Genomic DNA, 56,451 nt, shown 5'->3' on the forward strand with positions numbered 1-56,451 from the left:
GCGCTCGGGCCGTCAAGTCCAGACCGTTCCGCTACACCGTTCGATACTTGACTCGGAACCTTAACTGAACGGCATTAAGCCCGCGGGCTGCTTTTTTGATGCCGAGCCGCTACGCGATCATGCTTCGTAAGCCGCCGGCCGGATCGCGATGATGCGCGAGCCCGGGAACCGTGCGGTGAACGTACTGCCGCGCCCTTCCTCGCTCTGCACGTACAGATGCGCGTCGTGCCGCTGCAGCACGTGCTTGACGATCGCGAGCCCGAGGCCCGTGCCGCCCGTATCGCGCGACCGGCTGCGATCGACGCGGTAGAAGCGCTCGGTGAGCCGCGGCAGGTCCGCGGCGGGAATCCCGAAGCCGCTGTCCGTGACGGAAAACACGCCCTGCGCGCCCTCGCGCCGCCACGACACGACGATCTTGCCGCCGTCCGGCGTATAGCGGATCGCGTTCGTGACGAGATTCGCGAACGCGCTGAACAGTTCCGTCTGCGCTCCCGTGACGCCGAGCGTCTCGTCGATCGAGAACGCGATGTCGTGATGCCCGTTCGACAGCGTGTGCGCATCTTCCTTCAGATGATCGAACACCGCACGCATGTCGATCGCGTGATCGATCGGCGGCTTGCTCTCGCCTTCCAGCTTCGCGAGCACCAGCAGGTCGGTCACGATGTGCCGCATCCGCGATGCCTGCTGCTCCATCATGTCGAGATAGCGCGCGCGATCCTCCTCGTTCAGCGGCAGCTCGCGCATCGTCTCGAGGAAGCCCGACAGCACGGTGAGCGGCGTCTTCAATTCGTGCGACACGTTCGCGACGAAGTCGCGCCGCATCGCGTCGGTGCGTTCGAGCTCGGTGATGTCCTGCGTGAGCAGCAGCTTGCGGTTCTCGCCGTACGGAAACACCTGCACGGCCAGCACGTTCTGCCGCGAATCGCCCATGCCGCGCATCACCAGCGTCTCGTCGTAATGCTGCGCATTCAGGTAGCGGACGAAGTCGGGATGGCGCACCAGGTTCGTGATGTGCTGGCGCAGGTCGCGCTTCGCATCGAGGCCGAAATGGACTTCGGCGATCGCGTTGCACCACTCGATCTGGTCGTGGTCGTCGAGCATCGCGACGCCGTTCGGCGAGGCCTGGATCGCCTGGATGAACCGCGAGTGCTGCTGTTCGACCTGTCGCACCTGCGCATGCCACTGCTTCGCGAGCTTGTGCAGCCGATAGTAGATCTCGCCCCAGATGCCCGGCGCGCTCGGCACCTCGCCGTAGACCGGTGCATCGAGCAGGCGCCACAGGCGTTGCGTATGGAAGGTGCTGAAAAAGCCCTGCGCGACCAGCATCACGACCACGAACGCAAGGCCCGCGGTCGGGCCGGCGAAGACGCCGACCAATACGCCGATCAGCACGAGCAGCACGAGCGACACCAGAAAGCGCGCCCAGATGATGTTCATGATTCAGCGTCCGAAAGAATGAACGGCATGCCGCGGCACACGGCATGCCCGAATACGTTACGCGTGCTTGGCGAGGCGGTAGCCGCTGCCGCGCACGGTTTCGATCATCGCATCGCAGCCGGCCGGTTTCAAGGCCGCGCGCAATCGTTTGATGTGCACGTCGACGGTACGCTCCTCGACGAACACGTGGTCGCCCCACACCTGATCGAGCAGTTGCGTGCGGCTGTGCACGCGCTCCGGATGCGTCATGAAGAAATGCAGCAGGCGGAACTCGGTCGGGCCGAGATCGAGCTTGATCTCGCTGCCGTCGCCATGCGCGGCGACGCGATGCGTGGCCGGATCGAGGCGCAGCCCGTTGATCGACACGACGTCCTCGGTCAGCTGCGGCGCGCGGCGGCGCAGCACGGCCTTGATGCGCGCCATCAATTCCTTCGGCGAGAACGGCTTCGTCACGTAGTCGTCCGCGCCGATCTCGAGGCCGAGCACCTTGTCCTGCTCGTCGCCGCGGGCGGTGAGCATGATGATCGGGATGTGTTTGGTCCGTTCGTTGTTGCGCAGGTCGCGCGCGAACGCGATACCGGACTTGCCCGGCAGCATCCAGTCGAGCAGCACGAGATCGGGCAGCACGTCGCTGATCAGGTTCTGCGCCTGTTCGGCGTTGTACGCACGGATCGGGCAGTGACCGGCGTGCTGGAGATTCACCGAGATCAGTTCGGAAATCGCGGGCTCATCTTCAACGACGAGAATGTTGCTGGGCATCGGCACCTCTGTTCTTCCTGTACGGAGTCGATTAACTGTTGGCTTCGCGATCGAGCGTGTCGCGCGGCTGGTGCCGCACGTCGGTGCCCTTCACGATGTAGATGATGAATTCGGCGATGTTCTTCGCGTGGTCGCCGATCCGTTCGATCGCTTTCGCGATGAACAGGTAATCGAGGCCGACCGAGATCGTGCGCGGATCTTCCTGCATGTACGACACGAGCTTGCGCACGAACGCGCGAAACTCCATGTCGATCTCCTTGTCGTCCTTGACGATCTGCGCGGCGGCCACCGTATCGAGACGCGCGAACGCGTCGAGCGCGCGGCGCAGGATCGTCACGGCCATCTCGCCCGACACCTTGATCTCGGCGATGTTGACCGCACGCGCGGCCGGCTCGTCGACCAGGCGGCGCACGCGCTTCGCGATCTTCTCGGCCTCGTCGCCGGCGCGCTCGAGGTTCGTAATCGTTTTCGAAATCGACATCAGAAGACGCAGGTCGCGCGCGGCGGGCTGCCTCCGCGCGATGATGTTGCCGCACTCCTGGTCGATGTCCACTTCCATCGCGTTCAGCGTTTCCTCGGCCGCGATCACCTTCTCGGCCGCACCGCGATCGAATTCGTTCAGCGCATGCATCGCGCCAACGATCTGCGACTCCACGAGGCCACCCATTTCCAGCACTTTCGACGACACGGCATTCAGGTCCGCATCGAACTGGCTCGACAGATGTTTATCCGACATGACTGTTGTTCTCCGTCATCAACCGAAGCGGCCGGTGATGTAGTCTTCCGTTTCCTTGCGCACCGGCTTGATGAAGATCTTTTCGGTCTCGCCGAACTCGATCAGCTCGCCCAGGTACATGTAGGCCGTGTAATCCGAGCAGCGTGCGGCCTGCTGCATGTTGTGCGTGACGATCACGACCGTGTAGTCGCTCTTCAGCTCCGCGATCAGCTCTTCGATGCGGCCCGTCGAGATCGGGTCGAGCGCCGAGCACGGTTCGTCGAGCAGCAGCACTTCCGGACGGATCGCGATGCCGCGCGCGATGCACAGACGCTGCTGCTGGCCGCCCGACAGCCCGTAGCCGCTCTGGCTCAGCTTGTCCTTCACTTCGTTCCACAGCGCGGCCTTCGTGAGCGCCCATTCGACGCGGTCGTCCATTTCCGAACGCGTGAGCTTTTCGAACATCTTCACGCCGAACGCGATGTTGTCGTAGATCGACATCGGGAACGGGGTCGGCTTCTGGAACACCATGCCGATCCGCGCGCGCAGCAGCGAGATGTCGCGCTTCGTCGTCAGCAGGTTCTCGCCGTCCATCAGGATTTCGCCTTCGGCGCGCTGCTCCGGATAGAGCGCGAACATCTTGTTGAACGTGCGCAAGAGCGTCGACTTGCCGCAGCCCGACGGGCCGATGAACGCCGTCACCTTCCCTTCGGGAATGCGCAGGTTGATGTTCTTCAGCGCGTGGAACTTGTTGTAGAAGAAGTTGAGGTTGTTGACCTCGATCTTCGCGTTCAGCGGCGCGAGCGGACGGCCGTTCGCCGCATCGTGCGTGCCGGTGGGCGCAGCGTTGCGCTCGACGGGATTCAGGTGGCTTTCTGCCATATTCATCGGATTGCTCCGCCGTTACTTTTTCGAGAAGATCGAGCGCGCCAGGACGTTCAGTCCGAGCACCCCGAGCGTAATCAGGAACACGCCCGCCCATGCGAGCGACTGCCACTCCGCGAACGGGCTCATCGCGAACTTGTAGATCGTGACCGGCAGGTTCGCCATCGGCTGGCTCATGTCCCACGAGAAGAACTGGTTCGACAGTGCGGTGAACAGCAGCGGCGCGGTTTCGCCGGCGATCCGCGCGACCGCGAGCAGCACGCCCGTCACGATCCCGCCGACCGACGCGCGCAACGTGATCTTCAGCACCATGCGCCACTTCGGCGTGCCGAGCGCGACGGCCGCTTCGCGCAGCGCATTCGGCACGAGCTTGAGCATGTTCTCGGTCGTGCGGATCACGATCGGGATCTGCAGCAGCGCGAGCGCGATCACGCCGGCCCAGCCCGAGAAGCGCCCCGACTTCGCGACGACGATCGCGTACACGAACAGGCCGATGACGATCGACGGCGCCGACAGCAGGATGTCGTTGATGAAGCGGATCGTGCTCGCCAGCAGGTTCTTCTGGCCGTATTCGGCGAGATAGACGCCCGCGAGGATGCCGATCGGCGTGCCGACCAGCGTGCCGAAGCCGCACAGCAGCAAGCTGCCGACGATCGCGTTCGCGAGACCGCCGCCTTCCGTGTTCGGCGCCGGCGTCGATTCGGTGAACAGTTGCAGCGACAGGCCGCCGACGCCGAGGTGCACCGTCGTGTAGAGAATCCACACGAGCCACACCAGGCCGAAGGCCATCGCGCCGAGCGACGCGGCGAGCGCGATCGCGTTGATGGCCTTGCGCTTGCGCTGCAGGCGGTTGCGCATCGCGTCGAGCGCGGCGCCGTCCGGCCCCGGGAAATTCATGATGGGCTCGCTCATTTCTTGCCCTCTCCCTTCTCGAGACGAAGCAGCAGCAGTTTGGAGATGGACAGCACGATGAACGTGATCACGAACAGGATCAGGCCCAGTTCCATCAGCGCGGACGTATGCAGGCCCGGCTGCGCTTCCGCGAATTCGTTCGCGAGCGCCGACGTGATGCTGTTGCCCGGCGCGAACAGCGACACGCTGTCGAGCAGGTTGGTGTTGCCGATCACGAAGGTCACGGCCATCGTTTCGCCGAGTGCGCGGCCGAGGCCGAGCATCACGCCGCCGATCACGCCGGTCTTCGTATAGGGCAGCACGACCTTCCACATCACTTCCCAGGTCGTGCAGCCGATTCCGTATGCCGACTCCTTCAGCAGCACCGGCGTGACCTCGAACACGTCGCGCATCACCGACGCGATGTACGGGATGATCATGATCGCGAGGATCACGCCGGCCGCGAGGATGCCGATGCCGATCGGTGCGCCGGACGTCAGCGGGCCGAGCACCCACACGTCCTTGAACAGGCGGCCGATCGGTTTCTGGAAGTATTCGGCGAAGATCGGCGCGAACACGAGCAGCCCCCACATGCCGTACACGATCGACGGAATCGCGGCGAGCAGCTCGATCGCGATGCCGAGCGGACGGCGCAGCCACACGGGCGCGAGCTCGGTGAGGAACAACGCGATGCCGAAACTGACCGGCACTGCAATGACGAGCGCAATGATCGACGTCACGATGGTGCCGTAGATCGGCACGAGTGCGCCGTAGATGTCCGAGTTGGGATCCCACTCGGATTGCCACAGGAAGCCGAGGCCGAACTTCTGGATGGTCGGCATCGACGCAATGATCAGGGAAACGATGATCCCGCCCAGCAACAGCAGGGTCACGATCGCGGCGAGCCGCGCGAGGCCGCCGAACAGGACATCCCCGAGACGGCTCGGCGCGCGCTGTGCACTGTCGGGCGATCGGGAGGACGTGTATGAAATATCAGACATGGGTGCCTGCTTTTGATTGCCGGGCGCCGTAACGCCCGGCTTTACCGCACACACTGCCCGACCGGCACGGCCGGGCAGCGAACCGCTGGATGGCTTACTCGGCGGCGACCGGCTTGCCCGAAGCGTCCGTCACCTTCGTCTTCCACTGCTTGCGGATTTCCGTCTCGACCGACGCCGGCAGCGAGATGTAGTCGAGGCTGTCGGCTGCCTTCTCGCCGTTCTTGAACGCCCAGCTGAAGAACTTCAGCGTTTCCGCGCCCTGCTCCGGCTTGTCCTGCTTCGCGTGCAGCAGCACGAACGTCGCACCGACGACCGGCCACGCTTCCTTGCCCGGCTGGTTCGTCAGGATCTGGTAGAACGACTTCGACCAGTTCGCGCCTGCGGCTGCGGCCTTGAACGTTTCCGTCTTCGGCTCGACCACCGTGCCCGTCGAATTCTTCAGCGCGGTGTAAGTCATGTTGTTCTTCTTCGCGTACGCCCACTCGACGTAGCCGATCGCGCCCGGCAGGCGCTGCACGAAGGCCGCGACGCCGTCGTTGCCCTTGCCGCCCGTGCCCGTCGGCCAGTTGACCGTCGTGCCTTCGCCGATCTTCGACTTCCACTCGTCGTTGACCTTCGACAGGTAGTTCGTCCAGATGAAGCTCGTGCCCGAACCGTCAGCGCGGCGGACCACGGCGATGTCCGTATCCGGCAGCTTGACCTTCGGGTTCAGCGCGGCGATCGCCGGGTCGTTCCACTTCTTGATCTTGCCGAGGTAGATGTCGCCGAGCACCGGGCCCGACAGCGTCAGTTCGCCGGCCTTCACGCCCGGCACGTTGACGACCGGCACCACGCCGCCGACCACCGTCGGGAACTGGAACAGGCCTTCCTTCGCGAGCTCTTCGTCCTTCAGCGGTGCGTCCGAACCGGCAAAATCGACCGTCTTCGCGACGATCTGCTTCAGGCCGCCCGACGAGCCGATGCCCTGGTAGTTGACCTTCGAACCGCCGGACTGCTGGTAGTCCGCAGCCCATTTCGTATAGATCGGCATCGCGAACGTGCTACCTGCGCCCGTGATGTCGGCAGCGTGGGCGGCGACGGCGAAAAGCGCGCCAGCCAGGCCGGCAATCGCGGTTTGCATCAATTTCATGAGACCTCCAGTGTGTGAGCGGATGACTACGGCACCGCGAAGGTTAGGGGCTCCTCATGACGGTAATGTGACAATCGATGAAACTGGCGTGACAGTAACATGACTGGTTGAAAGGGAGTATCGGGGTGGCGCGGCGGGGCGCGGGAGCGGCGCGGGCGGCAGGAATTGCCTGGCTCGGAAGGGTGGGATGGATCGCCCTTTTCCGGGGCGTGCGGGCGCATCGTAGCGCAGCATCGGCCGGACGGGAAGCCCGCCCGGCAGTAGCCATGAATTCGGGGTCGAATGGACGATTCGATCGGAACAGCGCGTGTGCCGAACGTTGCTTCTATTAGGTAAGGCAAACCTTTGCGTCGGACGAAACGACGGCGCCCGAGGGCGCCGCACGCACATTCATCGGCAACCGGCGCGCGGGCCCGTCGGACCGTCGCGCGCCCAGGCGCAGGTCAGGTCGTCGCCGCGCGTACCGCGTCGGCGATCGTCTCCGCATGGCGCACGGCGTCGGCCGCCTGCTGCGCTTCGACCATCACGCGCAGCACGGGCTCCGTGCCCGATGCGCGGATCAGCACGCGGCCGCTGCCGGCGAGCGCGGCTTCGGCTGCATCGATCGCGGCGCGAATCGACGCGCTGCCCTTCCAGTCGGCGCCCGGCTTCATCCGCACGTTGATCAGCTTCTGCGGGAACAGCGTGACGCCGTCGAGCATCTGCGCGAGCGTGCGGCCGCTGCGCTTCAGCGCGGCCAGCACGAGCAGCGCCGACACGATACCGTCGCCGGTCGAGTGCCGGTCGAGCGACAGGATGTGGCCCGACCCTTCCGCGCCGAGCTGCCAGCCGTGCTCGCGCAACTGCTCGAGCACGTAGCGGTCGCCGACCGCCGCCCGCACGAATTTCACGCCCTCGCGCTGCAGCGCGACTTCGACGGCGAGGTTCGTCATCAGCGTGCCGACCGCGCCGTCGACCTTGCCGTCGGTCGCGATCCGGTCCTTCACGAGCACGTAGAGCAGCTCGTCGCCGTTGTACAGGCGGCCGGTCGCGTCCACGACCTGCAGGCGATCGGCGTCGCCGTCGAGCGCAATGCCGAGATCGGCGTGGTTCGCCCGCACCGCGCGCACCAGCGCGTCCGGCGCGGTCGCGCCGACGCCGTCGTTGATGTTGAAGCCGTTCGGCGCGACGCCGATCGGAATGACGTCCGCGCCGAGTTCGTGGAATACGTGCGGCGCAACCTGGTACGCGGCGCCGTGCGCGCAATCGATCACGAGCTTCAGCCCGCGCAGGTCGAACGCGGCCGGGAACGTGCTCTTGCAGAACTCGATGTAGCGACCGCCGGCGTCGTCGAGGCGGCGCGCCTTGCCGAGCCCGTCCGACGGCGCGCACTCGAGCGGCTTGTCGAGCCACGCTTCGATCGCAGCCTCGGTGTCGTCGGGCAGCTTGTTGCCGTCAGCCGAGAAAAACTTGATCCCGTTGTCGTGATACGGGTTGTGCGACGCGCTGATCACGACACCGGCCGACAGACGCAGCGCACGCGTCAGGTACGCGACGCCGGGCGTCGGCATCGGGCCGGCCAGCATCACGTCGACGCCGGCCGCCGAGAATCCGGCCTCGAGCGCGGCTTCGAGCATGTAGCCCGACACGCGCGTGTCCTTGCCGATCAGCACGGTCGGACGCGAGCCTGCCGCGACGTCGGCCGAGCTGGCCAGTACCTTGCCGGCCGCATAGCCGAGACGCAATACGAAATCCGGCGTGATGGGCGCGTCGCCCACCGTGCCGCGAATGCCGTCCGTGCCGAAATATCGACGTCCCATGGATCCTTCCTCCTTCGTCTTTCTGACTTGCTTATCGTTGCCGCGCGGCTGCGCGCACGGCTTTCCATACTTTCAGCGCATCGACCGTCGCCGCGACGTCGTGCACGCGCACGATCGCGGCGCCGCGCTCGACCGCGCACACCGCGGCCGCCACGCTCGCCGCGACGCGCTCCATCGGCGGCTTGCCGCCGATCACCGCGCCGAGCATCGATTTGCGCGACATGCCGGCGAGAATCGGATAAGCGCGCCCGTCGGGTCGCGCCGGTGCCGTGTCCGGCAATGCGGCCAGCAGCGCATAGTTGTCGTCGACGACCGCCTTGCCGAACCCGAAGCCGGGATCGACGCAGATGCGCTCCGCCGCCACCCCCGCGTCGCGCAGCGCCTGCGCGCGGGCCGCGAGAAAGTCGCGCACGTCGGTCACGACGTCGCCGTAGTCGGGTTCGCCGACCTGCATCGTCTGCGGCTCGCCGAGCATGTGCATCGCGCACAGGCCGCTATTGCCGTCGCGCACCGCGTCGATCGCACCCGGCTGGCGGAACCCCCAGATGTCGTTGATCAGGTCCGCGCCGGCGGCCAGCGCCGCGCGCATCACGGCCGGCTTGTAGGTATCGATCGACAGCGGCACGTTCAGCGGCCGCAGCGCCTCGACGAGCGGAATCACGCGCGCGAGCTCGTCGTCGAGCGGCACGGGCGGTGCGCCGGGGCGCGTCGATTCGCCGCCGATGTCGAGCAGGTCCGCGCCGTCGGCGATCATCCGCTCGGCCTGGCGCAGCGCATCGTCGCGCGCGAGGAAGCGGCCGCCGTCGGAAAACGAATCGGGCGTGGCGTTGAGGATGCCCATCACGAGCGGGCGTTCGAACGTCAGTTCGAAGCGGCCGCACCGGAGCGGCGCGGGAATGAACGGGGACACTGCGGAATCGGACACGAGCAACTAGCGTGGATGAATGCAAAACGGGCCGGTGTGAAGCCACACCAGCCCGTGAACGGTGCTAAAGCGGAGATTATGCCGCCGGCGTAGCCGGCGCCGGCGCGCTGCCGGGCTTGACCTCGGCGCTGCCGCCGCCCGACGAATCGCCGCCGACAGCCGGCGAGCTCTTCGGCGAGCGCGGCGGACGGCCTTCCATGATGTCGTTGATCTGATCGGCGTCGATCGTCTCCCACTCCATCAGCGCGGCCGTCATCGCCTCGACCTTGTCGCGGTTCTCTTCGAGCAGGCGGCGCGCGAGGTTGTACTGTTCGTCGAGCACGCGGCGGATTTCCGAGTCGACCTTCTGCTGCGTCGCTTCCGAAATCGTGCGCGTGAAGCCGCGGCCGAACGGCGACGCATCGTTCTCGTCGTCGACGTAGACCATCGGCCCGAGTGCGTCGGTCATGCCGAAACGCGCAACCATCGCACGCGCCGTCTGCGTGGCCTTGTTGAAGTCGTCCGATGCGCCGGTGCTGACCAGATTCATGAACAGCTCTTCGGCCACCCGACCACCGAACAGGATCGCGAGGCGGTCCAGCAGGTAATCCTTCGAATACGTCTCGTTGTCATGCTCCGGCAACTGCCAGGTGACGCCCAGCGCGCGACCGCGCGGGATGATCGTGACCTTGTGCACCGGGTCGGCCTTCGGCAGCAGCTTCGCGATCACCGCGTGGCCCGACTCGTGATACGCGGTTGCGCGCTTCGCTTCCTCGCGGATCACGGCCGACTTGCGCTCCGGACCCATGAAGATCTTGTCCTTCGCGTCCTCGAAATCCTGCATCTCGACGATGCGCTTGCCGCGACGTGCGGCGAACAACGCCGCCTCGTTCACGAGGTTCGCGAGATCGGCGCCCGAGAAGCCCGGCGTGCCGCGCGCGATGACCGCCGCGTCGACGTCGTTCGCGATCGGCACCTTGCGCAGGTGCACGCGCATGATCTGCTCGCGGCCGCGGATGTCCGGCAGGCCCACATACACCTGACGGTCGAAACGGCCCGGACGCAGCAGCGCCTTGTCGAGCACGTCGGAACGGTTGGTCGCGGCGATCACGATCACGCCCGAGTTCGCCTCGAAGCCGTCCATCTCGACGAGCATCTGGTTCAGCGTCTGCTCGCGCTCGTCGTTGCCGCCGCCCATGCCGGCGCCACGATGACGGCCGACCGCGTCGATTTCGTCGATGAACACGATGCACGGCGCATGCTTCTTCGCCTGCTCGAACATGTCGCGCACGCGGGCCGCACCGACGCCGACGAACATTTCGACGAAGTCCGAACCCGAGATGCTGAAGAACGGCACCTTCGCTTCACCCGCGATCGCGCGAGCGAGCAGCGTCTTGCCGGTACCCGGCGGCCCGACCAGCAGCACGCCGCGCGGAATGCGGCCGCCCAGTTTCTGGAATTTCTGCGGATCGCGCAGGAAGTCGACGAGTTCGGACACTTCCTCCTTCGCTTCGTCGCAGCCCGCGACGTCGGAGAAGTTCACCGCATTGTTGTTCTCGTCGATCAGCCGCGCACGCGATTTCCCGAACGAGAATGCGCCGCCTTTGCCGCCTCCCTGCATCTGCCTCATCATGTAGAACCAGAACACGATGATCAGGATCGTCGGCCCGAGGTAATACAGCGCGGACATCAGCGCGTTCGGCTCGTCGTCGGCCTTGCCGCTGACCTGCACGCCGTACTTCATCAGATCGCCGACCATCCAGATGTCGCCGGGCGACACGATCTGGTATTTCTGGCCATCAGCCGGAGTGACGGTGAGGTTGCGCCCCTGAACGATGACGTTCTTGACCTTGCCGTTCTTGGCGTCGTCCATGAACTGCGAATAGGACACGCCTTCCTGGACGCGGGGCTTGTCGAACTGCTTGAACACCGTAAACAGCACCAGTGCGATCACCAGCCACACCGCTGCCTTCGAAAACATATTGTTGTTCAAAGCACCACTCCTTCACTCGTAGACGAGCGCCTACATTTTCCTTGCGGCGCCCCTCGGTCATTCTAATCCAGTCCGACCACCCCTGCCATAAGCATTGACAACCGCCGCGATAGCGCTTCGCTTGTCTGGCAAGGGCCGGAGCCCGTTTGCGCATCAGCGCGGGTGCTTCAGTTGCCGACCCAAAATGAACGTTTCGGACGATTTGTCGCGGGATGCCTTGGGCTTGCGCGGCGCGACGACCTTAAACTGCTGTTTGAACTTCTCGACGATCTGGCTGTAGCCGCTGCCGTGAAAACACTTCACGAGCAGCGCACCGTCCGGCTTCAGATGATTCTGCGCGAATTCGAGCGCCAGATCGCAGAGATGCTCGATGCGCGCCGCGTCCGCCGAGGCCACCCCGGACAGGTTGGGGGCCATGTCGGAAATAACAAGGTCCACCGCGCGGCCTTCGAGCACTTCTTCGAGCTGGTGGAGGACGTCGTCCTCGCGGAAGTCGCCCTGCAGGAAGTGGACGTCGGCGATCGGCTCCATCGGCAGGATGTCGAGCGCAACGATCGTGCCGTCGATGCCGCCTTCGCGCGCCGCGTCGCGCTTCTTGCCCTGCGCGAGCTTGTTGCGGGCATACTGGCTCCAGCTGCCCGGTGTCGCGCCGAGATCGACGATCACCTGGCCCGGACGGATCAGCTTGTCCTGCTCGTCGATTTCCTTCAGCTTGTACGCGGCGCGCGCGCGATAGCCCTCCCGCTGCGCCATTTTGACGTACGGGTCGTTGATGTGGTCGTGCAGCCAGTGCTGGTTGAAGCGGTTTTTTGCCATTCGAGAGAGAGATTGCTGCCAATTGCTTCGTGAAGCCGCGCTTTTAGCGGATAATACGCGTCTTCTTCGCGCGGCTGCGGCCCCTTTTCAGGCCCAAGCCGCGATTTTACGTGGTTTCGGCGCACGGCTGACGCGGTAACGTTCCGCGATCGCTATCCAGTCGGCGCGCCCTTATTAAGATTTCGACATTTCCATGCCCGCCCTTTCGCTTTCTCCCGCCGAGCGCTCCGCGCTGCGCTCCCAGGCCCATGCGCTCAAGCCCGTCGTGCTGATCGGCGCCGAAGGGCTGACCGACGCCGTACTGAAGGAAATCAAGGTGCACCTCGACGCGCACCAACTGATCAAGATCCGCGTGTTCGGCGACGAACGCGACACGCGCGTCGCGATCTACGACGAGATCTGTGATCGCCTGAACGCGGCGCCGATCCAGCACATCGGCAAGCTGCTGGTGATCTGGAAGCCCGAGGCGGCGGTTGCGGCCCCGACCCGCGGCCGTCGTGCCGGCGCGCTGCCGAGCGCGGCCGAAGCCGCCGACGACCGCAAGGGTCGTGCGCCGCGCACCGTCAAGGTCGTCAAGGTGTCGCCGAACGCGAGCCCCGTGCGCCGTCCGCGGCCGGTCAAGGTCACCGTGCGCGGCAACGAGCGCGTGACCGCAGGCGGCACCGTGAAGCGTGCGAAAAAGCGCCAGGCCAGCACCAAGCGGCCGTTCCAGGGCAAGTAACACGCCGGTGCGGCACGGATTCCCGTGCCGCCCTGCCCCGCCCGGCGCGCCGCTCAGGCGTCGCGCGCCGGCAGACGCCAGATCAGCATCAGCCCCAGCACGCTCTCGACGAGATAGAACACGCTCGAGACGCCGTGCAGCATCCCGAAGCGGCTCGCATACGGCGAATTCGCGATATCGGTGCCCGCATCCATCGCGGCCACCCGCAGCGCGTTCATGAACGGCTGCAGCGCGAAATACCCGACCAGCACGCAGACGACCATCGCGGCGACGATCCAGCGCACGCGGCGATATTCGCTGCTGCCGCGCCGCACCTGCTGGTTCGACAACGCGAGCAGCAGCACGCCGCACACGACGCCGAGGATCGCCTCGATGCGAAACAGCTGGGCGGCGACCGAACCGGCCGTCATCCGCTCCAGCGTCTTGAACAATACGGGCGCGACCGCATACCCGATCGTCAGCAGGCTGCCGACCCACACGGCCGACAGCAGACGGAACACGCGATGCGGCATCACGTCGCCCCGCTTCAGATGTAGCTGACCGAGATGATTTCGTACTCGCGCACGCCGCTCGGCGCCTGCACGGCGGCGACGTCGCCTTCGGACTTGCCGATCAGCGCGCGCGCGATCGGCGAGCTGACCGAGATCAGGCCGTGATCGATGTCGGCTTCGTCGTCGCCGACGATCTGGTACTTGACGGTGTCGCCCGACTCGAGATCCTCGAGCTCGACCGTCGCGGCGAACACCACGCGGCCATCGGCGTCGAGCACCGTGGGGTCGATGACCTGCGCGGCGGACAGCTTCGATTCGAGTTCGGCGATGCGCCCCTCGATGAAGCCCTGTTTTTCCTTCGCGGCATCGTATTCGGCGTTTTCGGACAGGTCGCCCTGTGCGCGGGCCTCCGCGATCGCGTTGATCACGGCCGGCCGCTCGACGGACTTGAGGCGCTGCAATTCATCGCGCAGTTGCTCTGCGCCACGCTTTGTCAACGGAATGGTGCTCATAAACGGCTCAATCGCTAAAAACGGCTATAAAAAAAATCACCGCGATTAAGCGCGCTTCCGATGCACTGGAAACACCGCCTAATCGCGGCACGTGTTGCTTCGACAGGTAACTGACCGCTTAGTTTAGGCGAGCGTGAAGACCTTGTAAATCATAGACTTCCAGATCCTTCAGGTAGCGCAAGCCCTCGACGGCCGCGCGCGCGCCCGACATCGTCGTGTAGTACGTGACCTTGTGCGCCTGCGCGCTCATGCGGATCGAACGCGAATCGGCGATCGCCTGGCGCGTCTCGTCGACCGTCGTGAACACGAGTGCGATCTCGCCGTTCTTGATCATGTCGACGATGTGCGGACGGCCGTCCTTCACCTTGTTCACGACCTTCACCGGCACGCCGGCCGCCTCGATCGCGGCAGCCGTGCCCTTGGTCGCGACGATCGGGTAGCCGAGGTCGTGCAGCATGCGCGCGACTTCGACGGCCTTCGGCTTATCCGCGTCCATCACGGTCAGCAGCACCGTGCCCGACTCCGGCAGGCGCGAACCGGCCGCGAGCTGCGACTTGAACAGCGCTTCGCCGAACGTCTGGCCGACGCCCATCACTTCGCCCGTCGAGCGCATTTCCGGCCCGAGGACCGGATCGACGGTCGGGAACTTGACGAACGGGAACACCGCTTCCTTCACGCTGAAATACGGCGGCTCGATTTCCTTCGTCACGCCCTGCTGCGCGAGCTTCTGGCCGACCATCGCGCGCGCCGCGATCTTCGCGAGCGGCAGGCTGGTCGCCTTCGACACGTACGGCACCGTGCGCGACGCGCGCGGGTTCACTTCCAGCACGTAGATGATGTCCTGCTTCGACCCATCCGCCTGCGGCACCTGCTGGATCGCGAACTGCACGTTCATCAGGCCGACCACGTTCAGCGCCTTCGCCATCGCGCCCGTCTGGCGCTTCAGCTCGGCCACGGTTTCCTTCGACAGCGAGTACGGCGGCAGCGAGCACGCCGAGTCGCCCGAGTGAACGCCCGCCTGCTCGATGTGCTCCATCACGCCGCCGATGAACACGGCTTCGCCGTCGCAGATGCAGTCGACGTCGCACTCGATCGCGTCGTTCAGGAAGCGGTCGAGCAGCACCGGCGAATCGTTCGACACCTTCACGGCCTCGCGCATGTAGCGCTCGAGGTCGCGCGGCTCGTGGACGATTTCCATCGCGCGGCCGCCGAGCACGTACGACGGACGCACGACCAGCGGATAGCCGATTTCGTCGGCCAGCGCGAGCGCTTCGTCTTCGGCGCGGGCGGTGCGGTTCGGCGGCTGGCGCAGGCCGAGGTCCTGCAGCAGCTTCTGGAAGCGTTCGCGGTCTTCGGCCGCGTCGATCATGTCCGGCGACGTGCCGACGATCGGCACGCCGTGCGCCTCGAGGTCGAGCGCGAGCTTCAGCGGCGTCTGGCCGCCGTACTGGACGATCACGCCGACCGGCTTTTCCTTGTCGACGATCTCGAGCACGTCTTCGAGCGTCAGCGGCTCGAAGTACAGGCGATCGGACGTGTCGTAGTCGGTCGACACCGTTTCCGGGTTGCAGTTGACCATGATCGTTTCATAGCCGTCCTCGCGCATCGCGAGCGCCGCGTGCACGCAGCAGTAGTCGAACTCGATGCCCTGGCCGATCCGGTTCGGACCGCCGCCCAGCACCATGATCTTCTTGTTCGTGGTCGGCTGCGCCTCGCACTCTTCCTCGTAGGTCGAGTACATGTAGGCCGTCTTCGTCGCGAACTCGGCCGCGCACGTGTCGACGCGCTTGTAGACCGGGCGCACGTTCAGTTCCACGCGGCGCTTGCGGACGTCTTCCGGCGTCGCGCCGAGCAGCTTCGCGAGGCGGCGGTCGGAGAAGCCGCTCTGCTTCAGGTAGCGCAGCTCGTCGAACGTCAGCGACGCGAGCGTGCGGCCCCCGAGCGCCTTTTCCTTCAGGATGATCTGCTCGATCTGCTCGAGGAACCACGGGTCGATCGCGGTTTCCGCGAAGATTTCCTCGGCGGTCATGCCGATGCGGAACGCATCGCCGACGTACCAGATGCGATCCGGGCCCGGCTCGTGGATCTCGATCGCGATCTCGTCGCGGTTGGTCGACTTCTCGTCGAGACCGTCGACGCCGACTTCGAGGCCGCGCAGCGCCTTCTGGAACGATTCCTGGAACGTGCGGCCGATCGCCATCACTTCGCCGACCGACTTCATCTGCGTGGTCAGGCGCGAATCGGCTTCGCGGAACTTCTCGAACGCGAAACGCGGGATCTTCGTGACGACGTAGTCGATCGTCGGCTCGAACGACGCCGGCGTCTGGCCGCCGGTGATTTCGTTCTTCAACTCGTCGAGCGTGTAGCCGACCGCCAGCTTCGCGGCGACCTTCGCGATCGGGAAGCCGGTGGCCTTCGACGCGAGCGCCGACGAACGCGACACGCGCGGGTTCATCTCGATGACGACCATGCGGCCGTCCTTCGGGTTGATCGAGAACTGCACGTTCGAGCCGCCCGTGTCGACGCCGATCTCGCGCAGCACCGCGAGCGATGCGTTACGCAGGATCTGGTACTCCTTGTCGGTGAGCGTCTGTGCCGGCGCGACCGTGATCGAGTCGCCGGTGTGCACGCCCATCGGGTCGAGGTTTTCGATCGAGCAGACGATGATGCAGTTGTCGGCGCGGTCGCGCACGACTTCCATCTCGTATTCCTTCCAGCCGAGCAGCGACTCTTCGATCAGCAGCTCGCGCGTGGGCGACAGGTCGAGACCGCGCTTGCAGATCTCCTCGAACTCTTCGCGGTTGTACGCGATGCCGCCGCCCGAGCCGCCGAGCGTGAACGACGGACGGATCACGACCGGGTAGCCGCTGCCGCCGGTGGCCGCCATGATCTCGGCGTGCACCTTGGTCGCTTCTTCCATCGAGTGCGCGATGCCCGACTTCGCGGAGCCGAGACCGATCTTGGTCATCGCGTCCTTGAACTTCTGGCGGTCTTCGGCCTTGTCGATCGCTTCCGGCGACGCGCCGATCAGCTCGACGCCGAACTTCTCGAGCACGCCGTGGTGGTGCAGGTCGAGCGCGCAGTTCAGCGCGGTCTGGCCGCCCATCGTCGGCAGGATCGCGTCCGGGCGCTCCTTCTCGATGATGCGCGCGACGACTTCCCACGTGATCGGCTCGATGTAGGTCACGTCGGCCGTATTCGGATCGGTCATGATCGTCGCCGGGTTGCTGTTGACGAGAACGACCTTGTAGCCCTCCTCACGCAACGCCTTGCAAGCCTGCGCGCCCGAATAGTCGAACTCGCACGCCTGGCCGATGATGATCGGGCCGGCGCCGATGATGAGGATGCTCTTGATGTCTGTGCGTTTTGGCATGGCTTGTGAATTCAATAAGTAATCGTTGTCGTGGGTCGGCCGGCGGCGCTCAGCTCATGGTCGCGAGCGCAAGCTTCACCGAGAAACCGATGAACAGGCCGCCCACGCTGCTCGCCGCGCCTGCCGCGAGCTTGCGGCGGCGACGGAAATGCTCGGCGAGCCGCGCCCCCGCGAAGATCAGCGTGCTCAGGTACAGGAAGCTCGCGCATTGCGCGATCGCCCCGAGCACGACGAACGACAGCGCGGGATGCGGGAATGCCGGGTCGACGAACTGGATGAAGAACGAGATGAAGAACAGGATCGCCTTCGGATTCAGCAGGCTCACGATCAGCGCCTTGCGCAACGGCCTGTCGAAAGACCGCTCGCCGTCGTCCGCCTGCGGCACCTCGACCGGCGCGTCGCCGCGCGCGCGCAGCTTGCCCCACGCGCCGCGCAGCATCCCGATGCCGATGTACAGCAGGTACGCGGCGCCGCCGTACTTGACGACGGAGAACAGCAGCGGGTTCGCCTTCAGCAGCGACGCGACGCCCGCGGCCGACAGCACCATCAGCACGGTATCGCCGACGAACACGCCGCAGGCCGCGCGATAACCGGCCTTCACGCCGCGCTGCGCGGCGAGCGACAGCACGTACATCGAGTTCGGCCCCGGCAGCAGGATGATGAAGATCACGCCGAACACGTAGGTCCAGATATCCGTGATGCCGAGTGCGTGGCCGAACATGATGCGAATCTCCCGTCCTTCGGTTGCGTCGATGACGTTAAGCGTTGCGCTGCTTCGCCGCGTCCATCAGCGCGGTGAAACGGTCGAACAGGTAGCCGATGTCGTGCGGGCCGGGCGACGCTTCCGGGTGGCCCTGGAAGCAGAACGCCGGCTTGTCGGTCAGTTCGAAGCCCTGCAGCGTGCCGTCGAACAGCGATACGTGCGTCACGCGCGCGTTGGCCGGCAGCGAATCGGCGTCGACCGCGAAGCCGTGGTTCTGCGACGTGATCACGACACGGCCGTCGCCGAGATCCTTCACCGGATGGTTCGCACCGTGGTGGCCCGTTTTCATCTTGAGCGTCTTCGCGCCCACAGCGAGGCCCATGATCTGATGGCCGAGGCAGATGCCGAAGGTCGGCACGCCGCGCTCGATGAATTCCTTCGTGGCCGCGATCGCGTAATCGCACGGCTCCGGATCGCCGGGGCCGTTCGACAGGAACACGCCGTCCGGATTCAGCGCGAGCGCATCGGCCGCGCTCGCCTGCGCCGGCAGCACCGTCACGTGGCAGCCGCGCTCCGCGAGCATGCGCAGGATGTTGTACTTGACGCCGAAGTCGTACGCGACGACGCGATACTTCGGCGCTTCCTGCATGCCGTAGCCGCCTTCGAGACGCCATTCCGTCTGCTTCCACTCGAACGGCTTGGCGGTCGACACGACCTTCGCGAGATCCATGCCGGCGAGGCCCTCGAACGAGCGCGCGAGCTCGATCGCCTTCGCTTCGTCATCGGAGCCCGTCAGGATGCAGCCGTTCTGCGCGCCCTTGTCGCGCAGGATGCGGGTCAGCTTGCGGGTGTCGATGCCGGCGATCGCGACGACGCCTTCGTCGCGCAGGTAGTCGCCGAGCGTGCGATCCATGCGGAAGTTCGATGCGAGCGTCGGCAGATCGCGGATGATCAGGCCGGCGGCATGGACTTTCGTGGCTTCGACGTCTTCGGCGTTCACGCCGACGTTGCCGATATGCGGATAGGTGAGCGTGACGATCTGGCGCGAGTAGCTCGGATCAGTCAGGATTTCCTGATAGCCGGTGATCGCGGTATTGAACACGACTTCGCCGATCGTATGGCCTTCGGCCCCGATCGAATAACCACGAAAGACCGTGCCGTCGGCGAGTGCAAGCAAGGCGGGAGAAAAAGACGGCAACACGGGAGGCTCCTTGGGGAACACCCTGCTGCCGACCTGTTTACCCTGCCGCGCGCGCGCCGCGCTGCGTGGGCGCGCGCGGTCGCTAGCTGGACGCGGCCTGCGTTGTCGAGACGCGAACCCGGCGCATGGCGCACGAGGCTTCGCGGCATCGCCCGACAGGCGGCGTGCGGCGGATGAACGGGATGTATGAGGTAGGCGCTAGGGTGCGAGGTTGATCAGCACAAACTTTCAAATTATAGCCTGAAAATGGGCCTATCTTCAATTGATATGGCCGTCCGATCGCGGTCGTGCCGCACCTCGCAGCGCGGCGCGACGTGCTACGGCCCCGTTTCCGCGGCCGCCCTACCCGCCAGCGTACCGCCGGATCAGTGCGCTTGGCCAGTGCCGCGCGCGGGCCACGCGTACCAGAGCGCACTCGCGAGCTGCAGCGCGAGCAGCACGCCCCAGGCGGTGAAATGCGCGGCCGCCGGATAACGGCCGTCGACCGCCGGCCAGTGCGACAACACGGCACCGACGCCGATCTGGAACGCGAAGATCAGCAGGAAGATCACGAGCGTGAGCGTCGTGTTCGCGCGGCCGATCAGATGGGCGGGAAAATGACCGGCCATCACCGCGTAGGTCAGGATGCCCACGCCGCCGAACATGCCATAGGCGGCCCACAGCCCGGCCGGCGGCAACGGCACGCGCGCGACGATCGCGAACTGCGTCGCGACGAACAGCGCCATGCCGATACCGCAAGTGGCGTAGACCGACACGCCGCGCCGCTCGAGCACGCGCGCCGCCGCGCCGAAGCCGACGCAACCGGCCATCATCGCGAAGCCGAGCACCGACACGAGGCGCGCGGCATGCGGCGCATCGAACCCGCCGACGTCGCGCAGATACGGGCCGACCCACAGCGACTGCATCGCATAGAACACGCCCTGCGTGACGACGGAAAACGACGCGATCTTCCAGAACGCGCGGCTGCTCAGGATGTGCCACGTGCCCTTGAACTGGCTGACGAGTCCGCCCTGGTGGCGCGCCTGCTGCGCGTCGGGCGCCCCGAAGCCGATCGACGCCGCCACGACCACCGTCAGCGCCGCGAGGCCGAAACAGATCGCGCGCCAGCTCGTCCAGCCGAGCAGCCAGGTCAGCGGCGAGCCGACCATCACGCCGCCGAGGCCGCCCACGGCCATCACGAGGCCGTTGACGAGCGGCAGCCGGCCGACCGGAAAATGCTGCGCGAGCGCCTTGAACGCCGCGCCGAGACACACCGATACGCCGACGCCGATCAGCAGGCGGCCGACCATCATCGTGCCGATGCCGTGCGCCGCGCCGAACACGGCCGCGCCGGCCGCCGCGAACAGCAGCATGCCGGCCGTCACGCGGCGCGGGCCGAAGTGGTCGAGCATCACGCCGGCCGGAATCTGCGCGCCGGCGAAGCCGAGGAAATAGAGGCTGGTGAGCAGGCCGAGATCGGCGGCCGACAGCCCGAGCTCATGCGTGACGAACGGCGCGAAGCCCAGATTGACGCCGCGAAACACATACGACACGAAATACCCGACCGAAAACAGCGCGAGCACCCTCACCTGCACCGACGACATCGCTTCCCCTTGTCATATGAAGACGCGCGACGCAGCGCCGCCGCGCCGCGCGCAAACGAAAACGCCGTCACCTCGGTGACGGCGTTTCGTCGAATTCGTCGGATGATAGCGCAATCGGGCGGGCGTGACCGGCCGCCACGCTGTGCGCACCCGCCGCGCTTACTTCTTCTTGCCCTTGTGCGCGGCGGTCTTGGCCGGCGCGGCTTTCGCGGGGGCGGCCTTCGCCGGCTTCGCCGACGACTTGGCGGCGCCGCGCTTGCCGCCGTGCGACTTGCCGCCCACCGCCAGGCTCGCGCGCTCGATGTGCGCACCGCCCGTCGACGTCGCGATCCGTTCCGGACCGGGCTCCGCCGGCACCGCACGACCGACCGGCACGTGCAGCACGAGCGCCTGGCCCGGCATCGCGAGATCGCGGTGCGTACGGTTCCACGCCTTCAACTGACCGACCGACACGCCGTAGCGGCCGGCGATCGCCGCCATCGACTGCTTGCGGCGCACGCGGATCAGCATCTTGCGCGTATCGGGAACGTCCGGCTCCATCGCGAGCGCGCCGTTTTCGGCGACGTCGGCGCTGATGTCCTCGTCGTCGTCGTCGCCGCGCGGCACGACGATCGTCGAGCCCGGCTTCAGGCGCATGCCGGCCGGAATCTTGTTGACCGACATCAGCGTATCGGCGTCGACGCCGATCTTCTCGGCGATCGCGGCCGGGCGCGCACGCTCGCTGACCGTGTAGGTGGTCCACGACGACAGCTGGCCGCTGTAGGCTTTCAGGCTCTTCTCGAACGCGGACGCGTTGTCGAACGGCAGCAGGATCTGCGGCTCGGTCGCGCCGAGGATCACCGGCTTCGAGAACGACGGGTTCAGCGAGCGGAACTCGTCGAGCGGCAGGTTCGCGAGCTTCGCGGCCACCGCGACGTCGATGTCGCGCGACGTCGTGACCGTCACGAAATACGGGTGGTTCGGGATATCGGGCAGCGTCAGGCCGTACTGCTGCGGGCTCGCGATGATGTTCTTCACCGCCTGCAGCTTCGGCACGTAGTTGCGCGTCTCGTTCGGCATCCGCAGGCTCTGGTAGTCGGTCGGCAGGCCGGCCGCCTGGTTGCGCGCGATCGCGCGCTGCACGTTGCCCTCGCCCCAGTTGTACGCGGCCAGCGCCAGATACCAGTCGCCGAACATGTCGTGCAGGCGGGACAGGTAGTCGAGCGCGGCGCTCGTCGAGGCGAGCACGTCACGACGCTCGTCCTGCCACATGTTGCGCTTCAGGTTGTACGTGCGGCCGGTGCCGGGCATGAACTGCCACATGCCGGCCGCTTTCGCGACCGACAGCGCCTGCGGGTTGTACGCGGACTCGATGAACGGCAGCAGCGCGAGCTCGGTCGGCATGTGACGCGCCTCGAGCTCCTCGACGATGTGATACAGGTACTTCTGCGAACGCTCGGTCATGCGCTGCACGTAATCGGGCCGCTGCGTGTACCAGGTCGTCTGCATGTCGACGAGATCGCTCTGCAGGTCGGGCATCTGGAAGCCGCGACGGATGCGCGCCCAGAGATCGGAGTCTGCACTGGTCAGGTCGCCGACGGATTGCTTGTCGATGTCGACAGTTTCTTTGGCGGTGGCTGATTTACGGAGGTAGTTGGACGTCGCCTGCGAATCGGCGGCGTTGTTGGCGACAGGGGGCTGGCTCGCACACGCGGCGAGGAGTAGCACCACCATCGCACTCAATATAAGTCGCATGAAAATCTCGGCTTCCGACGGCTGGAAATTGCAGGCGATACTACGGAAGTGCGTGCTTCACGTCAATAAAAACACCGAAAACTCAGCGAAATCCTACATTTGGAGCAATTTTTACAGACACCGCTTGAGCTTTGGAGTCCTCCGGAAAACGTCATCCAAACCGGTTTTTCCATTCGCGCATCAGCGTGAACGCCGCCAGACGATCCGTCACCGTTTCGTGCAGCTCGGCCTCGAGCGTCGCATGGATCGCCGCGCTGTCTGCCCGCATGAACGGGTTAACGGCACGCTCGTGCGCGATCGTAGTGGGCAGCGTCGGCACGCCGCGCGCGCGCAGCGCCTGCGCATCGTCGCGCCACGCCGCGAGCGCCGCATTGCCGGGCTCGCACGCGAGCGCGAAGCGGATGTTCGACAGCGTGTATTCGTGTGCACAATGCACGCGGGTGTCGCCCGGCAGCGCCGCGAGCGCGTCGAGCGACGCGAGCATCTGCGCGGGCGTGCCTTCGAACAGGCGGCCGCAGCCGCAGGAGAACAGCGTGTCGCCGCAGAACACGTGCGGCACCGCGTTGCCCTGCCCGGCCCGCTGGAAATACGCGATATGGCCGCGCGTATGACCCGGCACGTCGAGCACGTCGAATGCGACGGCCGGTGCGTCGAGCGTCACGCGATCGCCGCCCGAAAGCGGCCGCGTGACCACGTCGATCGCTTCGGCCGCGGGGCCGTAAACGGCGAGCGGAGCATCGGCCGGTTGGCTATTGCGCAGCGCCTCGACACCGCCGACGTGGTCGGCGTGGTGGTGCGTGAGTAAAATAGCGGTCAACCGCCAGCCTCGTTCGGCAAGAACCCGGCGTACGGGCGCGGCTTCACCCGGGTCGACGGCGATCGCATCGCAGCCGTCCGAGACGAGCCAGATATAGTTGTCTTCGAATGCCGGAACCGGCACGTATTCCAGCTCGTTCATGGGCGCGCAATCATCGTTATGTCTGACCGTCAAATTATAGACTGGCCCGCCTGGACCGACTCGCCGCCCGGCCGCTACGTGCTGGGCTGGGAGCAGGCGCAGCTCGACCGGATCGTGTCCGACGTCTTCGGCTTCCACGCGCTGCAGCTCGGCTTGCCGCAGCTCGACGCGCTGCGCGAGAACCGCATGCCGTATCGCGGCCTGGTGCTCGATCCGGCGAGCGGCGCGAGCGCGCCGTATCAGTATCCGCGGGCGCCCGAAACGCACACGGCGGCCCACGCGCCTGCCGATCGCAGCACGACCTGGTGCGATCTGCTCGACCTGCCGTTCGAGTCGCAGAGCGTCGACCTGATCGTGATGCCGCACACGCTCGAATTCACGTCCGATCCGCACCGCCTGCTGCGCGAGGCCGAGCGCGTGCTGATGCCGGAAGGCCAGCTCGTGATCACCGGCTTCAACTCGCTCAGCCTGTGGGGCATGCGGCAGTCGTTCGGGCGCATGGCGAACCGCCCGTTCGTGCCGGCCACGCGCGACCAGATCGCGTTCATCCGGCTCAAGGACTGGATCAAGCTGCTCGGCTTCGACCTCGAACGCGGCCGCTTCGGCTGCTACCGGCCGCCGCTCGCCACCGATCAGTGGCTGGCCCGCTACGGCTTCATGGAGGCCGCCGGCGACCGCTGGTGGCCGATCTTCGGCGCCGTCTACATGGTGACGGCCGTCAAGCGCGTGCGCGGCATGCGTCTCGTCGGCCAGATCAGGATGAAGAAGCCCGTGCTCGCACCGGGCCTGACGCCGGCGGCCTCCCCGACCACCCACCAAGAACGTTCATGACAACCGACACCATCGATATCTATACCGACGGCGCCTGCAAGGGCAACCCCGGCCCCGGCGGCTGGGGCGCGCTGCTGCGCTACGGCACCCAAGAAAAGGAACTGTTCGGCGGCGAGCCGAACACGACCAACAACCGCATGGAGCTGATGGGCGTGATCGCCGCGCTCGAGGCGCTCAAGCGGCCGTGCCGGGTGATCGTGCATACCGACTCGCAATACGTGCAGAAAGGCATCAGCGAGTGGATCCACGGGTGGAAGAAGAAAGGCTGGGTCACCGCGGCGAAGACGCCCGTGAAGAACGCCGACCTGTGGAAGCGGCTCGATGCGCTCGTCGTGCAGCACGACGTCGAATGGCGTTGGGTGAAGGGCCACGCGGGCCACCCCGAAAACGAACGCGCCGACGCGCTCGCGAATCGCGGCGTCGAATCGCTCGCGGCCTGAATCCGGGCCGCCCTCCTCTCTTTCCCGATTTATCCGCCGATTTATCCGACATGCGCCAGATCATTCTCGATACCGAAACCACCGGCCTGAACGCCCGCACGGGCGACCGCCTGATCGAAATCGGCTGCGTCGAGCTGCTGAACCGCCGGCTCACCGGCAACAACCTGCACATCTACGTGAACCCCGAGCGCGACAGCGATCCGGGCGCACTGGCCGTGCACGGCCTCACGACCGAGTTCCTCAGCGACAAGCCGAAGTTCGCGGAAGTCGTCGACCAGATCCGCGACTTCGTGAAGGGCGCCGAGCTGATCATCCACAACGCGCCGTTCGACCTCGGCTTCCTCGACGCCGAATTCGCGCGGCTCGGCCTGCCGCCGTTCACCGAGCATTGCGGCGGCGTGATCGACACGCTGGTGCAGGCCAAGCAGATGTTCCCCGGCAAGCGCAATTCGCTCGACGCGCTGTGCGACCGCTTCGGCATCAGCAACGCGCACCGCACGCTGCACGGCGCACTGCTCGACTCGGAGCTGCTCGCCGAGGTGTATCTCGCGATGACGCGCGGCCAGGACAGCCTCGTGATCGACATGCTCGACGACACGGGCGCCGACGGCGGTGCGGCGAACGGCCAGCGCGTGTCGCTTGCGGCGCTCGATCTGCCGGTCATCGCGGCAAGCGACGACGAGTTGGCCGCGCACCGGACGCAGCTCGACGAACTCGACAAGTCGGTCAAGGGCGCCTGCGTGTGGCGCCAATCCACCGACGCGCAAGCAGCGGACGCCGCGCAAGCCGCCTGACGCGGCACCCGCCGCGCGTGCGGCCGCGCCTACGCGCGCGGCTGCAGCGCGATCACCGCCATCCCGCCGAGCGCGAGCACCGCGCCGGCCACGTCCCAGCGGGTCAGCGCGACGCCGTCGACCACCCGCAGCCAGATCAGCGCCACCGCGATGTACACGCCGCCGTACGCGGCGTAAGTGCGCCCCGCCGCGCTCGGGTGCAGCGTCAGCAGCCACGCGAACAGCGCGAGCGACAGGGCGGCCGGCACCAGCAGCCAGGCCGGGCGCCCGGCCTTCAGCACGAGCCACGGCAGATAGCAGCCGACGATTTCGGCCAGCGCGGTAGCGGCGAACAGCGCCGCGATCCTCATCAGTTCGGTCATCCGGTTCCTCGCGAATTCAGCCCCGTCGCGACGGGCGGCGCGACGGCGCCGCGCGCCGCCGATCATACCCGAGCGGGCCGCGCCGGCGCCCCCGCCAGACGGGCGAGCCCGGTCAATTTGCACGATCGTCCGTCATCGTGCTATCATGTCGCCTGTTTCAACATTCAATCTCTGTCTTTTCGATTTTGAGAGAAGTCCGTCCGCCCAATGCGGGCCGGTGCCTCGATCGAAATTGCATCCACAGGAAAGCCCGCCCGACAGGCCCGCTTTTCTCGTTTCGTTGCCCCTCCGGGGCGTTGCCGGAACGCCGGACCCTCGTCCGCACCGGCATCTGCCGCCTGCATCACGCGGCCCATTCTTCATGAGCGCACTGTCGCGACGGCCCATCGGGCCCGCGTCGAAGCAGCCCCTTGGCCCTTTGCTGCCTTGCGCAGCCAGTGCTTGATGGTCTGCCCCGACGCGCAGCACACGACCCCGCGCTCGCCGGCAAACCGTGTCGGACGGCCTGCCCGTTCCGGCGCTGTCAAAGGAGTGCATGACCTTGACCGCAACACACGTCAGCCCGACCGCTGTCTCTTCCCCCGCTTCGTCGTCCGCCGAAGCCCCGCTCGCCGTGGACGACATCACCGTCGTCGACCAGAGCCTGCTCAAGCGCGCCGTCAGCGCGATGGCCATCGGCAATGCGATGGAATGGTTCGACTTCGGTGTCTACAGCTATATCGCCGTCACGCTCGGCAAGGTGTTCTTCCCGTCCAGCAGCCCGTCCGCGCAGTTGCTCGCCACCTTCGGCACGTTCGCGGCCGCGTTCCTCGTGCGCCCGCTCGGCGGCATGGTGTTCGGCCCGCTCGGCGACCGCATCGGCCGCCAGCGCGTGCTCGCCGCCACGATGATCATGATGGCCGTCGGCACCTTCGCGATCGGCCTGATCCCCAGCTACGCGTCCATCGGCATCATGGCGCCCGTGCTGCTGCTCGTCGCCCGCCTCGTGCAGGGCTTCTCGACCGGCGGCGAATACGGCGGCGCCGCCACCTTCATCGCCGAGTTCTCGACCGACAAGCGCCGCGGCTTCATGGGCAGCTTCCTCGAATTCGGCACGCTGATCGGCTATGTGCTGGGCGCGGGCGTCGTCGCGCTGCTCACCGCGTCGCTGTCGCAGGAAGCGCTGCTGTCGTGGGGCTGGCGCGTGCCGTTCCTGATCGCCGGCCCGCTCGGCCTGATCGGGCTCTACATCCGGATGAAGCTCGAGGAAACGCCCGCGTTCAAGCGCCAGGCCGAACAGCGCGAAGCGCAGGACAAGGCCGTGCCGAAAGCGCGCTTTCGCGAGACGCTGCTGCGCAACTGGCGTGCGCTGCTGCTGTGCGTCGGCCTCGTGCTGATCTTCAACGTGACCGATTACATGGTGCTGTCGTACCTGCCGAGCTTCATGTCGTCGACGCTGCATTTCGACGAATCGCACAGCCTCGTGCTGGTGCTGCTCGTGATGGTGCTGATGATGCCGATGACGCTGTACGCCGGCCGCCTGTCGGACAAGATCGGCCGCAAGCCGGTGATGCTCGCCGGCTGCGTCGGCCTGCTGGTGCTGTCGATCCCGTCGCTGATGCTGATCCATGCGGGCACCACGGCGTCGGTGTTCGGCGGCCTGCTGATCCTCGGCGTGCTGCTGTCGTGCTTCACCGGCGTGATGCCGTCGGCGCTGCCCGCGCTGTTCCCGACCGAGATCCGTTACGGCGCGCTCGCGATCGGCTTCAACGTGTCGGTGTCGCTGTTCGGCGGCACGACGCCCCTCGTCACCGCGTGGCTCGTCGACGTGACGCACAACCTGATGATGCCCGCGTACTACATGATGGGCGCCGCGCTGATCGGCATCGTGTCGGTCGTCGCGCTCGCCGAAACCGCGCGCCAGCCGCTGAAGGGCTCGCCGCCGGCCGTCGCCACGCGCCGCGAAGCGCACCAGCTCGCGCGCCAGTTGCGCGAGGAAAACGACGAATCGGACCTCTACGGCGTCGCGACGCCCGCACGCGCATGAGCGTCGCTCAATGAAAAAGCCCCGGCCGAAGCCGGGGCCCGATCGAACCCGATCCGCCCGACGGCTTGCGCCGGCCGGGCTTTTTTTCATCCGCGCGCCGCGCACGTGCTCATGCGTGCGCTTCGCAGTGACGGCAGAAGATCAGCGCGCGCGAGCGCGACACGGCCGCCTGCGCGCCGCGCGCCGCGACGATCAGCCCGACCTGGCCGAGATTGAAATCGCGCTCGACCATCAGCTGCGCCAGCGCGGCAAGCGGCAGCACGACGGACGGGTGGTACAGACTCGATTCGATCAGGGCTTTCATCATCGGCTCCATCTGGCAACGCGTAATTCGATGGAGTGGATTCTAGGGATCGGTCGCCTCCGGATAAACAGCGCGAATGCGAAGTCACTTGTCAGCCGTCGAGAACAATCGGCAGCGACTGGCCGGACACGAGCCGGCGGCGTCCAACGTCGGTATGCGACGGCCCGGCGCGCGAACCCTAGACGAGCGGCGTTTCGACGAAGGCCGGCAGCGCTTCCGCCCGCGCGGAATGCGCGGCGAGCGCCGGATAACGGGCCGGATCGATCCGCGCGAGCACCGGGTAGTCGGCGGCCATGAATTGCGTGAAGCGCCACGCCACCGCGACCGTCACGTCGGACTGCAGCAGCCGCGCGCCGCCGAACCAGCCGTTGGTGGCCGCGACCAGCGGCTCCAGTGCGCCGTATGCGGCTTCGAGCTGGCTCAGCACGCGTTCGACCCACGGTTCGTGCTGCTTGTCCGACGGCCGCAGCGCCTGCTCGTAGACGACCTGCACGGTCTTCTCGGCGGCGGCCAGCGCGAACCCGATCGGCACCAGCGCGCGCAGCCGGGCATCGACGGCGTCGGGCAGCAGGCGCCGCTCGGGCGCAACGAGGTGGTCGAGATAGTCGACGATCAGCGACGAATCGATCAGCGTCGCGCCGCCGTCGGTCACGAGCGTCGGCGCCTTGACGACCGGGTTGATCGTCCTGAACTGCTCGACATGACGAAACACCGAGATCGACTCGTGTTCGAACGGCAGGTCGAGCAGCTTCGCCGAGATGGCGACGCGGCGCACGAACGGGGAATCCAGCATGCCGATCAGCTTCATCGCAAACGCTCCGCTTCGAGGAAATGGAACCGACGACTGTAGCAGCGTCGCGCGGCAGCGCCTAGCGCCTGTTCACGCCAACAGCGGGCTTGCGCTGGCCCTCGCGTGCCCGTGCGCTCGCCCCCATCGGCCGGCCGCGCATCGGGCTCGCACTGCCCGTCCACTGTGACCATAATGCAGGTTCACGCTCCTTCCGCCCCAGGGTCCGCCATGTGGTACGCCGTCGTCGAGCAGCAGCGGGAATGGATGCGCGCATGGCGCGCGGCGACGCGATACGCGTTCGATGCGTGGCCCGCGGCGTCGCTGCCGCATGCCGCGTCGTCGTGCTACGACGACCTGTTCGAACCGCTGCTCGGGCCGCAGGCCGCGCCGCCGGGCTTCGACCTCGCGTGGCCGGACGTCGGCGAGCAGGTCGTCGCGCACACGCCGTTTTGCGACTTGCGGCGCTTCGCGCACGCCGATGCGCGCCGCACGGTGCTGCTGTGCGCGCCGCTCGTCGGGCACGCGGCCGTGATGATGCGGGAAACCGCCGAAACGCTGCTCGCCGATGGCGACGTCTGCGTGACCGACTGGCGCAATGCGCGCGACGTGCCGCTCGCGGCAGGCCGTTTCGGGCTCGACGAGTACGTCGCGATGCTCGACGGCTTCGTCGGCACCCTCCAGCGCGACGATCGGCCGCTGCACGTCGTCGCCGTGTGCCAGGCGACCGTACCGGCGCTCGGCGCGCTCGCGCTGCGCGCCGCACGCGGCCTCGCGCCGCCCGCGAGCATCACGCTGATCGGCGGCCCGCTCGACGCGCGGCTGAACCCCAGCGCGCTCGGCGCCGCGGCCGCCGCCCATTCGCTCGACTGGTGCCGGCGCCACCTGATCGACATCGTGCCGCCCGGCTTCGCGGGGCACGGCCGCGCCGTGTTCCCGACCTATCTGCAGCAGGGCGAGATCGCGCTCCTGTATCCGCAACGCTTTCTGACGCTGATCGAAACCTACGCGCTGGCGGCGTCGCGTTTCGACATGAGCGGGCTTGCCGACGCCCGGCGGGCGCTGCGCGAATACACGGCGCTGCTCGACATGCCGGCCGACTATTTTCTCGACACGGTCGACGTCGTGTTCCAGCGCATGCTGCTCGCGACCGGCGCGTGGCGCGTGCGCGGCCGGCGCGTCGACCCCGCCGCGCTGCGCGACGTCGCGCTGCTGACCGTCGAAGGCGCCCGCGACGCGGTCACGGGCGCCGGGCAGACGCATGCGGCGCTCGCCCTGTGCAGCGGCCTGTCGGCCGACGAGCGCCATCGCGTCGACATCGACGATTGCGATCACTATGGGCTGTTTACGGGGCCACGCTGGCACGGCAACGTCCATCCGGCGCTGCAGCGCGTGTTCGCGCTGGCGGAAGCCGGCCGAGCGCGCCCGCGCCGGAGCCGTCGGACGTGACGCCGCGTCAGGGGCGCGCCGCGTCGAGCAGCGCGCGCACCTCGTCGTCGCTCGTCTGCTCGAAGCGCGCGTAGAACTGGCTGATCCCGAAGAACCGCAGCGGCTGCGACACCGTGACGAACGCGTCGGCCAGACCGTCGAACGCGTGCGCCGCACCCGCCGGCGCGACCGGCACCGCCGCGACGATGCGCGCCGGGTGGCGCTCGCGCAGCGCCTGCAGCGCGACGCGCATCGACGCGCCGGTCGCGACACCGTCGTCGACGACGATCGCGATGCGTCCGTCCACCGCCTGCGGCGGCACCGCGCCGCGGTACAGCGCCTCGCGGCGTTGCAGTTCGGCCGTCTCGCGCGCGATCACGTCGGCGAGTTGCGCATCGGAGACGTCCATCGAACGGATCACCGAGCGTTGCAGATGCATCGCGCCGCCCGTCGCGATCGCGCCCATCGCGAGTTCGGGGTCGAACGGCACGCCGAGCTTGCGCACGACCAGCACGTCGAGGGGCGCGCGCAGCGCGCACGCGACCGGATACGCGACGGGCACGCCGCCGCGCGGCAACGCGAGCACGACCACATCGCTTCGCCCTGCGTATTCGCGCAACGCGTCGGCCAGTTGGCGGCCCGCGTCGGCGCGATCGGCAAAACCGCTTTCGGTCACGATCGACTCCCTGCCGTTGCGCCGCGTGCGCGCCACCCGCGCCGGCGCCTGTCAACGAGGATGGTGCATCGCTCGCGCCGATGCAAGCAGGGTCACACCGGCGCGCGACGTGCAGGGGGAAGGGTCAGAGGCCGCCGGCCTGCCGGTACAGCCGCCAGAACGACTGGGCGTAGGACTGCGCGAGTTCGGGCGCGCGCCGGAACACGTTCACCGTGTCGGCGTGCTCGGCCGCGCCGTCGGACAACGTCGTCAGCGCGACGCTGTCGTCGACGATCGCGAAGCGCGACGCGGGGCCGCCGCCCCGGGAGTCGATCGCGACGTCGATGCCCGCGGATTTCAGATAGCCGGCGCCGCTGTACCTGCCCGCACGCGGCGGGCGCACCAGCACGACGCGCACTTCGATCCCGCGCGCGCGGGCCGAGCGCAGCGCGCTCGCGACAGCCGGCGGCACCTGCGTATAGCCGGCCAGCAGCACGCGGCGCTGCGCCTGTTCGATCAGATCGACGGTCGCGTCGGCCGCCGCGTTGTCATACGAAAAGTACGTGCCGACCGATGCGGCGTCGGACGGAATGTGGCTGGCGTGGACGCTCGCCGCGCAGCAGAACGCGGCGAGAAAGAAGGCGGCTGGTCTCATGGCGGGCGCCATTGTAGCGACGCCATTTCGCGTGGCAAGGGGCGGCGGCGACGCTGCTGCGCCGGCGCAACACACAGTGCGAAACAGGTGCCCGGCGACCGGGTTTCAGCCGGGTTTCGCCGTGCCGATCAGCCGGCCGCGACGCGCGCGAGCCAGCTCGCCACGCCTTCGACGGAACGGAAATCCGCGAGGCTGCGCGCCGGCAACGCGGGATACGCGCCGGCGGCCATCTCGGCCAGCGCGCGGCCGGGGCCGAGTTCGAGAAACGCGGTTGCGCCGGCCTCCACGCACGCGGCAAGACAGGCCGCCCACTCGACCGGCTCGGCGATCTGCCGCGCGAGCTTGTCGAGGCCCATGTCGACCTCGAGCACCGACGCGCCGTCGATCCCCGAAAACAGCCGCGTGCCGGGCAACGGCCGACGCACGGGTGTCGTGGCCAGCGTCGCGCGGAATGCGGGTACGGCCGCCGCGAGCCGGCGCGTGTGCGACGCGATCCGCACGCAGACGGGCGCGACGCGCAGCGCGCCGGCACGGGTCGCATCGTCGGCCACGGCATCGACATCGGCGCGCCGCCCCGCGACCACGAACGCATCGCCGGGATTCGCGATCGCGATGGCCGCGTCGCGACCGTCGCACAGCCGCGCGAGTTGCGGGCGCGTCAGGCCGCGCACGAACACCATCCGCTCGTCGCCGCCGCTCGCGGCATCCATTTCGCGTGCCCGCGCGGCGGCCAGTTCGAGTGCATCGTGCGGGTCGATCATCCCCGCGACGCTCCACGAGCCGACCTCGCCGACGCTGTAGCCCGCGACGCAACGCCGGCGCGGCCACACCGCGTCGAGCAGCGCCGCCGCTGCGAGCGCCTGGACCGTGCAGAGAATCTGCGCGGCGCGGTTTTCCCGCAACGCGTCGGGCCCGGCCTGCCGGACCCACGCACGTGGATCGTTGCCGAGCAGCCGGCCCGCATGCGCGAACAGTGCGTCGGCCTGCGGCGCCGACCCGGTCAGGTCGAACATGTCGGCGCGTTGCGCACCCTGCCCCGAGCACAGGATGGCCAGCGTCATCGCGCGTCCCCTTCGGCTTCGAGCGCATCGACGAACACGCTCATCGCGAGCAGATCGGCCGCGCCGCCCGGGCTCAGCCGACGCGCGACGAACGCACGATGCGCGGCCGCCGCGCGCAGCCGCCAGTCGGGCGTGCGCACGCCGCCGCGCGCGACGAACGCGCGGGCGGTCGCACGGGCGAAATCGAGGCCGTCCCGGCCGCCCCGATGCAGCAGATTCGTGTCGTCGAGCACGGCGATCAACGCGAAGCACGCGGCAACCCGCGCGGCTTCCGGATCGTCCGGCAGGTCGCGCCGTGCGCGGCGCAGCGCGGGCAGCCCGACCGCATACACGGACGGGAAACCGTCGGCGGCCTCGCGACGCGCTCCGCCGACACCGTAGCGGCGGCTGGCGCACTCGCCGTGGCTGTCCGGCAGACGCGGGCCGCCGAGGATCTCGACGCCCCAGCGACCGGCCACGAGCGCACCGAGCGTGGTGCCGGCCGGCACCGCGCCCGGCCGCGCGCGCCGGCCGGCGGCCGCGCACAGCAGCCCGAGCCCGAAGATCGCGCCGCGATGCGTATTGACGCCGCCGGTCGCGGCGAGCATCGCGTGTTCGGCTCGCAGGCCGATCTTGCGCAGCACGGTCATGTCCGCGTCGCGCGCGCCCGCGTCGGCGAGTTCCGCGAAGTGCGGCCGCAGCACGGCCGCGCTGCGCGCGAACGTCGCCGCATCCATGTCCGCGTGACTGCCGGTGTCGACGTGACTGACGAGGCCCGGCTTCGGATAGGTCTCGATCTCGAGCACGAGGCTGTGCTCGGCCAGCGCGGCGATGCGCTCGGCATCGGACGGCGTCGCCAAGCGGCAGGCACCGCGGGCGCTCATCGCGTGCCTCCGGCGAATGCGTCGGCGCGCATCAGTTCGACGGCCAGCGCGGTCTTCACCGCGACTTCGGGCAACCGCGCGTGCAGTTCGCGCCAGTTGACGCCCGCGCCGTCGTCGCGCAGCAGCTCGCCGTCGATGCGCATCGGCGCGCGCGCGTCGATCGCCGCGAGACCGTCGAGCAACGGCGCGAGCGACGCGGGGTCGGGCAGCGGAAATACGACGTCGAGATCGGATGACGCGCTCAGGTAAGGCTCTCCCGTCAGCGCCTGCCAGGCGAGGCTGCCGAACACGCGGCCCTGCACGCCGCAGCGCGCGCCGAGCGCATCGAGCTCGCGCAACGGCGCGTGCCATGCCGCGGGCGCGGCGGCGCGCACGTCCGTCAACATCGGCAGCGGACCGACCGTCGCGAGCGCGTCGGCGGACACGTTCAGCGCGATGCGCCGCTTGCCTGCCGACGGCGGCAGCGGCAGGCCGAGCGGCACGCGGCCGGCATCGGCTTCATCCGGCGACGCGCGACGCACGATCAGCGGCCAGCCGCGTGCGGCCCATGCGCGTACGAGCGGGTCGCCCGCGAGCGCGGGGTCGCGGGCGAATGCCGCGCCCCACCCGCCCGCCGTCAGCGTGACGAGCGTATGGCGGCGCAGCGGCAGCTCAGCGTGCGGCACGCGCGAGTGCCTCGACGCGGGCGGCGACGTCGGTCGCGACCGGCCGGCCGCGCGCCGCGCGCCGGTCGATGCGCTCGACCGGCTTGCCGAGCCATTCGCCGACCTGCGCGTCGAGCGCGCGGGACGGATCGAGCACGGCGTCGACGGCGCCCATCTTCACGAGATTGTCGAGCCCCGGCGCGAACACCGGCGTCGAACGCGCCATCTCCTTCAGCACGTCGATCGGCAGCTTGGTCACGCGCGACATCGACGGCAGATCCATCACCTCCGGCTCGGCGCCCGGCACCGCGAGCAGCGTGCGCGTCGCGAGCGCGGTGGCGATGAATGCGCCGGCGGCCGTGTGGCCGTACAGCACGCCGATCGTCCGGTGCCCGGCGAGATCCGCGTGCATCAGGCACTTCGCGAGATGCGACAGCCCTTCGTTCAGGCCGAGCAATTCGTCGCGCTTGCTCATCCGCTGGCTGTCGCTGTCGACCAGCACGAGGATCGGCGTGTCGCCGCCGCGCGCGACCGTATCGAGCACGTGCGACGCGAGCGTCAGCGCCTCGTCGATGCCGAACGGCAAACGCTCGGCAACGCCGATCACGTCGACGCGCACGCCGGCCAGTTCCGCGTGGCCCGTCAGCAGGCCGCCGTTGCGCGCAATCGCGTGGCCCGCGGGAAACAGCGCGTTCAGTACTTCATCGAGCGTCATGCTGCCTCCCGCCGGGCCGCCCCAAGGGAAGCAGGCGCCCCCTCGGGGCGCAGCGAACGAAGTGAGCGTGGGGGTCGTTTCATTTCTGCTCCTGTAACTGGTCGGCGAGCGTGGCGAATTCGTCGTCGGACATGCCGGGAATCGCTTCCGGGCGATCCGCGCCGAGCATGCGCCACACGTCGAGCGCATCCTGGCAGGCGCCGAACCGTTCGACCCGCGCTTCGAGGCGCGCCTGCTCCGCGCGCAGCATCGCCGCATCGAACGCCGGCGCCCGGTCGATCAGCTCGAGCGCGGCCGCGCGGAACGCGTCCGGCGTATCGGCCACGTAGCGATCGGCGCCGCCGATCAGCCGGCGGTGCTTGCCGCCCATCGTGCGCCAGATCAGCGCGCGATCCTTCGAGTCGAATTCCTCGACGCCGCGATTGGTCTCGATCACTTCGGGGCCCGACACGCTGATGCGCCCCTGCTCCGACACGGCGAGTGCCGAACAGCACGCGGCGAGCAACCCGCCGCCGCCGTAGCAGCCTGCCCGCCCGCCGATCAGCCCGATCACCGGCACGCCGGCCGCACGCGCTTCGACGAGCGCGCGCATGATCTCGGCGATCGCGAGCTCGCCCGCGTTCGCTTCCTGCAGCCGCACGCCGCCCGTATCGAACAGGATCAGCACCGGCTTGCCGACGTCGCGCGCGGCGCGCAGCAACCCGGTGAGCTTCGCGCCGTGCACTTCGCCGAACGCGCCGCCCATGAAGCGGCCCTCCTGCGCGGCGACCAACACCGGCCGGCCGTCGAGCCGGCCGTGGCCGACCACCATCCCGTCGTCGAACTGCTGCGGCAGATCGAACAGCGGCAGGTGCGGGCTCGTCACGCGCTCGGCCGGCCCCAGGAATTCGCCGAAGCTGCCTGCGTCGAGCAGCCCGTCGATACGCTGCCGCGCCGACGCTTCGTACCAGCTCGCCCCATTCGCGACGAACGCCGGCGCGTCGTGAATCACGTCGCTCATCATGCGTCTCCCTCGATCGCGCGCACGGCCTGCGCGAGCCGCAGCGACACCATGTCGGGGCGCGCGCCGCCGTCGTTGATCGACAGCTTCAGACCGCCCGGCGTGCGTCGCTCGACGAAATCCGACACGACCGCCTGCCAGACCGCGCCGAAACCGACGGCCGCGGTGCGGATGTCGATCTCGCATTCGTTGCCCGGCAGCACGCGCTCGACCAGCACCTCGAGGTTGCCGGACGCGACCACGCCGACGAGCGCCGCGGCCTGCTCGCCCTTCGCGCGTTCGCGCGCGGTGAAGCGATAGTTCAACTGTTCCATGCCCTCTTCCTCACCAGTTGCGGAACCGGGCCGGCGGCGCATAGAGCCCGCCCGACCAGTGCACGAGATCCTTGATCGAACGCGCGGCGAGCCAGCGGCGATCGGCGTCGAGCGGATCGATGCCGAGATCTTCCGGGCGGCGGATCACGCCGCGCTCGCGCAGCCGTTCGACCAGCTTCCGGTCGCGGCCGCGGCCGACGTCCGTATAGCCGGCGACGCCGCGGATCGCGTGCTCGCGTTCGTCCTTGTCGCGGCACATCAGCAGGTTCGCGATCCCTTCCTCGGTGACGATGTGCGTGACGTCGTCGCCGTACACCATGATCGGCGCGAGGTCGAGCTGCAGCTTGTCGGCGAGCTTCAGCGCGTCGAGCTTCTCGACGAACATCGGCACGTTCTTGTCGCCGAACGTCTCGCCGATCTGCACGACCAGCTTGCGGCCGCGCCGCAGCGCCGCCGGCGTGTCGGGGTCGGCTTGCGCGCCGGCCTTCAGCCACGGCTCGCTCGGATGGCGGCGGCCGCGCGCGTCGCTGCCCATGTTCGGCGCGCCGCCGAAGCCGGCGATCCGCTCGGCCGTGACCGTCGACGAATGGCCCGCCAGGTCGATCTGCAGCGTCGAGCCGATGAACATGTCGCACGCATAGAGGCCGGCCGTCTGACAGAACGCGCGGTTCGAGCGCAGCGATCCGTCGGGGCCCGTGAACCATACGTCGGAGCGCGCACGGATGTAGTCGTCCATCCCGACTTCGGAGCCGAAGCAGTGGATCTGCTCGACCCAGCCCGATTCGATCGCGGGAATCAGCGTCGGGTGCGGGTTGAGCGCCCAGTGCGTGCAGACCTTGCCTTTCAGCCCGAGCTTCTCGCCGTAAGTCGGCAGCAGCAGCTCGATCGCGGCCGTGTTGAAGCCGATCCCGTGATTCAGGCGGCGGATGCCGTACGGCTCGTAGATGCCCTTGATCGCGAGCATCGCGGTCAGGATCTGCGTTTCGGTGATCGCGGCCGGATCGCGCGTAAACAGCGGCTCGACGTAGAACGGCCGACCGGCCTCGACGACGAAATGCACGCGATCGCCCGGGATGTCGACGCGCGGCACCTTGTCGACGATGCGGTCGACCTGCGCGATCACGATGCCGTCCTTGAACGCGGTGGCCTCGACGACGGTCGGCGTGTCCTCCGTGTTCGGGCCGGTGTACAGGTTGCCGTCGGCGTCGGCGCTCACGGCCGCGATCAGCGCGACCTGCGGCGTGAGGTCGATGAAGTAGCGGGCGAACAGCTCGAGGTAGGTATGCACCGCGCCGAGCGCGATCTTGCCGCCGAACAGCAGCTTCGCAATGCGCTGCGACTGCGGGCCCGAATACGCGAAGTCGAGACGCTTCGCGATCCCGCGCTCGAACACGTCGAGATGCTCGGGCAGCACGACGCCCGACTGCACCATGTGCAGATCGTGGATCTTCGCGCTGTCGACGTCGGCGAGCGCGGTGGCGAGCAAGTCGGCCTGCTTCTGGTTGTCGCCTTCGAGGCAGACGCGGTCGCCGGGGCGCAGCACCGCTTCGAGCAACGCGACGGTGTCGCGCGCATCGACCCGCTTGCCGTGCGCGTATGCCGTGCCGGCCGCGAGGCGTGCATCGCGCGCCTGCCGCGCGTGATTCCATCCCGTCATGAACAGTTCTCCGCTTCGATGGTTCAGCGGCATTCTAAGCCTGGCGCCGCCGCCGATTGATGATGTTGACGAATGCGACTCAGAGGACGCCGCGATGGATGCGGCCCGCCGCGGCCGGCACGCGCCGGCCGCCCGGATCGCACTTGGCGGCTATGCGCCGACCAGCGCGCGCGTCGTGAAGAACAGCAGCGAAGGCCCGAGCAGGCAGCCGACGCCGGTATGGAACGTCGCGACCAGCGCGCCGTACGGAACGAGCCGGCGATCGGTCGCGGCGAGCCCCGCGCTCACGCCGCTGACGGTGCCGGCCAGCCCGCCGAAGATCATCGCGGAGCGCGGCGTCTTCAGGCCCATGAAGTTGGCCGCGACCGGCGTGCCGACCATCACGATGATCGCCTTGACGAGCCCCGTCGCGATGCTGAGCGCGATCACGTCGGAGCTCGCGCCGATCGCCGCGCCCGTGACGGGCCCGACGATGTAGGTGACGGCGCCCGCGCCGATGGTCGTCATGCTGACCGCATCGGTATAGCCGAACGCGCGCGCGATGCACGCGCCGACGATGAACGGCAGCACGGTGCCGAGCAGCAGCGACACGACGCCGACGAGCCCGGCCTTGCGCGCCTCGGTCGGCTGCACCTCGAACGCGGTCGCGACGATCGCGAAATCGCGCAGCATCGCGCCGCCCATCAGGCCGATGCCGGCGAACAGCTTGACGTCGGCCAATCCCTTCTCGCCGCCGGTGAATGCGCCGCCGACGTACGCGAGCACGAGACCGATGACGATCGCGATCGCCGAGCCGTGCACGCGGCCGAACGTGAGCTTGCGCGACGCGATCGACGACAGCCACATGATCAGGCCGACCAGCGCGAACGACGCGACGAGCCCGTTGTGGGCGACGGTTTTTTCGAGCATCTGCAGCATGGCGGCCTCCGTTACCGTTCTTCGAATTGCGGCACGCCCGCGAAGGCCGTGTCGTCGCGCCCCATGCGCGCGAGTACCGCGATGCAGCATGCGCAGACCGCGACCGCGCCGACGGCGGCCAGCAGCGCGACCGGCCCGCCCTTGAGCGCGGCGACGACGTTCTGGTTCGCGGCCATCGCGACGACGACCGGGATGTACATCGCGCCCCAGAAACCGACGCCGGCCTCAGTCTCCTTCGGCAGCCAGCCGCGCCGATGCAGCCACAGGCGCAGGCAGATCAGCAGCAGCATCGCGATGCCGACGCCGCCGACGTTGGTCTTCACGCCGATGGCTGCGCCGAGCAGGTCGCCGAGAAACAGTCCGGCCAGGTGGCAGAACGCCAGCAGCGCGGTTCCGTAGATGATCATGAGTCGTCTCCAGTCTCTTCGTGACGGGCGCCTGACGCGTGCGGGAGCCAGGCCCGCACGCCGATCCCGGGCGGACTGTTCGTCTCCTGCGGCGGGGCGCCGCGGCCCGGCGGCTCGTCGTGCGAGCGCGTTCTCGGGGTCGATGGGATGATGCGGGTTCGGGCCGCACGCCGGATGGCTTAGACTGACCGATGCAGCCGGCGGCGCGACACGGGCTACGCGTCCGGTGCCCCCCCTTCGCGGAGGCCGCACTGGCGCGTGATCCGATACTAGCGCCGCAAAATCCGGCCATTTATGAAGTTGTCGAAACCGATTCAGTGGATTTAGCAATGCGTCCGTTACCGCCCGAGCTGCTGCGCAGCTTCGTCGCCGTCGCCCAGTCCGGCAGCTTCACCGCTGCGTCCGAGCGCGTGAGCCTGTCGCAGTCGACCGTCAGCCAGCATATCCGCCGCCTCGAGGAGCTGCTCGACCGGCCGCTGTTCGAGCGCGACACGCGCAACGTGCACCTGTCGCAGCACGGCGACGCGCTGTTCCGCTACGCGGTGCGCATCCTCGAACTGATGGACGAGGCCGTCACGTCGGTATGCGGGCCGCCGCTGTCGGGCAAGGTACGGCTCGCGATGTCGGAGGATTTCGCGTCGGCGCACCTGACGGCCGCGCTCGCGAGCTTCGTGCAGCGCAACCCGGACGTCGAACTCGCGATCTCGACCGGGCTGTCGGGCGACCTGTTCGACGCGCTCGACGAAGGCCGGCACGATCTCGTGTTCGCGAAACGCATCGCCGGCAGCCGGCGCGGCCGTGTGATCCGCAGCGAACCGCTGTACTGGTGCACCGGCCCCGATTCGCCGATCACCGGCCACGAAGCCGTGCTGCCGCTCGCGATGCATCCGGAACCGAGCGTGTCGCGCCGCCGCGTGCTCGAATCGCTCGAAGCCGTCGGGCGCCCTTACCGGATCGCCGTCGTGAGCAGCAGCATCGCGGTGTTGCGGGCGGCCGCGAGCGCGGGGCTCGGCGTCAGCGCGTTCGCCGGCTACGTGATCCCGGCCGGGCTCGCGCGGCTCGAGGCGGGACTGCCGGAACTCGGCGAACTCGAATACGTGATCGATCGCCCGGCGGCCGCGTCGCGCTCGACACTCGCGCTGGAAGCCACGCTGATCGCGGCGGCGGCCGAGTTGTAACGGCGCCGTGCGCACCTGACGGCTTTGCCCGGCACGCGTCATCGTCCGCGCAGCACCCGCTCGCGACAATGGGACCCATCGGAGGCGCGCCGCGCATCGCCACGCGCCTCCGATACCCCGTCCCCTTGATCGGAGCCCGCCATGAAGAACGTCCTGCGATTCGCCGCCGCGACCGCTGCAGCCGCGCTGCTGTCCCCCGCCTTTGCCCAGACCGACGCGCCGGCCCCCGCACCGGGCCTGACGCGCGCGGAAGTCGTCGACCAGCTCAAGCAGGCCTATCTCGACGGCGAACTGCCGACGAACGACGGCAACTACCCGCCGGACGCCGCGACCCGCGCGCGCAATCGCGAACTCGTGCAGGCCGCGAGCCCCGCGTGGCTGGCCCATGTGCCGCCCGCGCCCCAGGCAACGTCGCAGCAGTGACCGGCGCCGCCGCCGCGCGCGATCGGATCGCGATCAGGGCAGGAAGCTGCGGCGCCGCGCGTCGATCAGCTCGACGAGCAACCGGTCGCGCTCCGCCGCCAGTTCCTGCATCGAGCGCTCGCCCTGGATCGCGCGCAGCGCGTCGTTCAGCTTGCGATCGACTTCCGGATCGAACGAAGGCGTGCCGAGGTCGTCCCACCAGCTCGTGATCGGCCCCGACAGGTGCTCGAGAAAGTGCGCGATCCCGCCCGCGCCGCCGCCGAGGTGATAGGTCAGGCACTGCCCCATCAGCCCCCAGCGCAGGCCGGGGCCCCACGCGACGGCCTTGTCCGCATCGGCGACGCTCACGACGCCTTCGCCGACGAGGTGATACACCTCGCGAAACAGCGCGGCCGCGAGCCGATTCGCGACATGGCCGGTCATCTCCTTGTTCAGGACGATCGTCTGCTTGCCGAGCCCGTCGTAGAAACGCTTCACGCGTGCGATCACGTCCTGGCCGGTCGCATCGCCGCCGACCAGCTCGACGAGCGGAATCAGGTGCGGCGGATTGAACGGATGCGCGATCAGGCAGCGTTCCGGATGCTTCGCGCACGCGGTCTGGATCTCGGACATCTTCAGGCCCGACGAGCTCGACGCGATCGGCACGTGCGCGGGCAGCACGTCGTCCATCTGGCGATAGAGCGCGCGCTTCAGGTCGAGTCGCTCGGGGCCGCTCTCCTGCACGAAGTCGACGCCGTCCAGCGCACGCTCGAGATCGGCGTCGAACGACAGCCGCGCGGCAAGCTCCGCGGCCCGCTCGCCGAGAAACGCGGCCAGCGCGTCGCGCAGCCGCGCATCGGCCTGCGGGGCCGGGTCGGTCGCGACGACGTCGAAGCCCTGCGTCAGGTAGAAAGCGGCCCAGCTCGCGCCGATCACGCCGGCGCCGACGATCGCGATACGTCGAATGTCCATGGTTGTCCCGTGTGGTTGGTCTGCAGATATGCCGCGCCGATTGTCGCATCGAATCCCGCGCGCACGTGTCGACGCAGATTGCGCAATCCCTCTTGAAATGCGCGACGGCGGCCACTAATTAAGCGTCGTCGGGCAGTGCCTCATGCAACGCACCGCCCCCGTATCGATCCAGTGGAGCCCCCCGTCGCGCCCGCCGCAGGCGTCGCGCCGTCACGTCTCCCGCGTTCCCTGTTCAGGAGGACCAACATGAGCGGTATCCATTTCGGCAACGACCTGTTCGACGAATTCGCCCGCGTGCAGCGGCAGATGGCGAGCCTGCTCGGCGAGCGCCCGTCCGGCATCCGCGCGGTGCGCCCCGGCGCCTTTCCCGCACTCAACGTCGGCGCCACCGACGATGCGATCGAGATCGTCGCATTCGCGCCCGGCATGGCCGCGGCCGATTTCGACGTATCGATCGACAAGGATCTGCTGACGATCAGCGGCGAGCGCAAACCGGCGCCGCGCACCGAAGGCGACGACGTGCGCACGTATGCGCAGGAGCGCTTTCACGGCGCGTTCCGCCGCGTGGTCGAACTGCCGCGCGACGCGGACCCCGACCAGGTCAGTGCCCGCTACGAAAACGGCTGCCTGCTGATTCGCGTCGGTCGGCGCGAAGCATCGAAGCCGCGTGCGATCACCATTCAGTAACCCACAGGATACCCACATGAACACGAATCCGACCCTGGCCGAACGCCACCCGAGCACCGTTCACGCTGCCGCCGCCGAAGCCGCCCGCCGGCCCGCGATCGCCCCGTCCGTCGACATCGTCGAGGGCTCGCGCGGCGTCACGCTGCGGGCCGACCTGCCCGGCGTGCCGCGCGAGAACCTCGACGTGAAGGTGCACGACAATACGCTGACGATCGAAGCCGCCACGCACATCGACACGCCGGCCGAGCTGCGCGTACGGCACGCGGAAGTGCGGGCGACGCGCTATGCGCGATCCTTCGTGCTGAGCGCCGATCTCGACACGTCGCGGATCGACGCGAACCTGCGCGACGGCGTGCTGACGCTGACGATTCCGCGCCGCGAGGAAACGCGTCCGCGCCGCATCGACGTGACGGCGGGCAATGCGTGAAAGTCGATGCGCGTCCTGACACGACGCGCGTGAAAAAGCCCCGCACCGGCGCGATGCCGGGCGGGGCTTTGTTGCATCGAGCCGCGCGCATTCGGGCGCGCGGACGGCAGATTCAATCGAAATCGAACAGGTCGAACACCGACTTCTTGCGACGCCGGCCGTCGTGCCGGTATCGCTCGTCGTGCGAGCGGCCGTCGCGCCCCCAGCCGTCGTCGCGGCCGTGCTGCGCGTACGCATCGCGTTGCGCCGGCGTGTCGCGGCGAGCCGGCGCGTCATCGGTTTCGCGGGCGATCAGCTTGTCGAGTTCGCCGCGATCGAGCCACACGCCGCGGCAGGTCGGACAGTAGTCGATCTCGATCGACTGGCGCTCGGCCATCAGCAGATCGGGCGTCTTGCAGACAGGGCATTTCATCGCATTTCTCCTTTCCGTTCGAATTTCATTCGGAATCCGTATGAGGTGAAAGAGCCGGCCGCCGCGGCGGCCGGCGTCGCGCGTGCCGCGTCAGTCGCGCGCCGCGTGCGCCGCCCGCTTCGCCTTCGCGCGCCGCGCCAGCATGTTCATGCCCTCGACGAACGCCGAGAACGCCATCGCCGCATAGATGTACCCCTTCGGCACGTGCGAACCGAATCCTTCGGCGATCAGCGTCATGCCGATCACGACCAGGAACGACAGCGCGAGCATCACGATCGTCGGGTTGCGGTCGATGAAGCGTGCGAGCGGCTGCGCGGCGAACAGCATCACGGCCACGGCGACGATCACGGCGACGAACATGATCGGGACGTGCTCGGTCATGCCGATCGCGGTCACGATGCTGTCGATCGAGAACACGATGTCGAGCATCACGATCTGGCCGATCGCGGCCCACACCGTCAGGCCGGCCGCACCGACGGCCCCGCCCGCGCCGTTACCGTCGTGCGACACGTGGTGATGGATCTCGGTGGTCGCCTTCCACACGAGGAACAGGCCGCCCGACAGCAGGATCATGTCGCGCCACGAGAACGCATGGTCGAACAGCGTGAACACGGGTTCGGTGAGGCTCGCGATCCACGCGACGCTGCCGAGCAACGCGAGGCGCATCACCAGCGCGAGCGCGATGCCGAGGCGCTGCGTCCGCGCGCGCTGCGCCTCGGGCAGCTTGTTGCTGAGGATCGAGATGAAGATCAGGTTGTCGATGCCGAGCACGACTTCCATCACGACGAGCGTGAGGAGCGCGGCCCAGACGGCGGGGTCGGCGGCAAGCGTCAGCAGGTAATCCATGGAATGGGCCGATACGAAAGTGGAAAGCCCGATGATATGCCGCCCCCACACTTCGGAAAAATCAGAGAGAATCTGACCTTAGGTTCGGTTTTTACGATATATCCTGCTCCGATGCTGAATTTTCGACATCTGTACTATTTCTGGGTCGTCGTGAAGGAAGGCGGCTTCGCGCGTGCGGCCGCCCGACTGGACATGGCCGTGCAGACGATCAGCGCACAGGTGCGAGAGCTGGAGAAATCGCTCGGGCACCAGTTGCTGCGGCCGGCCGGGCGCGGCGTCGCGATGACCGACGCGGGGCAAGCCGCCTTCGCGCGCGCGGAGGTCATCTTCGAGATGGGCCGGCTGATTCCCGACGACGTGCGCGCGGCGGCCAGCCAGCCGACCGTGCGGCTCGCGGTCGGCCTCGCGGACGGCATCTCCAAGCTCGCCGCGCACGCGATCCTGGCCCCGGTGCTCGACACGCCCACGCTGCGGCTGCTGTGCCACGAGGGCGAGCACGACGCGCTGCTCGCGGAACTCGCGCTGCATCATCTGGATCTCGTGCTGGCCGGTCAAGGCGCGCCGTCCGGGTCGAACCTGCGCGTGACGAGCGAGCGCCTCGTCGCGTCGCCGGTCGACTGGTACGGGCCCGCAGCGCTCGTCACGCCGAGCGCACGGCAGCGCTTTCCGCAGTGCCTGGCCGGCCTGCCGGTGCTGCTGCCGACCGCGCATTCGGCATTGCGCGCGCGTCTCGACCTGTGGCTGGAAAGCGAGCGGATCGTGCCGCGGGTGGCCGGGGAGTTCGAGGACAGCGCGCTGATGGCCGTGTTCGCGGCGCGCGGCCTCGGCGTGTTTCCGCTGAGCGAACTCGGCGCGAACGACGCGTCGCTGTTGCGCGGGCTCAGGCGGCTCGGCCGGGCGGGCGACGTGACCGAGGAAATCCACGCGATCCGCTCGCGGCGCGGCGAACATCATCCGCTGACGTCGCGCTTGCTGGCCGCGGCGCACGGCGCGCCGGCCGTCTGAAGCGAGCGCGACATCAAACGAAACTATAATGTCGCCCCGGCCACACGAGACGTGTGTGCACGCCCATCCGGGCACCACCCTTGCGCCGCCTCTCGCCGAGCCTTCTGAAAGACGCCATGCACAACCGATTTCGCCTGTTTTCCGTTTCGTGCGCGCTCGCGGCCGCGACCGTGCTGGCGGCATGCTCGTCGCCGCCCAAGCCGATCTACCAGCAGGAACAGTTCGACGCGACCAGCAGCCCGTATGCGCATACGTTCCACTCGAAATCCGACGCGGCCTGCGAGGCCGCGCGGCGCGCGCTGCTGAGCCAGGGCTACGTGGTGTCGTCGTCGCGCAACGATGCCGTCGACGGCAGCAAGAATTTCCAGCCGAGCAACGACATGCACGTCGTGATCGAGTTTCACGTCGTGTGCGCGGATGCGAATGCGGACGGCTCGTCGAGCATCGCGTACGTGAACGCGGTGCAGGACCGCTATACGCTGAAGAAGTCGAATACGTCGGCCAGCGTCGGCCTCAGCGTGTTCGGCTCGCTGTCGCTGCCGATCGGGTCGAGCGACGATGCGCTCGTCAAGACCGCGAGCGAGACGATTCCCGCCGGCGTGTTCTATGAGCGCTTCTTCAATCTCGTCGACCATTTCCTGAAGATCGATCCGGCGCGCCGCGACCGTGCGACCGTGAAGGCCGCCGAGAAGGAGCCCGTCGCGCCGCTGCCCGAGCCCGCGCCGACGCCGCAGGGCGAGCCGATGAAGATGACGACGCCGGTCGTGCCGACGCCGCCCGCCGCGCCGGTGCCGCTTTCGGCGCCGGGCATCGCGCCGGGGTCGGGTGCAAATGCCGTGCCGTCGGCGGCATCGGCCGTCGCGGCGCCTGCAACGCGCGCTGCCGCGCCGGCGGCGGCGTCCGGGTCGGTACCGGCTTCGGGCGCCGCGCCCGCAGCGGCGTCCGCGCCTGCGCCGGCTTCGGCGGCCGGTCCGGCGCCTGCGTCGGCTCCCGCATCAGCGCCTGCTCCCGCATCAGCGCCTGTGCCGACTTCCGGGCCGGCAACCGCGCCGGCCCCTTCGTCGACCTCAGGTTCGACGGCCGCACCGGCTTCCGCGCCCGCGTCTGCTCCGAGTCCGGCAGCAGCGCCGGCCACCGCCGCTCCGTCGTCGGTCGCGTCCGCGCCTTCGGCGGCAGCGGCGGCACCCGCGTCGGCACCGGCGCCGTCGAGCGCATCGCCTGCGCCGGTTGCCGCCGATCCGGCCGCATCGTCCGCGTCGTCCGGCGCGAGCGCGCCAACCGCGCACTGATCGCGCTCCCGTATCGTCGCGCCCGGCCGAATGCGCCGTAGCGCGACGGTACGCCGGCCTTCCGCGTCATTCCCCGAAACCGTTCATGCCCATGCGGCCGTACGCGCGCCGCGCATGGCCGCCCGGGATTGATGGGATGACGGCAAGGCAACGCCGACGCATCGCCGCTGGCCGCACGCCGCCCAAGCCCGCAGTTCACCCCTCGCGACGATCGCAGTCGGCCCGCCGTCTCGCGACTGCGCCGTCTGCCCGCGCCCTCGCCTACCGCAACGTCGCGCGCAGCGTCTGCAAATGCTCGACGGTCGTGGTCACGCCGCCGCAGACGATCACCGCGATGTCCGCTGCCGACGCGAGCACCGGCACCGGCCGCTCCAGCGCGGCCAGCGCAGCGCCGCACGCAGGCTCGACGACGATCCTGTGTTCGTCGAGAAACCGCAGCGATGCAGCCACCGCGTCGGCATCGGACACGACGACCGGATGGATCGCGTGGCGTGTCGCCCATTCGACCGCCGCGTCGCACGGCCGCTTCGCGCCGAGCGTCGTCGCGATGCTCGCGATGGCCGCCAGTTCGACCGGACGCCCCTGCGCGAGCGAGCGCGCGTAGCAGTCGGCGCCTTCCGTCTCGGCCGCGACGACCGGCACGTCGTGCCAGCCGTTGCGCGCCAGCCCTTCGAGCACGCCGCACAGCAGACCGCCGCCGCCGACCGCGAGCACGACCGCGTCGGGCTTCGGGCCTGCCGCCGCCATCTCGTCGATCATCGTCGCGTGCCCCTGCCACAGGATGCGGTCGTCGAACGGATGCACGAACGCGTCGTGCTCGCCGAGCGCCGACTGCGCGAACGCGTTCGCCTCCGCCCAGCTCGCGCCGTGCACCACGAGTTCCGCGCCTTCGACGCGGATCAGCTCGCGCGCCCGGGCCGACGTGCTTTCCGGCACGACGACGCGCACCGGCACGCCCAGCTCGCGGCCGCAATACGCGACCGCGATGCCCGCGTTGCCGCCCGACGACGACACGAACCGCCGGGCCCCGTCCGCCTGGCGCGCTTCGCAGACGGCGCCGATGCCGCGCAGCTTGAACGAGCCTGACGGCTGCAGCGCATCGAGCTTCAGCCGGATGGCCTTGCCGAGCCGACGGGACACGATGGGCGAGCGGATATAAGGAGTCGGGATATGAAGCGGCATGAGACGGGACGCAATGAGAACGGAGGACACGCACGCGACGCGCGACGAAGCGAATGCGGCAACGACGGTCATCGTACGGCACGCTCGCCATGCTTTCCAATACCATCGAATGGCGTTTGCTATGCTTTGCAGGCATATCCACTCACCGGACCGGACACCGCATGCGCCAGATCGAACTGCGTCACCTGCGCTACTTCGTCGCCGTCGCCCAGGCCGGCAGCGTGATGGCCGGCGCCCGCGCGGCCGGCATCGTGCAGCCCGCGCTGTCGCGGCAGATCCGCGAGCTCGAGGACGCGATCGGCACGCCGCTGCTGATCCGTCGCGCGACGGGCGTCACGCTCACGGCGGCCGGCACGAGCTTCCTGCACGATGCGACCGGCCTGCTCGCCATGCTGCAGGACAGCCGCGAGCGCGCGTTGCGCAGCGCGGCCGGCCAGCTCGGCGAACTGCGGCTCGGCGCGCTGCCGAACTGCCTGCCGTTGCCGGTCGTCGCGAACGTCCTGAAGGCGTTTCGCGATGCGTGCCCGGACGTGAAACTGTCGATCGCGCCGATGCTGTCGGCCGAACAGGCGAGCGCGCTGATGCGCGGCCAGCTCGACGCCGGGATCATGGCGTGGCGTCGCGAGGAAGCGCCGCACCTGACGGGCGTACGGCTGTTGAGCGATCGCTTCGTGCTGGCGATGCCCGCGCCGCCGGGCGGCCGCTTCGTCGCGCCGCGCACGCTGGCCGACGTCGCGAACGAGCCGTTCGTCTGGTTCGATGCGCAGCGCTCCGCCGCGCACCACCGGTTCCTGATGACCCAGTGCCAGCAGGCCGGCTTCACGCCGCGCATCGCGCAGGTCGGCAGCGACATCCCGACGCTGATCGGTCTCGTCGCGGCCGGGATGGGCTGCGCGTTCGTGCCGCAAAGCGCGTCGCCGACCTGCCCGCGCACGGTCCGGCTCGTCGCGCTCGACGAACTCGCGAGCCGCTTCGACATCGAGTTCGTGTTCGACGGCGCGGCGGCGGCGCCGTCGCCGGTCGTCGCGCGTTTCTTGGCGGCGGTCCGCGCGGCGGCCGGCGAATCGGGCTGAACGAACGCGGATGCGTCGGCGCGCGATCGGACGATGCACGTTGCAGCACCGACGGACGGAATGCCCCTTTCCGCGGTCCCGGCGTTTCTGCGGTTTTCGTGGACTCAACGACACCATCGCGTCATCGAAAAATCTTTCGGGACGCCGACGGACGACGCCACGACACCGCAATTTTCAAATTGACACCAAAAACAGCCGTTTAACGCCGATTCGAATCGTCATGGCCCGAAATATACTGCGCGCGCATCCAACCCCTCGTGCCAAAGAGAGGATGCGTTTTCGCCCCGGCCACGGTCCCCCTGTGGTCGGGGCTTTTTTGCCGTCGGGCCTGGCGGCGAAAGGCTTTCCGGCCATTGCGCGACGCCGGCCATCGGCGATCGCCTTCCCCGCCGAAGCTCGGCTCCCGGGTCACGCCATGCACGTGGCCCGCACGCTGCATTGTTGACATGAAATCAAGATAATTTCGCCCGGATGCGGCTTTTTCCGCAAAAGTCATGCTGGCACACTTCACGCTGTCCTCGACGGCCTCGTGCCGTCGTTCCCCGACTACAGGAGCTCACCGCGTGAACCCCACGACTTCCTCCCCGTCCCGCGGCGGCGCCGCACTGCCGCTGCTCGCGCTCGCCGCCGGCGCGTTCGGCATCGGCACGACCGAGTTCTCGCCGATGGGTCTGCTGCCCGTGATCGCCGACGGCGTGCACGTGTCGATACCGCAAGCCGGCATGCTGATCAGCGCGTATGCGATCGGCGTGATGGTCGGCGCGCCGCTGATGACGCTGCTGCTCGCGCGCTGGTCGCGCCGCGCCGCGCTGATCGCGCTGATGTCGATCTTCACGATCGGCAACCTGCTGTCGGCCGTCGCACCGGACTACACGACGCTGCTGCTCGCGCGGCTCGTGACGAGTCTCAACCACGGCGCGTTCTTCGGGCTCGGCTCGGTGGTCGCGGCGAGCCTCGTGCCGCGCGACAAGCAGGCCAGCGCGGTCGCGACGATGTTCATGGGCCTGACGATCGCGAACGTCGGCGGCGTGCCGGCCGCGACCTGGCTCGGCCACCTCATCGGCTGGCGCATGTCGTTCGCGGCGACCGCCGGCCTCGGCGTGATCGCGATCGCCGGCCTGTTCGCCGCGCTGCCGAAGGGCGAAGCCGGCACGATGCCCGACCTGCGCGCCGAACTCTCCGTGCTGACGCGGCCCGTCGTGCTCGGCGCGCTCGGGACGACCGTGCTCGGCGCCGGCGCGATGTTCACGCTCTATACGTACGTCGCACCGACGCTCGAACACCTGACGGGCGCCACGCCCGGCTTCGTGACCGCGATGCTGGTGCTGATCGGCGTCGGCTTCTCGATCGGTAACGTCGCGGGCGGCCGGCTGGCCGACCGCTCGCTCGACGGCACGCTGATCGGCTTCCTGGTGCTGCTGATCGCGACGATGGCGGCGTTCCCGCTGCTCGCCGCCACGCATGCGGGCGCCGGCGTCACGCTGCTGGTCTGGGGGATCGCGACGTTCGCGGTCGTGCCGCCGCTGCAGATGCGCGTGATGCGCGCGGCCCACGAAGCGCCGGGCCTCGCGTCGGCCGTCAACATCGGCGCATTCAACCTCGGCAACGCGGTGGGCGCCGCCGCCGGCGGTGCGGCGATCTCGGCCGGGTTCGGCTACGCGGCGGTGCCGCTCGTCGGCGCGCTGATCGCCGCCGCCGGACTCGCGCTCGTCATGCTGCAGGTCACGCAGCGCCGCCGCGCGCCGGCCGCCGCGAATTCGTGAGCGCGGGCGCGCCCGGGCCGCCTGCACCCTTCCGCACGCATTTTCACGGCCGCGCCATTGAACCGATCCATGAAGCTGGACGGTTGACGTCCAGGCTGTTCAGGAAGACCGAACACTAACGCTCGGCACTGTCCAAGAAATCCAAGCGGTTCAATCATGAAAAACACCCCAAAGGTTGGTTGCCCAACTTTTGGGGTGCAGTTCACATGCGGCCGTTTTCACTGTCGGCGTACGGTCCGATTCCGCCGGCCCGGTCAGCGCCCCGCGGCAAACCCGCCGAAGAACGCGCGCGCATTCGCATCGAGACTCTCGAGGTGATAGCCGCCTTCCTGCACGATCACCGTCGGCAATCCGAGCGCACCGATCGCGCCGCCGAGCCGTCCGAACCCGTCGGTCGTGACCGCGACCTGCGATTGCGGATCGTCCTTGTAGATGTCGAAGCCGAGCGCGAGCACGAGCGCATCGGGCTGGAACCGCGCGAGCGCGCGCAGCGCGTCGTCGAGCCGCTCGAAGAACGCCGACTCCGGCGCGCCGTGCGGCATCGGCAGGTTGAGGTTGAAGCCGGCGCCGGCGCCTGCCCCCGTCTCTTCCTCGTAGCCCGCGACGACCGGGTAGAAGTTGGTCGGGTCGCCGTGAATCGATACGTACAGCACATCGTCGCGGCCGTAGAAAATCTCCTGCACGCCCTGCCCGTGATGCATGTCGGTATCGAGAATCGCGACGCGGCGATGGCGACCGAGCAGCGCCTGCGCGGCGATCGCCGCGTTGTTCAGGTAGCAGAAGCCGCCGGCCGCGTCGCGGCGCGCATGATGACCGGGCGGCCGGCACAGCGCGTACGCCTCGCGTGCGCCGTCGTTGACGTCTGCGGCCGCGGCCAGCGCGTCCTGCGCCGACCAGTACGCCGAGCGCCACGTATTCGCGCCCACCGGGCAACTGCCGTCGGCGAGATAGCGCGCGGCTTTCGCGAGCACGCCGCGCAGCGGGTTCGGATCGCGCACGAACACGTTCGACATCACTTCGTCGCCCCAGTCGTCGGGCATCCGCTTCCAGTCGCGGTGCGCGTCCTCGAGAAAACGCAGGTAGTTCATGTCGTGCACGGCCGCGATCGACGCGGCGCCGCGGTCGGCCGGCTCGCGCACGTCGAAGTCGAGCGACCGGACGGCCGCGACCAGCCGCGCCGCGCGTTCGGGCACTTCCTGCGGCTCGCGCATCTGCCCGCGCGACAGGTAGCTGCGCGGATGGTGCAGCAGTTGTTCGGGATGGAAATAGGTTTTCATGAAGGTCCTCGTCGATTCGCCGTGTCAGGCGCCGTGCGACACGGCCGGCGCTTCGACGCGCGTCGCGATGCCCGCGCGCGCCAGCACCGCGTGGAGCAGCACGTTCGTGCCGCGCGTCACGTCGTCGGGCAACGCATCCTCGGCTTCGTTGTGCGACAGGCCGTCGACGCACGGAATGAACACCATCGCGGTCGGGCAGCGACGTGCGAGCAGGATCGCGTCGTGGCCGGCGCCGCTCACGATCCGCTCGTGCGTGTAGCCGAATGCGGCAGCCGCCTGTGCGACCAGCCCGACGCAATCGCGGTCGAACGGCGTCGCCGGGCTGCGCCAGCAGGTATCGATCGCCACCTGCACGCCGCGCGCGGCGGCAACGCGGGCGCATGCGTCGCGCAGGTCGCGCTCCATCGCATCGACTTCGGCATCGTCGTGATGGCGCAGGTCGACCGTGAACGTCAGGTCGCCGGCAATCGTGTTGCGCGATGCGTGGCGAATCCCGACCTGCCCGATCGTCGCGAGCCCGCGCGGCGCGTAGGCGGCGACGATCCGTTCGAGCTCGAGCGCGATCTGCGCGCTCGCGAAATACGCATCCTTGCGATACGGCATCGGCGTCGTGCCCGCGTGCGCGGCCACGCCCGTCACCGTCACGTCGAGCCAGCGGATCGCCTGGCCGCCCGTGACGACGCCGATCGTCGTGCCGTTCGCCTCGAGCACCGGCCCCTGTTCGATGTGCGCCTCGAAATACGCGTCGACCGCGCCGCCCGTCGCGCGCGTGCCGCGATAGCCGCACGCGTCGAGCGCCGCGCCGAGCGTGACGCCGTCGGCGTCCTCCTTCGCGAGCGCGTCGTCGAGCGGCAACGCGCCCGTGAACACGGCCGAGCCGAGCATCGCCGGCGCGAAGCGCGCGCCTTCCTCGTTGGTCCACGACACGATCTCGAGCGGCTTGTCGGTCGCGATGCCCGCGTCGTTCAGCGTGCGCACGAGTTCGAGCGCGGCGAGCACGCCGTAGACGCCGTCGAAGCGGCCGCCTTCGGGCTGCGTGTCGAGATGGCTGCCGATCAGCACCGGCGCGGCGTGCGCATCGGCGCCGTCGCGCCGGGCGAACAGGTTGCCGACGGCATCGACGCTCACCGTCAGCCCCGCGTCGCGGCACCATTGCGCGAACAGGTCGCGTCCGCGCCGGTCGTCATCGGTGAGCGCGAGGCGCCGCACGCCGCCGCGCGGTGTCGCGCCGACGCGCGCCATGTCGGCCAGGCTGCGCCACAAGCGGGCGCCGTCGATTTCCAGCAGGTCGTTCATATGCATTCCGGATCGATTCGTTCGTTGAGGTTCAATGCGAGCCGAGCGCTTCGGCGGCGGCCGGCCGCGCGGCGCGGCGCGCATCGAGCGCGACGATGCAGAGCAGCGAAATGCCGGCGAGACACGTGTAGAACACCGCGATCGGCCACCACTGGCCCGTGAAGCGATGCGCGAGCCACGTGCCGACGAGCGGCGTCAGGCCGCCCGCGATCGCGCCGCAAATCTGGTAAGCGAGCGAGATCGCCGAATAACGCACGTGTGCGGGAAACACGTCGCTGACGAAGCCCGCGATCACCGAGTAGAAGCCGGCCATGCAGACGACGGCGAGCGCGATGCCCGCGATCAGCGACGCCGACGTGCCGCCCTGCACGAGCATGAACATCGGATACGGCGACAGCATCGCGAGCAGCGCCGCGAGTTTCAGGAAGCGCGCCCCGCCGATGCGCTCGGCGATCCACGCGGCGAGCGGCTGCGCGAAGAACTGGATGATCGCGACCGCGAACAGGCTGTCGAGGATCAGCGAGCGCGATACGCCGACGTACTGGGTCGTGTACGCGATCATGAACGTATTCGTGAAATAGACGCCCGCGATGCCGATCGTGTTCGCGCCGATACAGAGCAGCACGAGCCCCGACGCGGAACGGAACACTTCCGCGACCGGCAGCTTCACCGTGCGGTTGGCTTCCTTGACCCGCGCGAATTCCGGCGACTCGTTCACGCCGAGCCGGATCAGGATGCCGACCACGAGCAGCACCGAACTCGCGAGAAACGGCAGGCGCCAGCCCCACGCGAGGAAATCGGCCTTGTCCATCGACGTGACCGCGCGGAACGCGATCAGCGACAGGATCAGCCCGGCCGGGCTGCCGAGCTGCGCGAACGACGCGAAGAACGTGCGGCGCCCCTGCGGCGCATGCTCGCCCGCCATCAGCACCGCGCCGCCCCATTCGCCGCCGACCGCGATCCCCTGCACGATGCGCAGCGCGACGAGCAGCACCGGCGCGAGGATGCCGACCTTCGAATAATCGGGCAGCAGCCCGACGCAGACGGTCGCGACGCCCATCATCATCAGCGTCGTCATCAGCGCCTTCTTGCGGCCGATGCGGTCGCCGAGATGGCCGAAGATCACGCCGCCGAGCGGACGCGCGAAGAAGCCGACCGCGAACGTCGCGAACGACGCCATCGTGCTGACGAACGGATCGTGCGACGGGAAATAGAGTTCGCCGAACACGAGCGCGGCGGCGGTCGCGTAGATGTAGAAGTCGTACCACTCGATCATCGTGCCGATGAACGCGGCCGTCGCGGCGCGTCCCGGCTGGCGGGCGGAAGGAAGGGACTGGGTCATGCGGGCTCCTGACGCACGCCGCGGCGGGGCGACGCGCAATATCGTGACGACGGCCGTCTGTCGCGGCCTCGCGCCGCACGCTGCGGCGCCCCTCCTTTATCGGCGACCGCAAATCATTAGTCAAATTTCAAGTTATTATTCGCGATATAAATCGAACTAATGACCGCTCCGGAGACCCGATGCGCCCCGATCTCGCCCCGTTCCTGAACGACCGCCTCGACTGGAACCTGTTGCGCACCTATCTGGTGATCATGCAGGAGCGCAGCGTGAGCCGCGCGGCCGCCCGCCTGCACGTCACGCAGCCGGCCGTCAGCCAGGCGCTGCGGCGGCTCGAGGAGACGCTCGAGCGCCGGCTGATCGAGCGGCGCGGCGCGCACTTCGCGCCGACGCCGGCCGGCGAAGCCGTGTACCGGATCGCGAGCGACATCTACGGCGGCATCTCGCGCCTCGAGACCGAAATCGACGACAGCACGGCCGACCTGACCGGCTCGATCCGGCTGCTGACGGTGAGCCGCATCGAATCGCCCGTCTACGACGAGTTCCTCGCGGATTTCCATCGCGCGTATCCGCGTATCGATCTGCAGATCGAAGTGATGCGCTCGTCGGACATCCTGTCGTCGCTGCTGCAGAAAACGGCCACGGCCGGGCTCGGCCTGTGCCGCACGCCGCACGACAAGCTGGAAATGCGCTGCTTCCTGCGCCAGCGCTACGCGATCTACTGCGGCCGCCATCACCGGCTGTTCGGGCAGACGCAGTTGCGGATGGACGACCTGCTCGCGGAGAATTTCGTGTCGTTCACGAGCGACCAGATCGGCGACAGCCTGTCGCCGCTCACCGTGTTCCGCGACCAGAGAGGCTTCACGGGGCGCATCGTCGCGTCGTCGCCGAGCCTCGAGGAAGTGCGGCGGCTGATCTTCGCGGGCTACGGGATCGGTTGCCTGCCCGAGCACATCGTGCGCGACGACATCGCGCAACAACGGCTGTGGCGACTACCGCCCGACGACGGGCTCGTCGATGTCGACGTGTTCCTGCTGTGGCATCGCGACCGCAAGATGAATGCGGCCGAGCACGCGTTTCTCGACGCGATGGAGCGCTGCATGCAGCGCTACTCGCTCGCGGAGCGGCTCGGGAAATGACGGCGCGCGTGCGGCCGGGACTCGCGCCGGGCGCCCAAGGCCCCGGCGCGGCGCGCGTTAAAAGCGATGCACTATACCGAGTTGCACGCCGCGCGCATTCGCGCCCGGGTACGCGAGCGGCAGGCCGGGATTCGCCGCACCGGCGAGCGTGTAGCCGGCCTGGTTGCGGTTGCGCAGGTAAGACAGCGCACCGTAGAAGCTCGTGCGCTTCGACAGATCGTACCCGACCATCAGCCCGAGCTGATCCGCATTGTTGCCTTGTGACGACTGGTCGTGCAGGTACGCGTAACCGAGCGCGACGTAGCTGGCAGGATTGAACTGGTATTTGACCGACAACCCGTACACGCGCGAATCGATCCCGAGGTCGGCCCACTTCACTGCGGAAAAGCCGCCGTACACGGTCGCGTTGCCGATCGCGTAGGACGCACCGGCCATGAGCGTGCGATCGGTCGTGGTCGCCGCGGCGTTCTTCAACCACTGGCCCGCGACGAACGCGCCGAACGGGCCGTGTTCGTAGGTCACGTCGAACTGCTGGCTGGAACCGGCCGAGCGTACGCCGCCCGCGTCGCCGAACCCGAAATACAGCCCGCCCTGGAAACCGGCGATCTCCGGGCTCTGGTACGACAGCGTGTTGCTCGTGCGGAACGCGAACACGGTCAGGTTGTCCATGCCGGACGCCTGCGTGACGCCGCCGAACG

Annotated in this window: 56 protein-coding genes (1 of these 56 only partly in view); 15 read left to right on the forward strand and 41 right to left on the reverse strand. The window is 68.3% G+C overall.

The features are described 5' to 3' along the window. Positions 1–117 precede the first annotated feature (117 nt). The 11 genes from phoR to WS96_RS26000 all read right to left on the reverse strand — a co-directional run bounded on the left by phoR (position 118) and on the right by WS96_RS26000 (position 12,329). On the reverse strand, positions 118–1,437 hold the full coding sequence (phoR, locus tag WS96_RS25950; RefSeq protein ID WP_034206960.1) for a phosphate regulon sensor histidine kinase PhoR: 1,320 nt from the start codon (positions 1,435–1,437) through the stop codon (positions 118–120). Positions 1,438–1,494: 57 nt separating this feature from the next. Beyond that, positions 1,495–2,196 (reverse strand): phosphate regulon transcriptional regulator PhoB, encoded by a 702-nt coding sequence (phoB, locus tag WS96_RS25955; RefSeq protein ID WP_006750313.1) that lies wholly within the window; start codon positions 2,194–2,196, stop codon positions 1,495–1,497. 31 nt (positions 2,197–2,227) lie between these two features. Beyond that, complete coding sequence (gene phoU / locus WS96_RS25960; RefSeq protein ID WP_059792414.1) at positions 2,228–2,932, reverse strand: phosphate signaling complex protein PhoU; 705 nt, start codon at positions 2,930–2,932, stop codon at positions 2,228–2,230. An 18-nt stretch (positions 2,933–2,950) separates the two neighbouring features. Further along, positions 2,951–3,799, reverse strand: coding sequence for a phosphate ABC transporter ATP-binding protein PstB (gene pstB, locus WS96_RS25965; protein ID WP_034206958.1), 849 nt, complete (start codon positions 3,797–3,799; stop codon positions 2,951–2,953). 15 nt (positions 3,800–3,814) lie between these two features. After that, positions 3,815–4,708, reverse strand: a complete 894-nt coding sequence (gene pstA, locus WS96_RS25970; protein ID WP_034206957.1) for a phosphate ABC transporter permease PstA — start codon at positions 4,706–4,708, stop codon at positions 3,815–3,817. Further along, a complete protein-coding gene (gene pstC / locus WS96_RS25975) occupies positions 4,705–5,688 on the reverse strand; it encodes a phosphate ABC transporter permease PstC (RefSeq protein WP_034206956.1) in 984 nt (327 codons plus the stop codon). Before pstC ends, pstA begins: the two co-directional genes overlap by 4 nt. A 94-nt stretch (positions 5,689–5,782) precedes the next feature. Continuing rightward, entirely contained in the window at positions 5,783–6,817 is a 1,035-nt protein-coding gene (gene pstS, locus WS96_RS25980) for a phosphate ABC transporter substrate-binding protein PstS (protein ID WP_006476338.1), read from the reverse strand. A 443-nt stretch (positions 6,818–7,260) separates the two neighbouring features. After that, positions 7,261–8,616 carry a phosphoglucosamine mutase gene (glmM, locus tag WS96_RS25985; RefSeq protein ID WP_059782639.1) on the reverse strand — a complete coding sequence of 452 codons (1,356 nt, stop codon included), beginning with the start codon at positions 8,614–8,616 and terminating at the stop codon, positions 7,261–7,263. A 31-nt stretch (positions 8,617–8,647) separates the two neighbouring features. Next, entirely contained in the window at positions 8,648–9,541 is an 894-nt protein-coding gene (folP, locus tag WS96_RS25990; RefSeq protein WP_034207873.1) for a dihydropteroate synthase, read from the reverse strand. Between the two features lie 76 nt (positions 9,542–9,617). Beyond that, positions 9,618–11,513, reverse strand: a complete 1,896-nt coding sequence (gene ftsH / locus WS96_RS25995; protein WP_034206953.1) for an ATP-dependent zinc metalloprotease FtsH — start codon at positions 11,511–11,513, stop codon at positions 9,618–9,620. 153 nt (positions 11,514–11,666) lie between these two features. Next, a complete protein-coding gene (locus tag WS96_RS26000) occupies positions 11,667–12,329 on the reverse strand; it encodes an RlmE family RNA methyltransferase (RefSeq protein WP_034206952.1) in 663 nt (220 codons plus the stop codon). A 193-nt stretch (positions 12,330–12,522) separates the two neighbouring features. Between WS96_RS26000 and WS96_RS26005 the strand changes: the two genes are divergently transcribed. Then, a complete protein-coding gene (locus WS96_RS26005; protein WP_059782635.1) occupies positions 12,523–13,050 on the forward strand; it encodes a YhbY family RNA-binding protein in 528 nt (175 codons plus the stop codon). Between the two features lie 53 nt (positions 13,051–13,103). On the opposite strand, the gene WS96_RS26010 is transcribed toward WS96_RS26005, so the two are convergent. The 8 genes from WS96_RS26010 to gloB form a co-directional block, all read right to left on the reverse strand. Next, complete coding sequence (locus WS96_RS26010; protein WP_006497614.1) at positions 13,104–13,562, reverse strand: DUF4149 domain-containing protein; 459 nt, start codon at positions 13,560–13,562, stop codon at positions 13,104–13,106. A 14-nt stretch (positions 13,563–13,576) separates the two neighbouring features. After that, positions 13,577–14,053, reverse strand: coding sequence for a transcription elongation factor GreA (gene greA, locus WS96_RS26015; RefSeq protein ID WP_034206950.1), 477 nt, complete (start codon positions 14,051–14,053; stop codon positions 13,577–13,579). Between the two features lie 118 nt (positions 14,054–14,171). Next, positions 14,172–17,426, reverse strand: coding sequence for a carbamoyl-phosphate synthase large subunit (gene carB / locus WS96_RS26020; RefSeq protein ID WP_059836519.1), 3,255 nt, complete (start codon positions 17,424–17,426; stop codon positions 14,172–14,174). Positions 17,427–17,475: 49 nt separating this feature from the next. Beyond that, positions 17,476–18,147 carry a leucine efflux protein LeuE gene (gene leuE / locus WS96_RS26025; protein ID WP_059836521.1) on the reverse strand — a complete coding sequence of 224 codons (672 nt, stop codon included), beginning with the start codon at positions 18,145–18,147 and terminating at the stop codon, positions 17,476–17,478. Between the two features lie 37 nt (positions 18,148–18,184). After that, positions 18,185–19,330, reverse strand: coding sequence for a glutamine-hydrolyzing carbamoyl-phosphate synthase small subunit (gene carA / locus WS96_RS26030; protein WP_059836522.1), 1,146 nt, complete (start codon positions 19,328–19,330; stop codon positions 18,185–18,187). Positions 19,331–19,695: 365 nt separating this feature from the next. Beyond that, positions 19,696–20,913 carry an MFS transporter gene (locus WS96_RS26035; protein WP_082720368.1) on the reverse strand — a complete coding sequence of 406 codons (1,218 nt, stop codon included), beginning with the start codon at positions 20,911–20,913 and terminating at the stop codon, positions 19,696–19,698. A 159-nt stretch (positions 20,914–21,072) separates the two neighbouring features. Then, positions 21,073–22,647 carry a transglycosylase SLT domain-containing protein gene (locus WS96_RS26040; RefSeq protein WP_059836524.1) on the reverse strand — a complete coding sequence of 525 codons (1,575 nt, stop codon included), beginning with the start codon at positions 22,645–22,647 and terminating at the stop codon, positions 21,073–21,075. Positions 22,648–22,798: 151 nt separating this feature from the next. After that, positions 22,799–23,605: a hydroxyacylglutathione hydrolase gene (gene gloB, locus WS96_RS26045; protein WP_059836526.1), complete on the reverse strand. Its 807-nt coding sequence runs from the start codon at positions 23,603–23,605 to the stop codon at positions 22,799–22,801. A gap of 18 nt (positions 23,606–23,623) precedes the next feature. Between gloB and WS96_RS26050 the strand changes: the two genes are divergently transcribed. Genes WS96_RS26050 through dnaQ form a run of 3 tightly spaced genes read left to right on the forward strand, consistent with a single transcriptional unit; the run spans position 23,624 to position 25,670 of the window. After that, the gene (locus WS96_RS26050) at positions 23,624–24,436 is read left to right on the forward strand and encodes a class I SAM-dependent methyltransferase (RefSeq protein WP_059836528.1); all 813 of its coding nucleotides are present in this window, start codon (positions 23,624–23,626) and stop codon (positions 24,434–24,436) included. Continuing rightward, a complete protein-coding gene (gene rnhA / locus WS96_RS26055) occupies positions 24,433–24,876 on the forward strand; it encodes a ribonuclease HI (RefSeq protein WP_034206943.1) in 444 nt (147 codons plus the stop codon). The genes WS96_RS26050 and rnhA overlap by 4 nt, the downstream gene beginning before the upstream one ends. Positions 24,877–24,926: 50 nt before the next feature. Continuing rightward, a complete protein-coding gene (gene dnaQ, locus WS96_RS26060) occupies positions 24,927–25,670 on the forward strand; it encodes a DNA polymerase III subunit epsilon (protein ID WP_059836530.1) in 744 nt (247 codons plus the stop codon). 29 nt (positions 25,671–25,699) lie between these two features. Here dnaQ and WS96_RS26065 read toward each other — a convergent pair whose 3' ends face one another. After that, complete coding sequence (locus WS96_RS26065) at positions 25,700–26,032, reverse strand: YnfA family protein (RefSeq protein ID WP_011545077.1); 333 nt, start codon at positions 26,030–26,032, stop codon at positions 25,700–25,702. A 535-nt stretch (positions 26,033–26,567) separates the two neighbouring features. On the opposite strand from WS96_RS26065, the gene proP reads away from it, so the two are divergent. Next, complete coding sequence (proP, locus tag WS96_RS26070; RefSeq protein ID WP_059836532.1) at positions 26,568–28,058, forward strand: glycine betaine/L-proline transporter ProP; 1,491 nt, start codon at positions 26,568–26,570, stop codon at positions 28,056–28,058. Between the two features lie 109 nt (positions 28,059–28,167). Here proP and WS96_RS26075 read toward each other — a convergent pair whose 3' ends face one another. After that, positions 28,168–28,365: a hypothetical protein gene (locus WS96_RS26075; protein ID WP_034207872.1), complete on the reverse strand. Its 198-nt coding sequence runs from the start codon at positions 28,363–28,365 to the stop codon at positions 28,168–28,170. A 175-nt stretch (positions 28,366–28,540) separates the two neighbouring features. Further along, positions 28,541–29,170, reverse strand: coding sequence for a glutathione S-transferase family protein (locus WS96_RS26080; RefSeq protein WP_059836534.1), 630 nt, complete (start codon positions 29,168–29,170; stop codon positions 28,541–28,543). A 210-nt stretch (positions 29,171–29,380) separates the two neighbouring features. Here WS96_RS26080 and WS96_RS26085 point away from each other — a divergent pair, with 210 nt between their 5' ends. Next, positions 29,381–30,598, forward strand: a complete 1,218-nt coding sequence (locus WS96_RS26085; RefSeq protein WP_059836536.1) for a polyhydroxyalkanoate depolymerase — start codon at positions 29,381–29,383, stop codon at positions 30,596–30,598. 7 nt (positions 30,599–30,605) lie between these two features. Here the strand turns inward: WS96_RS26085 and WS96_RS26090 are convergent, their stop codons facing one another. From WS96_RS26090 to madL, 11 genes are all read right to left on the reverse strand, one after another. Beyond that, the gene (locus WS96_RS26090; RefSeq protein ID WP_059836968.1) at positions 30,606–31,253 is read right to left on the reverse strand and encodes a phosphoribosyltransferase; all 648 of its coding nucleotides are present in this window, start codon (positions 31,251–31,253) and stop codon (positions 30,606–30,608) included. 124 nt (positions 31,254–31,377) lie between these two features. Next, positions 31,378–31,899, reverse strand: a complete 522-nt coding sequence (locus tag WS96_RS26095) for a phospholipase D-like domain-containing protein (RefSeq protein WP_059836538.1) — start codon at positions 31,897–31,899, stop codon at positions 31,378–31,380. A 116-nt stretch (positions 31,900–32,015) separates the two neighbouring features. Then, on the reverse strand, positions 32,016–32,948 hold the full coding sequence (locus WS96_RS26100; RefSeq protein WP_059836540.1) for an acyltransferase domain-containing protein: 933 nt from the start codon (positions 32,946–32,948) through the stop codon (positions 32,016–32,018). Then, a complete protein-coding gene (mdcB, locus tag WS96_RS26105) occupies positions 32,945–33,811 on the reverse strand; it encodes a triphosphoribosyl-dephospho-CoA synthase MdcB (RefSeq protein ID WP_059836542.1) in 867 nt (288 codons plus the stop codon). Before mdcB ends, WS96_RS26100 begins: the two co-directional genes overlap by 4 nt. Then, positions 33,808–34,476: a malonate decarboxylase holo-[acyl-carrier-protein] synthase gene (gene mdcG, locus WS96_RS26110; protein WP_059836544.1), complete on the reverse strand. Its 669-nt coding sequence runs from the start codon at positions 34,474–34,476 to the stop codon at positions 33,808–33,810. The genes mdcB and mdcG overlap by 4 nt, the downstream gene beginning before the upstream one ends. Then, on the reverse strand, positions 34,463–35,170 hold the full coding sequence (mdcE, locus tag WS96_RS26115; protein ID WP_059836546.1) for a biotin-independent malonate decarboxylase subunit gamma: 708 nt from the start codon (positions 35,168–35,170) through the stop codon (positions 34,463–34,465). Before mdcE ends, mdcG begins: the two co-directional genes overlap by 14 nt. Positions 35,171–35,249: 79 nt before the next feature. Next, complete coding sequence (locus WS96_RS26120; RefSeq protein ID WP_059836548.1) at positions 35,250–36,173, reverse strand: biotin-independent malonate decarboxylase subunit beta; 924 nt, start codon at positions 36,171–36,173, stop codon at positions 35,250–35,252. Next, complete coding sequence (gene mdcC / locus WS96_RS26125; RefSeq protein ID WP_006485317.1) at positions 36,170–36,484, reverse strand: malonate decarboxylase acyl carrier protein; 315 nt, start codon at positions 36,482–36,484, stop codon at positions 36,170–36,172. Before mdcC ends, WS96_RS26120 begins: the two co-directional genes overlap by 4 nt. Before the next feature lie 10 nt (positions 36,485–36,494). Further along, the gene (mdcA, locus tag WS96_RS26130; protein ID WP_059836970.1) at positions 36,495–38,141 is read right to left on the reverse strand and encodes a malonate decarboxylase subunit alpha; all 1,647 of its coding nucleotides are present in this window, start codon (positions 38,139–38,141) and stop codon (positions 36,495–36,497) included. A 150-nt stretch (positions 38,142–38,291) separates the two neighbouring features. Further along, the gene (madM, locus tag WS96_RS26135; RefSeq protein WP_027784056.1) at positions 38,292–39,059 is read right to left on the reverse strand and encodes a malonate transporter subunit MadM; all 768 of its coding nucleotides are present in this window, start codon (positions 39,057–39,059) and stop codon (positions 38,292–38,294) included. Between the two features lie 11 nt (positions 39,060–39,070). Further along, the gene (gene madL / locus WS96_RS26140; protein ID WP_034206930.1) at positions 39,071–39,466 is read right to left on the reverse strand and encodes a malonate transporter subunit MadL; all 396 of its coding nucleotides are present in this window, start codon (positions 39,464–39,466) and stop codon (positions 39,071–39,073) included. A 329-nt stretch (positions 39,467–39,795) separates the two neighbouring features. Between madL and WS96_RS26145 the strand changes: the two genes are divergently transcribed. Together WS96_RS26145 and WS96_RS26150 are read left to right on the forward strand one after the other, a co-directional pair. After that, positions 39,796–40,644: a LysR substrate-binding domain-containing protein gene (locus WS96_RS26145; protein ID WP_034206929.1), complete on the forward strand. Its 849-nt coding sequence runs from the start codon at positions 39,796–39,798 to the stop codon at positions 40,642–40,644. 141 nt (positions 40,645–40,785) lie between these two features. Beyond that, positions 40,786–41,067 (forward strand): DUF4148 domain-containing protein, encoded by a 282-nt coding sequence (locus WS96_RS26150; RefSeq protein WP_059836550.1) that lies wholly within the window; start codon positions 40,786–40,788, stop codon positions 41,065–41,067. Between the two features lie 33 nt (positions 41,068–41,100). Here the strand turns inward: WS96_RS26150 and WS96_RS26155 are convergent, their stop codons facing one another. Further along, positions 41,101–42,018, reverse strand: coding sequence for a 3-hydroxyacyl-CoA dehydrogenase NAD-binding domain-containing protein (locus WS96_RS26155; protein ID WP_059836552.1), 918 nt, complete (start codon positions 42,016–42,018; stop codon positions 41,101–41,103). Positions 42,019–42,264: 246 nt separating this feature from the next. Here WS96_RS26155 and WS96_RS26160 point away from each other — a divergent pair, with 246 nt between their 5' ends. Both WS96_RS26160 and WS96_RS26165 read left to right on the forward strand, forming a co-directional pair. Beyond that, complete coding sequence (locus WS96_RS26160) at positions 42,265–42,705, forward strand: Hsp20/alpha crystallin family protein (RefSeq protein ID WP_034206926.1); 441 nt, start codon at positions 42,265–42,267, stop codon at positions 42,703–42,705. A gap of 16 nt (positions 42,706–42,721) precedes the next feature. Further along, on the forward strand, positions 42,722–43,132 hold the full coding sequence (locus tag WS96_RS26165; protein WP_059836554.1) for an Hsp20/alpha crystallin family protein: 411 nt from the start codon (positions 42,722–42,724) through the stop codon (positions 43,130–43,132). 112 nt (positions 43,133–43,244) lie between these two features. Here the strand turns inward: WS96_RS26165 and WS96_RS26170 are convergent, their stop codons facing one another. Next, complete coding sequence (locus tag WS96_RS26170) at positions 43,245–43,544, reverse strand: TFIIB-type zinc ribbon-containing protein (RefSeq protein WP_059782609.1); 300 nt, start codon at positions 43,542–43,544, stop codon at positions 43,245–43,247. 90 nt (positions 43,545–43,634) lie between these two features. After that, a complete protein-coding gene (locus WS96_RS26175) occupies positions 43,635–44,390 on the reverse strand; it encodes a TerC family protein (protein ID WP_059836556.1) in 756 nt (251 codons plus the stop codon). 111 nt (positions 44,391–44,501) lie between these two features. Between WS96_RS26175 and WS96_RS26180 the strand changes: the two genes are divergently transcribed. Continuing rightward, positions 44,502–45,395, forward strand: coding sequence for a LysR family transcriptional regulator (locus WS96_RS26180; RefSeq protein ID WP_059836558.1), 894 nt, complete (start codon positions 44,502–44,504; stop codon positions 45,393–45,395). A gap of 116 nt (positions 45,396–45,511) precedes the next feature. Next, the gene (locus WS96_RS26185) at positions 45,512–46,684 is read left to right on the forward strand and encodes a DUF2242 domain-containing protein (protein ID WP_059836560.1); all 1,173 of its coding nucleotides are present in this window, start codon (positions 45,512–45,514) and stop codon (positions 46,682–46,684) included. Positions 46,685–46,945: 261 nt separating this feature from the next. On the opposite strand, the gene WS96_RS26190 is transcribed toward WS96_RS26185, so the two are convergent. Continuing rightward, on the reverse strand, positions 46,946–47,866 hold the full coding sequence (locus WS96_RS26190; protein ID WP_059836971.1) for a pyridoxal-phosphate dependent enzyme: 921 nt from the start codon (positions 47,864–47,866) through the stop codon (positions 46,946–46,948). A gap of 161 nt (positions 47,867–48,027) precedes the next feature. On the opposite strand from WS96_RS26190, the gene WS96_RS26195 reads away from it, so the two are divergent. Both WS96_RS26195 and WS96_RS26200 read left to right on the forward strand, forming a co-directional pair. Beyond that, entirely contained in the window at positions 48,028–48,939 is a 912-nt protein-coding gene (locus tag WS96_RS26195; protein WP_059836562.1) for a LysR family transcriptional regulator, read from the forward strand. Between the two features lie 563 nt (positions 48,940–49,502). Beyond that, entirely contained in the window at positions 49,503–50,702 is a 1,200-nt protein-coding gene (locus WS96_RS26200; protein ID WP_059782601.1) for an MFS transporter, read from the forward strand. A 254-nt stretch (positions 50,703–50,956) separates the two neighbouring features. Here WS96_RS26200 and WS96_RS26205 read toward each other — a convergent pair whose 3' ends face one another. From WS96_RS26205 to WS96_RS26215, 3 genes are read right to left on the reverse strand one after another with little or no spacing between them, the layout of a single operon-like run. Continuing rightward, positions 50,957–51,979 (reverse strand): histone deacetylase family protein, encoded by a 1,023-nt coding sequence (locus WS96_RS26205; protein ID WP_059836564.1) that lies wholly within the window; start codon positions 51,977–51,979, stop codon positions 50,957–50,959. 24 nt (positions 51,980–52,003) lie between these two features. Continuing rightward, on the reverse strand, positions 52,004–53,275 hold the full coding sequence (locus WS96_RS26210; RefSeq protein ID WP_059836567.1) for a Zn-dependent hydrolase: 1,272 nt from the start codon (positions 53,273–53,275) through the stop codon (positions 52,004–52,006). Between the two features lie 31 nt (positions 53,276–53,306). Beyond that, complete coding sequence (locus WS96_RS26215; protein ID WP_059836568.1) at positions 53,307–54,617, reverse strand: MFS transporter; 1,311 nt, start codon at positions 54,615–54,617, stop codon at positions 53,307–53,309. A gap of 179 nt (positions 54,618–54,796) precedes the next feature. Here WS96_RS26215 and WS96_RS26220 point away from each other — a divergent pair, with 179 nt between their 5' ends. Continuing rightward, positions 54,797–55,753 carry a LysR family transcriptional regulator gene (locus tag WS96_RS26220; RefSeq protein ID WP_034206911.1) on the forward strand — a complete coding sequence of 319 codons (957 nt, stop codon included), beginning with the start codon at positions 54,797–54,799 and terminating at the stop codon, positions 55,751–55,753. A gap of 57 nt (positions 55,754–55,810) precedes the next feature. On the opposite strand, the gene WS96_RS26225 is transcribed toward WS96_RS26220, so the two are convergent. Further along, a protein-coding gene (locus WS96_RS26225) for a porin (protein ID WP_059836570.1) crosses the window boundary here: on the reverse strand, positions 55,811–56,451 show its 3' portion. It continues 430 nt past the right edge of the window; only the last 641 of its 1,071 coding nucleotides appear in the window; its start codon lies off the right edge, out of view — the gene reads right to left on this strand; the stop codon is at positions 55,811–55,813.

It is taken from the genome of Burkholderia sp. MSMB1835 (assembly GCF_001526365.1).
In the GTDB taxonomy this organism is placed as follows: Bacteria; Pseudomonadota; Gammaproteobacteria; order Burkholderiales; family Burkholderiaceae; genus Burkholderia.

Coding starts and splice junctions, on each gene's coding strand:
- phoR (WP_034206960.1), bottom strand. CDS start 1,437: ATGAACATCATCTGGGCGCGCTTTCTGGTGTCGCTCGTGCTGCTCGTG.
- phoB (WP_006750313.1), bottom strand. CDS start 2,196: ATGCCCAGCAACATTCTCGTCGTTGAAGATGAGCCCGCGATTTCCGAA.
- phoU (WP_059792414.1), bottom strand. CDS start 2,932: ATGTCGGATAAACATCTGTCGAGCCAGTTCGATGCGGACCTGAATGCC.
- pstB (WP_034206958.1), bottom strand. CDS start 3,799: ATGAATATGGCAGAAAGCCACCTGAATCCCGTCGAGCGCAACGCTGCG.
- pstA (WP_034206957.1), bottom strand. CDS start 4,708: ATGAGCGAGCCCATCATGAATTTCCCGGGGCCGGACGGCGCCGCGCTC.
- pstC (WP_034206956.1), bottom strand. CDS start 5,688: ATGTCTGATATTTCATACACGTCCTCCCGATCGCCCGACAGTGCACAG.
- pstS (WP_006476338.1), bottom strand. CDS start 6,817: ATGAAATTGATGCAAACCGCGATTGCCGGCCTGGCTGGCGCGCTTTTC.
- glmM (WP_059782639.1), bottom strand. CDS start 8,616: ATGGGACGTCGATATTTCGGCACGGACGGCATTCGCGGCACGGTGGGC.
- WS96_RS26000 (WP_034206952.1), bottom strand. CDS start 12,329: ATGGCAAAAAACCGCTTCAACCAGCACTGGCTGCACGACCACATCAAC.
- WS96_RS26005 (WP_059782635.1), top strand. CDS start 12,523: ATGCCCGCCCTTTCGCTTTCTCCCGCCGAGCGCTCCGCGCTGCGCTCC.
- WS96_RS26010 (WP_006497614.1), bottom strand. CDS start 13,562: ATGCCGCATCGCGTGTTCCGTCTGCTGTCGGCCGTGTGGGTCGGCAGC.
- greA (WP_034206950.1), bottom strand. CDS start 14,053: ATGAGCACCATTCCGTTGACAAAGCGTGGCGCAGAGCAACTGCGCGAT.
- carB (WP_059836519.1), bottom strand. CDS start 17,426: ATGCCAAAACGCACAGACATCAAGAGCATCCTCATCATCGGCGCCGGC.
- leuE (WP_059836521.1), bottom strand. CDS start 18,147: ATGTTCGGCCACGCACTCGGCATCACGGATATCTGGACCTACGTGTTC.
- WS96_RS26035 (WP_082720368.1), bottom strand. CDS start 20,913: ATGTCGTCGGTGCAGGTGAGGGTGCTCGCGCTGTTTTCGGTCGGGTAT.
- WS96_RS26040 (WP_059836524.1), bottom strand. CDS start 22,647: ATGCGACTTATATTGAGTGCGATGGTGGTGCTACTCCTCGCCGCGTGT.
- gloB (WP_059836526.1), bottom strand. CDS start 23,605: ATGAACGAGCTGGAATACGTGCCGGTTCCGGCATTCGAAGACAACTAT.
- WS96_RS26050 (WP_059836528.1), top strand. CDS start 23,624: ATGTCTGACCGTCAAATTATAGACTGGCCCGCCTGGACCGACTCGCCG.
- rnhA (WP_034206943.1), top strand. CDS start 24,433: ATGACAACCGACACCATCGATATCTATACCGACGGCGCCTGCAAGGGC.
- dnaQ (WP_059836530.1), top strand. CDS start 24,927: ATGCGCCAGATCATTCTCGATACCGAAACCACCGGCCTGAACGCCCGC.
- WS96_RS26065 (WP_011545077.1), bottom strand. CDS start 26,032: ATGACCGAACTGATGAGGATCGCGGCGCTGTTCGCCGCTACCGCGCTG.
- proP (WP_059836532.1), top strand. CDS start 26,568: ATGACCTTGACCGCAACACACGTCAGCCCGACCGCTGTCTCTTCCCCC.
- WS96_RS26075 (WP_034207872.1), bottom strand. CDS start 28,365: ATGATGAAAGCCCTGATCGAATCGAGTCTGTACCACCCGTCCGTCGTG.
- WS96_RS26080 (WP_059836534.1), bottom strand. CDS start 29,170: ATGAAGCTGATCGGCATGCTGGATTCCCCGTTCGTGCGCCGCGTCGCC.
- WS96_RS26085 (WP_059836536.1), top strand. CDS start 29,381: ATGTGGTACGCCGTCGTCGAGCAGCAGCGGGAATGGATGCGCGCATGG.
- WS96_RS26095 (WP_059836538.1), bottom strand. CDS start 31,899: ATGGCGCCCGCCATGAGACCAGCCGCCTTCTTTCTCGCCGCGTTCTGC.
- WS96_RS26100 (WP_059836540.1), bottom strand. CDS start 32,948: ATGACGCTGGCCATCCTGTGCTCGGGGCAGGGTGCGCAACGCGCCGAC.
- mdcB (WP_059836542.1), bottom strand. CDS start 33,811: ATGAGCGCCCGCGGTGCCTGCCGCTTGGCGACGCCGTCCGATGCCGAG.
- mdcE (WP_059836546.1), bottom strand. CDS start 35,170: ATGACGCTCGATGAAGTACTGAACGCGCTGTTTCCCGCGGGCCACGCG.
- WS96_RS26120 (WP_059836548.1), bottom strand. CDS start 36,173: ATGATGAGCGACGTGATTCACGACGCGCCGGCGTTCGTCGCGAATGGG.
- mdcC (WP_006485317.1), bottom strand. CDS start 36,484: ATGGAACAGTTGAACTATCGCTTCACCGCGCGCGAACGCGCGAAGGGC.
- mdcA (WP_059836970.1), bottom strand. CDS start 38,141: ATGACGGGATGGAATCACGCGCGGCAGGCGCGCGATGCACGCCTCGCG.
- madM (WP_027784056.1), bottom strand. CDS start 39,059: ATGCTGCAGATGCTCGAAAAAACCGTCGCCCACAACGGGCTCGTCGCG.
- madL (WP_034206930.1), bottom strand. CDS start 39,466: ATGATCATCTACGGAACCGCGCTGCTGGCGTTCTGCCACCTGGCCGGA.
- WS96_RS26145 (WP_034206929.1), top strand. CDS start 39,796: ATGCGTCCGTTACCGCCCGAGCTGCTGCGCAGCTTCGTCGCCGTCGCC.
- WS96_RS26150 (WP_059836550.1), top strand. CDS start 40,786: ATGAAGAACGTCCTGCGATTCGCCGCCGCGACCGCTGCAGCCGCGCTG.
- WS96_RS26155 (WP_059836552.1), bottom strand. CDS start 42,018: ATGGACATTCGACGTATCGCGATCGTCGGCGCCGGCGTGATCGGCGCG.
- WS96_RS26160 (WP_034206926.1), top strand. CDS start 42,265: ATGAGCGGTATCCATTTCGGCAACGACCTGTTCGACGAATTCGCCCGC.
- WS96_RS26165 (WP_059836554.1), top strand. CDS start 42,722: ATGAACACGAATCCGACCCTGGCCGAACGCCACCCGAGCACCGTTCAC.
- WS96_RS26170 (WP_059782609.1), bottom strand. CDS start 43,544: ATGAAATGCCCTGTCTGCAAGACGCCCGATCTGCTGATGGCCGAGCGC.
- WS96_RS26175 (WP_059836556.1), bottom strand. CDS start 44,390: ATGGATTACCTGCTGACGCTTGCCGCCGACCCCGCCGTCTGGGCCGCG.
- WS96_RS26180 (WP_059836558.1), top strand. CDS start 44,502: ATGCTGAATTTTCGACATCTGTACTATTTCTGGGTCGTCGTGAAGGAA.
- WS96_RS26185 (WP_059836560.1), top strand. CDS start 45,512: ATGCACAACCGATTTCGCCTGTTTTCCGTTTCGTGCGCGCTCGCGGCC.
- WS96_RS26190 (WP_059836971.1), bottom strand. CDS start 47,866: ATGCCGCTTCATATCCCGACTCCTTATATCCGCTCGCCCATCGTGTCC.
- WS96_RS26195 (WP_059836562.1), top strand. CDS start 48,028: ATGCGCCAGATCGAACTGCGTCACCTGCGCTACTTCGTCGCCGTCGCC.
- WS96_RS26205 (WP_059836564.1), bottom strand. CDS start 51,979: ATGAAAACCTATTTCCATCCCGAACAACTGCTGCACCATCCGCGCAGC.
- WS96_RS26210 (WP_059836567.1), bottom strand. CDS start 53,275: ATGAACGACCTGCTGGAAATCGACGGCGCCCGCTTGTGGCGCAGCCTG.
- WS96_RS26215 (WP_059836568.1), bottom strand. CDS start 54,617: ATGACCCAGTCCCTTCCTTCCGCCCGCCAGCCGGGACGCGCCGCGACG.
- WS96_RS26220 (WP_034206911.1), top strand. CDS start 54,797: ATGCGCCCCGATCTCGCCCCGTTCCTGAACGACCGCCTCGACTGGAAC.